The following is a 52,498-nucleotide window of genomic DNA, read 5'->3' as shown; positions in this document are numbered from 1 at the left end:
GAGACAGACACAGGGGTTGTCACGGATATAGAAATAACAAAACCTCTAAAAATAGAAGGCATTTATTTGCAGGAAAAACGCCAAAGCACAACAGAAGAAAAAAGAAAACAAATAGAGAACTGTCTCATTCATTCAAATTTTTTAGAGCATGAAGAAAAACTTCTGTCAAATCATTTAAAAAATGAATGGAGAAAAAACGCCAGAAGGACTGAAATGATAAAGTGGTTAGATGGCTGTCACAGCAATCAGCTCATGTGGGCTTATGATTACATAAAAAAAAGATACGAAATAAGATACACTTGGACACCTTCAAGCAATGAAGACATGAAGTCAGTCATTGTTGCTGTCTATGACCTCATCCCTGAAAATAAAAAAAAGAAATTTTTCGAAAATTTCAGACATGCTTGGAATGTAAAGAAAAGTAAAGAAAGAAAGAAAAAAAACGTAGTCCTATTGGAAAACGCTGTGCTTCATAAAGTTGAAAAACTGGCAGAGCAAACTGAAAAAACTCCCGAAGACGTCATAAAAAAGCTCATTAACACTATGGATTGGGACGAGATTTTGGATATATTGGAGAGTGAGTAAATGATGGGGCGCTAGTTCAACGATGAGGAAGGTGTTCATAGTTCTGTGTCCCCCTCATAAGACTTCGTTGAGAAGCTACTTTGCGTTTTTTAGTTCGCCATTCCGCACCATCTCTATAGCTAGGTTATAAATAATATTACCTTTGGTTATAAAAGAGTTCTTGGTATTCCCTGAAGGAATAACGAGTCCTATACTATCGTCATAACATCGATGCGCGACTGTTTTTGAAGATTCTGGACGGAGCGTTTATAGGGTTTTCGCTGAAGGTAGCGTATAAGCATTGAACATTATTTATGGCTATCACTAGTCGTTAATAAAATGTAGATCTGCTATCTGCTTACCTCCTGCACATCAACTTGACAAGAGACAGCCGTGTCTTTGAGTACACAAAGCTGGTATCACTACCTGGCACTATGTCTTACAAGCATTACCTTAAATGTTGTGAGTATATGACTCTTCCACTGTAAATTTATCATTAAATTCAATGTCTTATTTTTGAGCGCTTTTAGTCTAAGTCAATTTTGTACAATACATGCTCGAGGGGAACGTATAGGATTAGCTTATAATGCTCTACACATGGAGGCCTAGGCGGCGAAATGAAAAAGCTTGGTGCTTGTAAAGAATCAGCAAACTATCTTTACCATCAGGAACTTGGCGGTATAGGTATTCTTGACGCGAGTTACCATAGGCAATGTTTTTCTCGACACAGCCATGAGGGTTACACCTTTGGCGTTATCGAACGAGGTACCCAAAAGTTCCTTAGAAGCGGCAGTAATAATCTTGCACCTGCTGGGAGTATCATTTTAATCAACGCGGATGATATTCATAACGGCCAAGCCAACACCGACAATGGTTGGGCCTACAAGGCACTATATCCTTTACCAGAGCACTTTGAACGGTTAAGCCATGAGCTCGTCGGAACCGACACCTATACGCCCTACTTTCCTGATGCAGTAGTGCATGATGAAGCACTGGCTAAACAGTTCCGGTACGTCTTCTCCGTCTTAGAGAGATCGGAAAACAAGTTGTTAAGAGAGTCGCTCCTCTACGCGCTACTCACTCGCTTGATGAGAAGTCATGGTAAAAGGAGAGTCGAACTCCCTGTTGAGAAAAAGGCAACTAAGAAAGTAAGCATGGTAAAGCACTTTCTAGACGACTCTCCTAGTACCAACATCTCTCTGAGTGAGCTTGCCCAAATGGCTTCCCTTAATCCTTATTATCTAGTGCGTGCGTTCAATAAGGAATTTGGTCTTCCACCACATGCATATCAACTACAAGCACGTATCCGGTATGCCGAGAAGTTGATACGACAAGGATACCAACTGGCGGACGTCTCAAACCTCTGCGGGTTTCACGACCAAAGCCATTTTACTAAGCACTTTAAACGAGCCATTGGTGTAACCCCGAGTCAATACGCAAGGCACTTTCTCAGATAGTCAAAAACGTACTATCTCTTACCACCTGGCGCTTGTAGTTTTGATCATCATAGATACAACGTGAGGACCTCAAATGAAAACGATAGGATTGCTTGGCGGGATGAGCTGGGAGTCGACTGTAAGCTACTATACAGCGATAAATCATGGCATCAAAGAACGCTTGGGTGGCTTAAACTCGGCCAAGATTTGTATGTATAGCGTTAATTTCGCTGAAATAGAGGAGCTCCAACACAAGGGGCTGTGGGATAAAACCGCTCAGATACTATCAGATGCGGCAGTATCGATTGAAGCCGGCGGTGCTGACTTTCTCCTGATATGCACCAACACCATGCATAAAGTGGCACCTCAGATTGAGTCGCACATCAGTATTCCCATTCTGCACATTGCTGATGCAACAGCTGAAACGCTCATCCTGCATGGCATCAGAAAAGTTGGTCTCCTCGGGACACGATTCACGATGGACCAAGATTTTTATAAAAAACGAATTACAGATAAGTATGGGATAAGCGTTGTCGTTCCAAGTAGCAAAGATAAAAACACGATCCACAACATTATCTACGAAGAACTGTGTCAGGGTATCATTACTGAGCAATCTCGTGATGCTTACCTGAAGGTAATTGATAAGCTGAAGCATGAAGGGGCGGAGGCTGTGATCCTAGGTTGCACGGAAATTGCTCTACTTGTTCAGCAAAAGCATACTAATGTGCCACTGTTTGATACCACAGCGATCCATGCGAACGCTGCAATACTAAGATCCCTTGGAGAGGGTTAACGACAAGAAGTTGTACCCACTAAACAGCGCAGACAAGTAGAGGTCACTCCTCGACAGTAACCTGTTATCAGACTAGACATAGTGTCTCATTGTGGACTCTTGATACAATCAGTACTTTAGATACACCCAATGGTACACCGCACCAAAGTCAAACCAGAAAAACCTAATAAATACATGATGTTATTGACCTAATTCAAGTTACGCCAGCCCACCAAATCAAAGAAAAAGACGTCTCACGACGTCTTTTTTGTTTCTGAAATATCAAAATCAACAATTTACCTGTCTCCTAACGTCTCTTGATGTCATCGACAGCTCCAATTTTTAGTAGTACGCTTAGTAGTACCGACAAAGAGTGAGCAGATTGGTACTACTATGGCAAGGACGACTAAACCACTGACCAACACTGAAATCAAATAGGCCAAGCCTAGGGAAAAAGTTTATAACCTTTCCGATGGACAAGGACTTGCATTGCGAATTAAGCCTAACGGCTCCAAGCTATGGCTATTTGATTACTACCGTCCTCACACCAAAAAACGTACCAGCCTGAGTTTCGGCGTCTACCCTACCGTATCTCTCGCAGAAGCGAGAACACAACGAGATGAAGCCCGTAAGCTACTCGCACAGAACATCGATCCAAAAGAAAACAGAGCAGAACAAGCCTCCGCTCAAGCAGCAAAGCATAGAACAACGCTTTGTCCATGTCACGAGCGGATAGTTTGGCTCAGGTGGGTCAATTTTAAATCGACGTTAGTGGGTCAGTTTTACATCGGCGCTGACATCAGTAACATTACTGCAAAAACCTCTCGCTCATAGCTACCTAATTTGCAAGATAAGAAGTCTTTTGTCGCATTCGGATTACAATATTGTTCACCTCTGAGGCCGCGTGCTGCAAGGATTTCTGCGGCCGCGTCGAGCACCCTGTCAGCTGTCACGGGACCATCAAAAAAGTAGTTGTTTTCGTGCATAGTGAACTCCTGAAAATGGATTGATGTTGGTATGCATTAAGGTGATATATATCTGAAATTGTTTTGGAATTCAGGCTAGCTACACGCAAATAAAAAAACTCTCCACTTACCAAGGTGCGTGACTTATGAGCCCTTGTTAATTTGTCTGTGTTCAAACAAATAAGGAGAAATGAACATGTCAAAAGCAAAATCAACCCCAATGACACCGACAGCAGCAGCTCGTATTCAATCAGGTCAGGCAAAAGTGAATGGCGGGAAAGTTGCTAAGGGCAGCTTTGCTGCAAGAGCGCAGGCTACTGCGGCGAGAAATGGCAAGTAAAAAGGGGAAGGGGGAGACATTTCTCTCCCCAATAAACTATGCCAAGATACAGCAATAACAAGGATATACAGAAGTTGGTGTGTCAATTGATAAAAAATAATTGGCAGTTCCAACATCGTAAAAAACACGGCTCTATTTGTTCACCAACGGGTAAGCGATTCACAGTGCCTAGTACACCAAGTGACAAAAGAGCATTCCAAAACTTTAGTAAAGATATTCAACGTTAAGTATGACTAGTAAAACGATAAATACACCTTATTACTCCGTGCAGTATCTGCTCAGAGAGTTTGCAAAAGGCTTAGGCACCAAAGCCTTAGCTGGCAAGAAAATTGATGATGCATGCAAGAGTGCAGAAATAAACCCATACCACTTGGAGTCATTGAAAAGAGAGCTCATCCATGAGCCGATCACTAAGTATGTAAACATTTACTTTGCTGATCATGTCTTAGAGCAATTTGAGCGTGTGACGGAAACCTATCTGAGTCTGATAAAAACTGTGCCTTTAGATGGTGTGAATGCTGAATTAGCTCGGCAATTTATCGACCGATTCTTTATGACGTTTGCTGTTGCTGAAATTTGCTCAGATTCTTTAGATGGTATGCGGCTAACGCCTAGAGATGTTGCTTGGAGTGATAACACCTTGATGTCCCTTGTGTTAGAGAAACTTGAGTGTTCAACGGAGTGGCAACAATTTCTTATCAACAGCTCTGAGCTTCAAAAAGAACGTTTACGAATCTGGTCTTTAGGACCTGGTTCTGAATTGCCTGAACTGACAAGCATTGCATCATTAGGAGAACAATGGCAACGAGGCAACAGCTGGGGGACATTTAAAGCACGCCTAGTTGTAGCGCGTTTATGGGACTATTTCTTTTATCGTAGCGGTTATACCGATTTAGCAATCCTTAAACATAATTCGCTTGAACAGTGCCTCGAAGCATTAGCGAAGCAACTAGTCGAACTGCTCCAAAAAGGGACATTAAAATATCAATCCACTTCTTCATTTGCGTTAGGGCTGCTGAAAATACTTCGCCTGAGAGGACCAAAAACAATGGGCAGTCAGAAGCATTGTTTAGAGTTACTGAATCAACTCAATCAGCAACAACAAAAGCTTGATACCAATAACGAGACGACTTACTACTATCACTGGATGAAAGCTCGTTACCACCTGCATTCAGGAGAATTAGCAGAGGCTATTGAAGAGTACAAGCTTGCGTTTGAATATGTCATTTACAGGCAAGGAGAAAACGCAGAGAAAATTATTGTTGAGGCTATTATAGCGGCGTGTCGTGCCCCTAAACCGGCTAAAAGCTTTATTAATCGACTCCGACGAATGGCTGTGGTGATGAAAATCGATTTCATGCCGCCAAATGTCAATAATGATGCATTTAAAGCCAAACCCCAGGATATCGACAATTGGGAGATCTCTGCTTTTAGCCAGTACTTTGACGCATTTTTTACCAAGGAATCATTCTTTCCTGGAGCTAGTTATCCAGAGGACACACACGACAAAAGTGGTGTTTGGATGGTAGATGAAACGAGTCATGAGTTAGACATTAAAAAGCCGAATAAGGCGCTATCAGTCGGGATGGCTGGTGGACTTATCAAGAAAATACCTCAACTCGTCTACTTTGCCATGCAGGATGATATGGAAGCGATTTCTGCGCTGGTTGATGCAGGAGCAGATGTCAACAAGCTTTCTTCAAGTAATGAGTCTGCGATCTTGATGGCTATCCAAGCAATGCAGGTCAACCTTACTCCATTAAATTCGATGAGTGATGAGGCGTTCAACCTATTGAGCCAAAAACCTCATCGGAAAAGTGTTCTAGATACACTAACGGACAAAAGAAAGCTCTCTCCGCTTGGATGTGCCGTACAGACAGGACGGCTCGATATTGTAAAGAGAGTACTTGAGATGGGTGCTACGGTAGATAGAAGGCACGACATTATTGGTGAGACACCGCTTTATACCGTAATAGGGCTTATTGCACACCATACGAGACCTCAAACTAATGCTGTTCACTGGGATTCGATGAAATACTCGGAAATGAATCTGAAATCTGTCCGAGCTCATTCTGCTGGGTTGTTTCCGCACGATCTTCAACACTTAAAACGGGTAATGTCTGAGCAGGATCGTGATCCCTTGTTCCGTCATGTGCATGAGGCAATGAAAGAACATGAAAGGAGAAACATTGCAAAGTACTCAACGGCTGAAGGTTTTAGGGATATTGCGAAGCTTTTAATTGAACATGGTGCCGATCCTAATGCGAAACACGACACAGCTATGCTTGGCTACACACCTTTAATGCTGGCGATCGAATTAGATGAAGCTGAGCTCGTGGAGGTGATGTTGGATTCAAAGTATCACCAAGTTAATTGGGGTGATACATGTGTTGATTCTCGTACACGCCAGCGGATTGACCTTGAGCGGCTGATAATAAATTGGCGTTCAAAGAGGCGTTGTTGATCAAATCATTCACCTAACGTACTGATCCCTATGGGATTACTCCCATCAGTCAACTCGGTAACTAACAGGCATACCAAGTCTTATGACTTTGTTTATCGCTTTCACGTTGGCCAATGCTTCGCCAACTTGTGCATCGTAGTTACGTAGAGTCAGCTCAGGGCTGATTAACGTTTTGTATCGAGACATGCCTGTTTCTGACAGAGAGCGTTGGTGATAACCTTCTTCTCGTTTCCAGTTTGCCAAGTTACCCGATTTCAAGGCGCTGACGGCTGCATTGCGAGGATGATCATTCTCCCAATAACCCGCATTGCTGCGCGGTGGAATGGTCGGTTTGATGCCTTTTCTCCTGAGCACTTGATGACACGCCTTAGTATCATAAGCGCCGTCAGCACTGACTTGGGCGATTTTTCGGCGTAACGGGTTGAGCAGCGTCGGCAAGGCTTCATTGTCACCAACAGACGCTAAGCTAACGACGGCAGAAATCACTTCATGTGTACTGTCGTCAATCGCGAGATGCAGCTTGCGCCAAACACGGCGTTTTTCCTTGCCATGCTTGCGCATTTTCCACTCTCCCTCGCCGAACACTTTTAAACCGGTGGCATCAATGACGACGTGAGCAACGGGTCCACGACTGGGTAATCGGTAATTAACTTCAACCGTCCTCGCCCGTTTACTGATACAACTGTATGACGGCGATTTTAGCGGTACGTCCATCAAACCAAATATCGAGTCGAGAAAGCCTTGCAGGGCGCGAACAGGGAGCTTGAAAATGCCTTTAACCATCAGTGCTGTTTCAATGGCACCATCGGTAAACGTAAAGCCTCTGCCTCGTTTGCCATGATGCTCTTTGCAGTGCCAAGTCTGGATAGCGGCGTCATCAACCCAAAAGGTAATCGAACCACGGTTAATCAATGCTTGATTGTATTGCTTCCAATTGCTGATTTTGTACTTGGCTTTGCTCATCATCTGTGACCTGTTTGAGGCGTTGATGATCTGATCGCGGCTCGGATGATAAGTTCAATGATTTAGGAAACAACGCCTAGCTGTGATACAAACTGGGAACGGGCACGTCGTTACTCTCCAGCAGATATATCATGATTTAAACGCATAGAGTTAATGCTAAAGTTTCATTTAGTTCATAGGTGAGTCAGCGCTAGACTGAGAGCAATTCCTTATTAGTATCGTCTAGGAGACTGATATGTTTAATGCGCTCGTTCTCAAGCAAGAAAACAAGCAAACCGTGCCATCTATCGAGCAAATTGATGAGTCGCAGCTACCTGATGGCGATGTGCTCGTTGCCGTCGATTACTCATCACTGAACTATAAAGATGGCTTGGCTATCACAGGCCAAGGGAAAATTATTCGCGAGTTTCCCATGGTGCCAGGTATTGATCTTGTCGGTCAGGTGCTCCGTTCTGACGACAGCCGCTACCAAGAAGGCGACCATGTTGTTCTGACAGGATGGGGGGTCGGTGAGACCCACTGGGGCGGAATGGCTCAAAAAGCGCGTTTAAAAGCCGATTGGCTTGTCCCCCTGCCCAATGCACTGACACCTAAGCAAGCCATGATGGTAGGTACCGCAGGCTTAACCGCCATGCTCTGTGTTCGAGCCTTACTGGATGCCAATATAAAACCAGAAGATGGACCGATATTGGTTACAGGAGCCAGCGGTGGTGTGGGATCGATCGCTATCACATTACTAGCTCAACTTGGCTACCAAGTCGGAGCAGTAACAGGCCGAGCTAACGAGAACCAAGCGTTTCTTAAAGCATTAGGCGCCTCTGAGATTATTGAACGCAGCGCGATGGAAACACCGGCAAAACCATTAGAAAAACAAGGCTGGGCAGGCGCTATTGATACCGTAGGTAGCAAAGTGTTGGCTAAAACACTCAGCCAAGTGCAATATGGCGGCACCGTGGCTGCCTGTGGCTTAGCCGGTGGGTTTGACCTTCCTACTAGTGTTATGCCATTTATTCTTCGTAATGTGCGCCTACAAGGCATTGACTCCGTCAGCTGCCCTCGAGAAAAACGCATCGCCGCATGGGAGGCATTGGCAAATCACTTGCCTGAGAGTTACTTTGAGCAAGCGTGCCATGAAATTAGCTTAAGTGAAACGCCTGAATTTGCGCAAAAAATTATCAAAGGGCAAATCTCTGGCCGTACGGTGATAAAGCTTTAGTTGATTGCGTACTCGCAAGTAGGGCCCGTTAGGGCCTTATTTGGTCTAACTGTATGTCTTCGACTCGCTTTGCTATTAACTTACCACATTCCTCTTCCACCACACGTCGCAGCCACTCATGTTCAGGTGAATATTCACAGCGTGGATGCCAAATCATCGAGTAGTCAAAGGGGGTAAAATGAAAAGGGAGCGACTTTACCACCAGTTGATGACGCTCCGCGACGAGATAAGCCAGATCAGCTGGCACGGTAATAATTAACGGCATCGTGTCGATAATCGCGAGTGCTGCTTCTAAATGGTATGCTCGGAGCACCATTCTTCGTTTCGGTTTATCAGCTAGCGCGCTTTCAATCAGTGCTTTCACCCCATCACTGATGGCAATCATCGCATGGGGGAATCGCAAGTAGTCATCCAGCGTCATGGACGTTCCTGCCAGTGGATGCTGGTGTGAGACCAAGCATTGCACCCCAACCCGCCCAAGTGTCTGATGATGTAAGGTATCAATCGGATTGCTCGGCCGACAAATGGCTAAATCCGCGCGACCATATGTCAGTTGCTCTTTAAGCTGTTCATTTTGTAACGGTTGGAAATCAAATGCCACTTGAGGCGCTTCCTGATAGATACGCGGCAGTGCAAATGGCAAGATTGTTTGCATCGCATAGTCAGTTGTCGCGATGGTAAAGGTATGATCACACGTGCCGGGGTTAAAATCACTCGGTGCTAACATTTGCTGTAACGATGCGAGCGGTTCATCCAGAGCACGATTGACTGACAACGCTTTTTCTGTCGGGATAAGCGACTGCCCCTGACGACTAAACAATGGGTCAGCTAACAAATCACGCAACCGTCCTAACACGCGACTCATTGCCGATTGGCTTAGGTTCAGGCGCATCGCTGCCCGACTGACGCTGCGCTCCTCGACTAAAATGCGCAGTGCAACCAGCAGGTTTAAGTCTCGCCGATAGATCTCTTCTACTTCCATAGCCACACTTAGATGACAATCCAATATGAATAGTCTCTCCAATACACCACAAAACACGCCCTCTTGGTATGCGTTGGGTTAACAAACGCTCGGAGAGTAGACAAAATTACCATTGGTGCTCTGCAGCCTGTTTCCACTATGGTCTGATTAAGCCTTGGATAATTATGCTTTCCATTTTTATATAACCGCTGACCATAAAGAATAAAACCTACCCTCCTTACCGCTATAAATGAATATAAATTCACAAACAATGCTTATCACTGCTAAAAAGACCAGTTATCGAGTAATCGATTACTAAAATTTTATTCAAGTAGGGGTTAGTACTTTTTTTCACTCATTTAATGGTCATTTATTCGAGCTGAACAGAAACTGAATGGTGATTAGTGCGATTTACAACAGAAAAAATAGAGCAAAAGTACTAACTGATAATTAACTCATCCTTAACACCATTGTCATGTTACTGACGCATTGCTAGCATGAGTCCACGTTCACTCGACACAAGTGAATGAATCTACATCGCTAATACATAAGCGAACGTCAAGGAATAGACTGTCGCTAAGTGTTTTTTATCGGATAAAAAGCCGATACGTGTATCGTTGCGTTCAATGACGTAATACATACACGAGGAATAATTAAAACGCGACAGTACTCAGATGTTTTATTAAAGAAGGGATACTTTAAAGTGAGTAATACTATCCAAAAAACAGCGATTGCCGCTGCAATCACGCTTGCCAGCACCACCAGTTTTGCCGGAGAGCTTGGTTCACTGACCAGTGAAGTCAAAATCAATGATTATGAAAATGGCCTCACTAAAACCGAAGCCACCATCGGTAAAGGATCTTATAAACTCAGCGACGATTACAGCTTTCTTTTTGATGTGGACAAAGACTTCATTAAAAATGAGGGTGAAGCAAGAAAAGAAGGTTGGGATACCCAGTTTGGCTTAGCACAAGGTGCAGGTAGCATCGGGGATTTTGATGCAACCATGTATTATTTATTCCGCTATGATGCCTCGTGGAAAGCCAGTGATGAGTCCGACTCTTCAGATACTAAACAATATATTATTGCGCCTTATTTCAGTAAAGATGTTACCCTAGGTGGAAACGATTTTTCATTCGGCATCGAATTGTGGGCACAGCTCGGCAATGATAATGATGAGAGTTTGAAGAATAAAAGTGGCGTCGAAACCAACTTTTACCTATCCGGCGATCTGTCTGAACACTGGAACCTTTCCCTTGCATGGTATAACTTCGATTACTACGACACAGACGAGGAAGAATACGATTATCAAATTGGTACTGAAAACTACCTAACTTACTCGCTACCACTGCCTGCTGGCTTCATGTTTAATATCGAGAACTATGTTGAAGCCCGCCATACACCAGATTCAGATACGACATTGGCTTGGGCACATATTCAACCTGAATTAGAATTTAAAAAAGAAGTTAATGAACACTTCTCTTGGCATGCAGGTGTTTCCTATGAAGCATTTAACTGGGAATTCAAAGATGCCAAAGGAAATAAAAATGATAAAGATATCTTCGATAATAACGAGTTCCAAGCTTATTTAGGCTTCACCATCAAGTAAACGCTATACACTGCAGGCAAATTCACTGCCTTTTGCCTGCAGTGCTTATTCCCTTCAATAGCACCGCATTTGATAAGTCAATCAAACTATCGTTTTTCTCCCCTACCGAGTGTGACTTTTCTTCTAGACTCAGCTTTTCTCTCGCGCCTAAAAACAAAATAGTTAATTCATTATAAGCACGTCCTATAACTCGGGTGCTCAGAATGAAAAAGACGCTCTATGCATTAATCTATGTCGCTGCCGTCTTGCTATGCCAAGCGGCGGATTGACAGTCAGTGAAATCCGCCGCACTCTATCTTAAAAAGTGGACAAGCTGGGTGTCATGATGACTGTGAACTTTGAGCAAAAAATCCGTCCAGATCGGCCTTTTAGAACGCAAACGAACGGCGATTTGATGAAGCAGTTTGAAAGCGATCGTGGACGGATCATTAACTCTGCCGCCGTGCGCCGTTTGCAACAAAAAACCCAAGTTTTTCCACTTGAACGCAATGCCGCGGTGCGCAGCCGTCTCACCCACTCTTTAGAGGTCCAGCAAGTCGGGCGCTATATCAGTCAACTGATTGCCGACAAACTGTCTGCCTCGCAACTCGCTCCCCCGCTCGACCGCTGCTTGGAAACCTTGGTTGAGATGGCTTGCCTCATGCACGACATTGGTAATCCACCGTTCGGACACTTTGGCGAGCAAGCGCTCAGTGATTGGCTCAGTGAGCATGTCCCATATATCTACCGCCAACATTTTAATGAAGAACTGCCTGAGGCGGTACAGCGCGATCTCTGTCATTTTGAAGGCAACGCACAAGGCATACGGCTGATCCATTCCTTACAACAGCTGAACCTCACCTATTCGCAAGTCTCCGGCATTCTTAAATACACTCGGTGTGGTAGCGAGCCGAAACCTGCAGATGACGACGCCCGCGCTTACCTAAAAAAGAAAGTCGGCTATTTTCTCAGTGAACACGCGTACATTGGCGATTTACAAGAAACGCTCGCCATCTCGCCCGGCTGTCGTGCCCCAGTCAGTTACATCATGGAAGCGGCCGATGATATTTCTTATGGCATTGCCGATTTAGAAGACGCCGTTGAAAAAGGCGTACTGACTCTCGCGGATCTGAAAGCGGCCCTAAAGGCAACCTTTGTACAGCTTACCCAGGCCAGTGAAGGGCATGACGCCAACACCATGGCGACTATGTTAGAGAATGCGGAAAAGCGCAGCCACGGCAGTGATAGTCAGTTTTTTGTCTTCTTGCGTGTGGAGGTCAATAAACGCTTGCCTCGCCATGCCGCCCAACGCTTTGTCGACCATTTACCCGCCGTCATTGATGGCACCTTTAATCACGCATTAATTGAAGATAACAGCGTCAATCATTTAATTGTACACACCTTTAAAAACGTCGCCAAAGCGCATGCCTTTTGTCACCCTGAAGTGGAACGCCGCGAGCTACAAGGCTATCGCGTCATCCATGGTTTGATGAGCATCTATCGTCCACTCCTCACCTTGCCCAGTGAGGTGTTTACAGCCTTAGTCAATGGCGAGCCGGTCAAGCCACAAGCGTCGATATACACCCAGCGGCTATTTAAAAAACTGCCTGAAAAACATAAAAAAGCCTATCGTGACGCGGTGCAAAGACAGGCACTGGCGGAGCAGATCCCTTCTGCCACTGCGCGTGAATTCTATTTTCGTACTCGCCTGCTGATTGACTATATCAGCGGTATGACCGACCAATACGCATTCGACGAATACCGCGCCTTTCATGTGATTGAAGAGGGATAAAAAAACCGCTCCGTGGTTGGGAGCGGTTTTTTGCGATGAGGCCATTAGTCAAAGCGTTTTTGCCACTTATCTATTACCGTGGCACCAATCAAATCGCCTTGCACATTGACTGCGGTACGGAAGGTGTCGAGTGGGCGCTCAATGATCAGCAAAATGGCAATGGCTTCCAGTGGAATACCCGCTGCCAGCAACACCAACTGCATACCCGACATCGAGCCCGACGGCATGCCCGGGGCGCCCACCGACGAGACCATCGCCATAATGAAGATCATCACAATGCCGGTCGTCGACAGATCAATCCCGAACAATTGTGCGAGGAACACCGCGGCAATACCTTCAAATAACGCGGTGCCATCCATGTTCATCACCGCGCCCAACGGCAAGACCATGCTCGCGGTCGACGGAGTGACCTTAAGCTCTTCTTTGGCTGCCTGCATCGAAACGGGCAGTGTCGCGGCACTGGATGAGGTGGCAAAAGCCATCGCCAGTGGCGCGGAAATCGAACGAAATAGGCTCACAAAGCCAACACCACCGGCAACGCGCGCAATGAGAGGTAACACAATCAGTGCATGAACCATCGTCAGTCCAAACACTAAGGCTGCAAAACTGAATAACTGGCCAAATAGATCGTTATCCCCTTGATGGGAGAACTGGAAAACAATCGCAAACACCGCAAACGGCGCCAGCTTGATAATCCCTGCCACCATGGTGTTAATGCCTTTATTCAACCCGCGAATGGTTTCGAATAGTGGATGTGACTCTGGCAGTGCGACAATCAGCGAAATACCAAACAAAATGGTGAACACCACGATCGCCAGCAAGTTCCCCTGAGTGATCGCTGCGAACGGATTCACCAACGCCATAGTAATAAGTTTGGTCGCAATCGCTCCGGCTCCCGCAGCCTCTTGATTGATAAAGTTAATGCTCTCATCCACGGGCGGTGCATTGGTGAGTGGTTGCCATTCGGGCATCATCAGCGCTGCGCCAAGACCAAGGGTGATCGCAATGGTGGTAGTAAAACCGTAAAACAAAAGTGTTGCACCACCTAGGCGCTTGAGGCGAACCACATTACCAATGTTGCTGATCCCTTCCAGTAGCGAGAGCAACACCATCACGCCGACCACGGCTTTTAGTAAACCGATATAACTGACCTTGGCGAGCATAAGCAATGGATACCAAGTCGTCTGCTCTGCGTTCTCAATTGGGCCGAACGCTGTGCCCAGAAGCCAAGCCAGTGCAGCCGCTACCGCAATTTGCAATGGCAAAGAGTGTCTAAGGGTTTTCCACATTATCTATTCCCTACTCGCAGCGTTATTACTGCATAATGATGATTTGTCTATTTTTTTGGCGCCAAGAAGCGATAAAGCATACCAAGCTGTTAGACGGGACTCATGTAAAAGTTATGAACAATCTGGAATAACTAGTAACAAAATAGTTGGTGGGTAAATTGTGCCGCACTTTTCTCTATAAAAATGAGGAAAGGCAATGTTAAAAAAGCCCACCTAAACAGGCGGGCTCTTGTTAATCAGCGCTCATTTTTGCTTATTGTGGACGCTGATTTTGTAGATTTAGCTCAAGATTGACAGGCGTATCCAACTCTTGATTTAACGCCTTTTCTAGCTCCGCTACATTGGTACCGGGCGTCGCTTCCAGCAACGCCACGCCATCGAGATAGCTGACTAGGTCAAGGCCATATTTCTGTGCTAGCTGGTTGGCGTTCGCCTCACTGGCTTTGACCAAAATCGAGCCTGTGACCGTTAATGGCTCGCTTTGTGCCGAGACGGCGACTTTATCGCCGACCATCACGCCCATTTTTTCGCCACTTATCGCTCGCGCATTGCTGTCGGTTTCGACGACCACATAGTCTTTACCGTTTAGCTGTACCGTGCCTGCGCTTGCACCAAGGCTGATACCCATGACTGCCAGGGCTATCATTAATTTTTTCATACTTCGTCTCCTATTAACCGCGGTGACCAATGACACGCAGTGACCATTGCGTCAATTTACCATCAACGCTGTTATTCGCCATCGATTTCAACTCACCCCCGAGGCTGTATTGACGCGTCTTGCCGTCTGTATCTGTGACGTAGAGTGTCCATTGACCTTGCGATGCTTCACCATTGAACTTATGGCTGAGCATCAAGTGGTCAGTAAAGCCTTCTGGGTAGGTGCTATCTAGGGTATTCGATAACATGCTATTGCGCGGCGACATTAGCACGCTGCGGGTACCAGAAGGGGACTCGAGTTCAATCAGCAAATCCGACATACGGCTATGCTCAATTGAGGTACGAACTTGTACAGCCTCAATAGTCAGATCATCCACGACTTGCACACTATCAGCCGTTGATACGGCTCCCGCATCCGCAATCGTTAACCCAGTCTCACCCTCTTGGTTGTGATAAGACCACGTCCAATCCGTGAATACTTGTGCAGGCAATGGCTGATATGTCTTCGCCGCGTCGAGTGCCGCATTAACATCAATCAAACCAAAGCCGTAGGTTGGGCTATACCAGCGCCCTGCTGCATTTTGCTTCCAGCCTTCTAGGCCGGTCACCGTGCGCTCACCACCCAGTGCCGTTTGATAGGTTAAAAGCACATCTGCATCGTCTGCATCCACGCGTGTCGCGGTCGTCGCTAATAGGTGACGAATATCGCGCTGTGACAGATTTGGATAGGCTGACATCATCAACGCAAATGCCCCTGAGGTGTTTGGCGCGGCCGAAGACGTACCATTCATGACACTGTTAAAGTCACAGGTGTTGTCTATCTCTGTTCCACCATGTAAGTCATGTGAATCATAAGGAATACGATCGTCGCGATTGTAGCCCATGGTACAGCCAGTCAAATCCGTGGTGATATGCGCCGGTTTATTGGTGCCATACTCGCCACCTGGCGCGGTTAAGAAGACGCTGCTACCTACGGAGGAGTAGGATGAACGCTCACCATCCGCATTCAACGCACTCACCGTCACGTTCCAGTAATTCGCATTACTCGACGATTGGTTGCTATTTTGCCACGGTAAACCATGGTTATCGTCCGCTGGACGGAAACGCTCACGATTAAACGAGGTACGCTTATAGCCATTACCCGCTGATTTGATGAAAACTGCGCCAAGTCCGCCAAAGGCTTCCGTGCTCATTTTTTTGTACTGGGCGTTTTGACGACCATCATAGCTCATCGGATCATCACTGTAAGGATAACTACGGATACCAGAGCCGCCATAGCTTTGGTTAAACACGCGTACATCATCCGAGTAGCCTTCGCGGCCATGGCTGATTTCCCACGCATTCTGGCTTTGATATTCGAGATAGTTATAGCCTTGCAGGTTGGCAAGCGGTGCTACCCCCATCCCACCAATACCATTATTACGAACCGCCGCGATAATCCCCGCGACCGACGTACCATGAGCAGTATTGCGACTGCTCCACCCCTCTGGTGTAGGATCATCATCACGCTCTACAAAGTCATAAGATTTTCCAGCACGGACGTTAGCGGCCAGATCGGGATGGGCAATTTCTAACCCATCATCGACGACGGCGACGTTAACGTTTTGTCCAAGCACATCTTGGCGATGGGCTAACCATACGTTGAGGTCATTGCCCGGTTTGCCTCCTTCACGAGCAAAGGCATTTTGACCACGGTTAAGCAAATGCCACTGTTCGGCCGTAAAGGGATCGTCACCGGGCAAGCAACGCTCTTCACTGGTGCGGCTGCCATCGATATTATTATTGCCAACCAGTGAGACACACGCTTGTGGGTCTGGATCGGTGGGAGGATCGACAGGATCTGGCACTTGGGCCATCGCCCATACCCCGGAGGTATGGAATAGTGCGCCGATGATCAGCGCAAGAGAGCTGTGTTTGTGCATTTATCATTCCTTTTTACACTAACTAGACGTGTCTCGATTCTGAGAGACCCATCATTAGTAAAAAGAAACAACCTCAATAGAAACAGGCTATTACAAGAAACGTGATCTTATGCCTAATTATTAGAGCATAAGATCTAATTAATTGAACAAAACCGGCAAATTTTAACTTTTGCGTTACATATCCATGCAATAACTGTGACGTTAAAAACACTTATAATGTAATAAGTTATGCTTTTTGGTTTTATAGTCATGCCCCAGCATCGCCCGAGCCGTGAGTATGGTGCAATGCACTGACCACGTAGTTTGCTATGGCAGTGTCTTGCACGCCTGTTCCTGTTAAGTCACATACGGTGATCGCCGCATCACTTCGCGCGATGGGACGCCCCGACGCTACTGTTTTGCCCAACTCTTCCACACATCGTGACAATGCCAGCCCTTTGAGTTCCCCCAACACCTCAGACTGAGCACGTTTATCCACCAGCACCCAGTCGGCATTGTGCAAAATATGAGGATCAAGCTCGCGCTTCTCTGCACTGTCAGAGCCCATCGCCGTGATATGAGCCCCCTTGGGAATGTCTTGCCAATGCAAAATCGGCTGCTTGGCCGGTGTCGTGGTGACAATGATATCGGCCTGTTGACAAGCCTGCGCCACATCTTGGTAAGGGATCACCCGTATTCCCAACTCGGCCTCAACCTCTGCTTTATACCGCCTTGCTTGTGCACTGTCTCGCGCCCAAACATGAACCGTGTCTATCTCTCTAACCAGTTTGAGCGCAGCCACCTGCAACCTTGCTTGTGTGCCCGCGCCCAATACCGTGACTGTTTTGGCATCCTCGCGCGCGCAATACTTGGCACTTAGTGCTCCCGCTAGTGCCGTGCGCACATCCGTGAGGTACCCTTCATCGAACAGTACGGCTTCCACCACACCGGTTGATGCTGAAAAAACCACCATCAAACCATTAAGACTCGGCAGACCGATCGACGGATTGTCAAAAAAGCCGGGACTGACTTTAATCGCAAACCGCTCAGCGCCTTGGATGTGAGCGGTTTTTACATCGACTTCGCCGTTGTGCTCATGAATGACCATGCTTAACACTGGTGGCATGGTTACCTCGCCACGTCCCAAGGCACTGAAGGCACGCTCAATCACACTGAGGCTGTGCCGATTAAACGTCGCGACAGATTCAATTTGCTGACGGTGATATAGCTGCATACGGGCTCCTTTGGCACTCACCAAAATTCAACCACAAACTAAGGACGAATCTGTTCACTTAATGCTGTAACCGCTGTCAGGGTGTCAGTTGACACATTGTTTCCACTGACCACGATCACCACTTTCTTGTCCTGCCAATCTAACTGGTGTTGACGTGCCGCGGCTAACCCCACTACGGCGGCACCTTCTACCCACCTATTTTCGCACTGCCACATATCGATCATCGCACGGGCGATAAACGCTTCATCCACTTGATAATGCTGCGTCATTACATGGGGCACTAGGGCAAAGGTGTATTGGTTATTAAGGCCAATACCTCCTCCAAGGCTATCAGCCAACGATTCAGACTCCGGCACCGCGACTGGCTGACCCGCCATTATGCTTTCATGCATAGCAGCCCCATCACGAATGGAAACGCCAATCAGGTCGATATGTGGGGCGATGGTGCGTACCGCTACGCCAATCCCTCCCACTAAGCCGCCCCCCGACAAACCGGCGACAATCACGTCAACATCTGGCGCATCTTCGAGGATCTCGAGCCCAATGGTCCCTTGCCCGGCAATAATATCGGGATGATCAAAGGGAGGGACATAGCATAAGCCATCACGCGAAACGGCCTCGAGCGCGGCTTGCTCGGCCTCATCTTGCGAGCGTCCCACTACCCACACTCGCGCCCCCATGGCTTTAACAGCGTCCACTTTATTGTCGGGCACCAATGAAGAGAGACACACGGTCGCCGGGATCCCAAGCTGCTTCGCGGCGTAGGCAAGCGCACGTCCATGGTTGCCTGTCGAGCACGTGATCACCCCTCGTTCACGCAGCCCCTTAGGCAACCGACTCAATGCATAGGTGGCGCCGCGTAATTTAAACGCGCCCGTCGGCTGGCTCGTTTCGAGCTTCAGCCAAATTTGTGCTTGGTAACGCTCAGAAAGCGCCGGTGAATAAACAAGCGGTGTGCGTGTTGCCACTGTCTTTATCGCTTGGCGAGCAAGGTATACATCATGCAAGCTTGGTGTCACGATCCCTCCTTGTTGCCTGTTCGCGTGTCGCCGCACGGACACATGCATGGCCTGATAATGAATAGCCTAGTTGCCTGACACTCAGGATCCAACCTTCTATTTTCACCGCTGGCACTAAACGTTGGCAGGGCTTATCGCGTAAACTAGCTATAAATAGGGAGTGGTTATGAATTGGATTGAAGCGCACGAAGCCGTGTTTAGGCTCAGCCTGTTTGCCTTGATACTATTAGTGATGCTGTTTGCCGAATGGCGCTGGCCTAAGCGCAAGCTCACTCGCACGAGGCGAGAGCGTTGGTCAGGGAATATCTTACTGACTGTATTTAATACCCTCACGCTGCGTGTGCTCGCACCGGTTTCTGCGGTGGGCGCGGCCAGCTTTGCCGCCGCTTCTGGTTTTGGCGTTTTTAATCAGTTTTCGCTCCCTGAATGGGCCGCGGTTATCGTCACATTAGTCGTGATGGATATGGCGATTTGGTACCAACACAAACTCTTCCACCAGGTACCATGGCTATGGCGGCTACACCTGGTGCATCATGCCGACATGGACATTGATGTCACTACAGGCGCGCGTTTTCACACAGTGGAAATTTGGCTGTCGATGGCCATTAAAGGCGTGTTAGTCGCGCTACTTGGCGCACCTGTTGTCGCCGTGATCGTGTTTGAAACGCTACTCAGTGGGATGGCAATGTTTAATCATAGCAATGTTGGTCTCCCCAAGCGCGTAGACGCTTGGCTACGCCGCTTTATCGTCACACCAGACATGCACCGAGTACATCACTCTACCCGCTCTCATGAATGCAATGCCAATTACGGATTCAACCTTTCATGCTGGGATCGCTGGTTTAATACCTATGTGCCACAGCCACGTAAAGGGCACCATAATATGCGAATTGGCTTAAACGAAATTAGCCAACCTGCTGATGCTAGTAATATTTTTGGAATGCTGCGTTTGCCCCTCCGTTGGCGTATACTGCAACGCGCCTATCAACACAAAAAGGAGAGCTGGGCGCATGAAACAGGTGATCGTCACGTCCAAAAACCCCGCTAAAATCGCTGCGGTTGAGACCGCGTTTTGTGACGCTTTTCCCGATACCCTTTTCACTTTTACCGGCGTCTCAGTGGCGAGCGATGTCCCCGCACAACCAATGACAGAGCAAGAGACCTATGCCGGCGCGTGCAACCGTGTTCATCACGCCAAAGCGGAGTACGATGGGGATTTTTATGTCGGGATAGAAGCCGGCTTAGACGGCCAACACACCTTTGCGTGGATGGTGATAGATGATGGGACAACGCGAGGCGAAGCACGCTCTGCCTCACTACCACTCCCTCAAGAGGCGTTAGAAGCCCTGCATCAAGGGGAAGAACTTGGCGATGTGATGGACAGGATGTTTGCCACTGAAAATGTAAAACAAAAAGGGGGCGCCATTGGCATGCTCACCGGGCATCGATTAACGCGCTCGAGTGTTTACCATCAAGCACTAATCATGGCGCTGATTCCGTTTATGCACCCGCACTTATATCGTTAACACCAATAAAAACGGAGCCTTATGGCTCCACTTCTTAAGCGTCAACAGTTGAAGACCTAGGTCGATGAGGTAGGCTCTTCAGCTTCACGTTTCAGTAAATCAGCTAGCCAGTTTTTGGTTTCGTCATCCATCCGCTTTAACTCATTCGAGCCGCGTGTGACGGTCGCGATCCCCACGCCCAATAATTGGCTAAGCTGGCGCTGACTCATTCTTCCTTCTAACAACTCATGCAAGATATTAATCCGAGCCACCAAGGTATCTCGCTCATCGGGGGTCAGTAACGCCGTCAACAAGGCATCATCATTATCATCTTTTCCAGCACGGCGCACTAGCGCGATAACATCTTGCCAACCAGAAAATGCAGGCGATTGCGACATGGGTTCCTCTCGCTCTTTACGTGATGGTCGCGATTGTAACATTAATAACGCTGAGCCAACTCGTGCGCTCTTAAAAATTGCACGGGCTCCCCCAAAAGCTGACGATAATAAATATCGAACATCAACACGTTCTGCACATAATGGCGCGTTTCATAAAACGGGATCGACTCGATGAAAGCTATCGCATCCATGTGCCCTTTCGTGCGTTCGAGCCAACGACTCACTCGGTGTGGCCCGGCATTGTAGGCGGCAAATGCAAGAATACGGTTACTGTCAAAACGATCGAGCATCATTTTCAAATAACCACTGCCCAAGCGGATATTCACGCCAGGATCGCTAAGACTGGCCGGCCCTTGATAATCAAACCCTAATCGGCGCGAAGTTTCACGGGCTGTACGTGGCATCAATTGCATTAATCCTCTTGCGCCCACGTGAGAGACCGCACGAGTGAAAAAAGCACTTTCTTGGCGTGATAGCGCCATCAATGTGGTTTTATCTACCCCGCGCTCGCGACTGAAAAACTCAAACCACCACTGGTGAGCAAGTGGGAAACGCAACGACAAGTGATCCCACATTTTACCGGCAATGGTGGCTTGCACCGCAAGATGATACCAGTGCTGTTTATTGGCGTAGGCGGCTAGGAGCGCAATCTGCTCACCGCTCGCACGTTGAAGTACGTAATACCACTCGCGCTTAGCCGCATAGACTTTATCAAGTGCAATCAGCTCATCCACACGCGCCAGCACGTCATTGACGGGCATCAGCCCTGCCTCTTTCAACACCGCGGTACGCGAAGGGATATAGATCGGTTTTTCCAGGTGCTGAGCGGCAGCCACACTGTAAAAATTACGCTCACCCAACAGGGTTTCAAACGCCTGGTTCGCCGCGTGACTGTTTCCAAGCTCTAACTGAATCCGCGCCTGCCAGTATCGCCATTTTAATGATTGTTTAGCCTCATCACTGAGCAAAGACAGCCATTGGTTCAGGGCATGCCAATCCCCGTCTAGCAAAGCAAGGCGAAACCGTCTCTCGAGCAGGCCATCATCGTCACTTTGTCTCAGCATACGATCACGCCATCCAGCTAACGCTGGCTCATCGTCATTCATCAGCTGACCAATAAGATAATCCGCGATGGCTTGTCGTTCACCCTTATCATAATGCTGCCCTTCTACGGTGCGACGAAAATGACGGATGGCTTGTGCTTCGTCTTTACGCGCCAGTCGCTCAAACGCAAGACGAGTTAGTTTTTTATTGAAGGGAGTTACTTTACTGCGCTTGGAAAAGTCAGCAACTTGATCAGGGTTGTCATAAAGATCAATAACTTGCTTTCCCATCGCTTGGTCGGTGTCGGGGAGCTGACGTTGCAGGTAACGCATCAAACTGCGATTGCGCCCTTCAAAGGTCAGCAACATCCGCTGCAAGATTAAGTCACCAGTGAGTTGCTTTTGCTCGGAGAGGTAATCAAACAAGGGGTCACAGGCACTGTCGACCGATTGACCGGATAAATACAGCGACTTGGCACCGCTGCGCGCCAAGGCCGCATTGCCTGCTTGGCTGTGGGCATAATAATACTGACACTGATAGCGCTCACCTCGAGGCACATCGGGTTGGAAAGCGACCAAGGTTGCCCAATCTTGACGGTCGGCTAATAGTGTCAGGTAGTCGGCACGCAGACTATTAGCAAACGGCATGGTGGTGTAACGCTGAACAAAGTTGGTCACCGAGGCATGCGACTTTTCTGCAAGGTTGCGAGTAAAATCACGATAATCTAAATATGGGTACAACGGGTAGTCGCGCAGCTTGGCTTTGAGGCGCTGAAATTGGCGTATATTGCCACTTTCTATTGCATCGATGGCAGCTTCATACTGACGCTGTTCTGGGGTCATTTGTCCACTGTCTGGACTGGCGGACGCCAGCGCGAGAGAAGGAGAAAAAGCGGCCCCTAAAATAATTCCTGGTAGCAGTGAACGGGTGAAGGCACGGACACCACGACGCGCCGCGACAGAGGCATTGCGCAAAGGCCCGGACAAAGCGATGAATCGTTCCATGTTAAAGGTCGCTCCTAATCAATTAACACCGTGACGAATGTGTCACATTCGGAATGTGTGACAACGAATAGACAACAATCTCATCAGCAAATTCCCTCGCGCACGAGCAGATGGTTTGTCGCCTCGTTGGCTATATTACCCCTCGAATATGACAATCACTGTTAAACTTGGCAAAGTTAACGTTAGAATAGCGTCTTTTACACCACAACGATTAGCGTGAGCAGAAATGGCTGAGTACGTATATACCATGTCGCGGGTGAGCAAGATCGTGCCACCTAAGCGCCAAATTCTTAAAGATATTTCTTTGTGTTTTTTCCCCGGTGCCAAAATTGGGGTGTTGGGCCTCAACGGGGCCGGTAAATCGAGTCTATTGCGCATCATGGCCGGTATCGATACCGAAATTGAGGGTGAAGCCCGTGTGCAACCAGGCATTAAAATTGGCTACTTGCCCCAGGAGCCAGCTCTTGACGAAGACAAAACCGTGCGTGAAACCGTTGAAGAAGCGGTCTCGGATGTCAAAGATGCATTAACCCGCCTCGACGCCGTTTATGCCGCTTATGCCGATCCTGACGCCGACTTCGATGCCTTGGCGCAAGAGCAAGGTGAGCTGGAAGCCCTGATCCAAGCCAAAGATGGCCATAATCTTGATAACGCGCTAGAACGTGCCGCCGACGCGCTGCGTTTGCCGGAGTGGGATGCGCAAATCAAAAACCTTTCTGGGGGTGAGCGCCGTCGTGTGGCGATTTGTCGCTTGCTGCTCGAAAAGCCAGATATGTTGCTACTTGATGAGCCAACTAACCACTTGGACGCCGAATCAGTCGCTTGGCTGGAACGCTTCTTGGTCGATTACACGGGGACCGTGGTAGCCATCACGCACGATCGCTACTTCCTCGATAACGCTGCCGGTTGGATCCTCGAGCTAGACCGTGGTGAAGGCATCCCTTGGGAAGGCAACTACTCGTCGTGGCTTGAGCAAAAAGACGTCCGCTTGAAGCAAGAAGCTTCACAAGAAAAAGCACGCCAGAAAACCATTGAGAAAGAGCTTGAGTGGGTACGTCAAAACCCGAAAGGCCGTCAAGCCAAATCAAAAGCACGTATGGCACGCTTTGAAGAGCTTAACACCTCCGATTACCAACGTCGTAACGAGACTAATGAGCTGTTTATTCCACCTGGCCCACGCCTTGGTGATAAAGTCATTGAAGTTAACAACCTCACTAAGTCGTTTGGTGATCGCGTATTGATTGACGATCTGTCTTTTAGCGTCCCGAAAGGCGCTATCGTCGGTATCGTCGGTCCCAATGGTGCGGGTAAATCCACACTGTTCAAAATGCTCAGTGGTACCGAAACACCGGATGCGGGCACCGTAGAAGTAGGTGACACCGTGCAATTAGCCTCGGTGGATCAGTTCCGCGATAGCATGGACGATAATAAAACCGTTTACGATGAGATCTCGGAAGGTGCCGATATTATTCGCATCAATAACTTTGAGTTACCTGCACGTGCTTATGTCTCTCGCTTTAACTTCAAAGGAAGCGATCAACAAAAACGTATCGGCGATTTGTCCGGCGGTGAACGCAACCGCGTCCACCTGGCTAAGCTATTGAAAGCGGGCGGTAACGTACTGCTGCTCGATGAGCCAACCAATGATCTGGACGTTGAAACCCTACGCGCCTTGGAAGAAGCCCTGCTCGAATTCCCAGGCTGCGCGATGGTGATTTCGCACGACCGCTGGTTCCTCGACCGTATCGCCACTCACATCCTTGACTATCGTGATGAAGGTCAAGTGAATTTCTTCGAAGGTAACTTTGCCGAATACACTGATTGGTTGAAGAAAACACTGGGCGCACAAGCAGCTGAGCCACACCGCATCAAATATAAGCGCGTTGCCAAGTAACGCCACACGACTGGGGGCAGCCAAGGCTGCCCTTTTTTATTGCCCTCTGAGCAGGTAAAGCAACCCGCGACAAACCGCACTCCATTCGTTTTCTCACCCAAGAACATCAAAAAATGTTTCAGAATCGATACGCCCACACAGATTATTAGGTCGCCCGCCATGCATCGCCTACACTTTAAGCAAAGGAATGAGGAGATGCGATCATGCCAGAGCGTAGAAAATTTTCCCGCGTGATGTATCGTGCCCCCGCGATACTCAAGCAAAATGAACAGTCGTGGCACGCACATGTACTCGACCTTTCTTTGAAAGGGGTGCTTTTGTCTCGCCCAGATAATTGGCAAGCAGACCCGCAACACACAGCATTCTCGTTGGTGTTTTACCTGCATGACTCTGACGTAGAATTAGACATGGACTGCATTCTTGTTAATAACTGCGAGAATTACCTCCATCTTTATATTGATCACATTGACATTGATAGTGCTAGTCATTTAAAAAGGCTCGTTGAACTTAACGTTGGCAACGATGAACTCCTTCATCGCGAGCTAGCGCAGTTGACCGACCCTATGAAGGAGCCCGAGTCTTAGCTCCGTGTCGTCATGGGCGGTACCGAACGCAGGCCAGCAGTAACCAGTCATGACAGATCACATCCATATCGCCATCTCACACCCAAACGGTGTGAAGCATTATACGCTTTGCCCTACCCGCAAAAAGGTAGTGCAAACATTGGCGTTGGTATTGCTGGCCGTTCTCACCGTGACCTTCGCCAGCCTTTATTTGCTCTCCGAGCGTTCCACTGAAGCCGAAGCTGCCGTTAACCGTTTACGTGAAGAGCGTGCCGTATTGAATAACGAAGTGGCCATGCTGCAACAAAAGCGCGATGAGCTGTCACAAACCATCGAGAACAAAGATGTTGAGCTGACTGCACTGACTCAGCGCGTGGTGACAGTAGAAGATATGTTAGGGCTGCAATCGGTGGCGAAAGACGCCTCACTGACTCATAGGCTTGATGTGGCGGCCATTAACTCAGCGGTACGCTACACCATGCTACAGCTCATCCCCAATGGTAAACCAATCCAGAGTTATCGGCGCTCCTCCGGTTATGGCTCACGCACACACCCGGTGACGGGCAAAGAAAAATTCCATATGGGGTTAGACTTAACCGCTGACATCGGCACCCCGGTGTATGCCCCGGCCGATGGCGTGGTGGAGTATGTCCGGCCAAGTCGCCGCAAAGGCTATGGTAATTTTGTAAAAATTGATCATGCTTTTGGCTTTATGACCCTCTACGCCCACCTTGATAAGTTCAACGTACGCAGTGGACAATTCGTGAAAAAAGGGGACTTGATTGCTTGGTCAGGTAACACAGGTTTATCCACCGGCCCTCATTTGCACTACGAGGTGCGTTTTTTAGGGCGGGCGCTTAATCCGCGCCGCTTTATTAAGTGGAGTGCAGAGCAGTTTGATACCTTGCTCGAAAACGAGAAGCGCGTGAGTTGGGGGCACTTAGTCGCAGTAGTGGAAAACTTGGTCGAAACTCAGGTACAAGTCGCCAATATGCCCGACGCTGAGCCGCCGCTGAATACCGCGCAGCAGCGCGAAGCGGATGTAAAGGCAGCGCCGACGAAGGCGTCAATGTAAATAAGCTCGGGGTAAATCCGGTAGCATGACTTACCTTTTCCTGTATAAGCCATGTTTGCCCGTCCACCTCTCAATATCGATAAAGCTGGGGCTCATGTGCTTCGCCCCAACACTATCGGCTATAAATCTTCTAAAACATCCAGGGCGTCAGACAGCTTACTGACTCCGTAGACCGTCATCCCCTCAATACGCTGTTTAGGCAAGTTTGCTTTAGGTACCACGGCTTTTTTAAAGCCATGTTTTGCCGCTTCCATCAAGCGCTCTTGCCCACTTGGAACTGGGCGAATTTCCCCCGCCAAACCGACTTCGCCAAAGACCACCAGCTCTCTCGGCAGCGGGCGATCCCTAAAGCTCGATATCAGCGCTAACAGCAAGGCAAGATCGGCACTGGTTTCGGTGACTTTCACCCCGCCAACCACATTGACAAACACATCTTGGTCGGACATTTGCAGCCCTCCGTGTTTGTGTAAGACCGCCAGTAGTAAGGCAAGACGGTTTTGCTCTAACCCTACCGCCACCCGGCGTGGATTGGCCAATTGTGAATAGTCGACCAAGGCTTGTAACTCCACCAGCAACGGCCGTGTGCCTTCCCACACCACCATTACCGAGCTACCGGACGTTTGCTCCTCACCGCGTGAAAGGAAAATGGCGGACGGGTTACTGACCTCTTTTAACCCCTGCCCAGTCATCGCAAACACGCCAAGTTCGTTGACCGCACCAAAGCGGTTTTTATGGCTGCGTAATGTGCGAAAACGGCTATCACTGGAGCCATCGAGCAAAATAGAACAATCTATACAGTGCTCCAGGACTTTCGGACCGGCCAGCGTGCCATCTTTGGTCACATGCCCCACCATAAAAATCGCGACATTGTGTTGTTTGGCATAGCGCGTCAGTGCCGCGGCAGACTCTCGCACCTGCGACACGCTGCCGGGCGCGGATTGCACATCCGCCACATGCATCACTTGAATGGAGTCGATGACCATGATTTTCGGCTGCTCTTTTTTAGCCACCTGACAAATGGTTTCCACGCCCGTTTCTGACAACAGTTTCAACCTGTCTTTGGCAAGCCCGAGTCTATCGGCGCGCATCGCCACTTGTTGCAGTGACTCTTCCCCTGTGATGTACAAGGTCGGCAAATGGTGTGCGAGCCCCACCATGGTTTGCAAGAGCAAGGTACTTTTCCCCGCGCCTGGGTTACCACCAATCAAGATGGCAGCCCCCGGGACAATGCCCCCGCCAAGCACACGGTCTAGCTCTTTAAAACCACTGCTCAAGCGTGGCACTTCTTGTAGGTCGATATCCTGCAGGGTTTGTACTTGCCCCTCGGCACTGCCTGCGTACCCGGCATATTTTTCATTGCGTGCGACCTGGGGCGATGCTGCCAGTCTCACTTCTGTAATGGTGTTCCACGCGCCACAGGCTGAGCACTGTCCTTGCCAACGGGGAAAATCCGCGCCACAGTCGTTACATACGTAGGCTCGTTTTGTTTTTGCCATTCGCTCTCCAAGACGTATGATGTCAGCTAATTCACAAAATGATTGCTATCTTATTAATTATTCCGACCCTTTTTCGAATCGGTGCCGTTATTATATAAGGACAATACTTTACCAGACTTTGCCATGAAGCAGGATGATTACCAGGGACTGATTGAGCAGCTGCTTCCGATGTCCCAAACCCCCAAATTTGAGGTGCTGCTCGATAAGCTCACCGCTAACGAGCCAAGCTCGGCCAAACTTCTGATCAAAATGGAGATCAGACGTTTGATGACGCCATGCAACCGTACTATCGATCTCCGTGGCAAAGTCGATGGTGAATGTCATCAATACGAGCTAAACGGCAAAAAACATTGGCTGGATGATGTGGCGATTAACCACTATTACGAGCGCTTGCCTTTATACAATGGGCAAATGACGCAAGGATTGTGGGAAGATTTGCACAATACCCCTAATAACTTTCGCGTCAAACACGAACAAGAAAAACAGATGCAGCAACAAGGAAAAGGCCCAGTCAGTGATAGCGCCCAGGCGGCATTATTACCCGAGAAACTCACCTTTGGCCGTTATTTAGCACGTAGTGAAAGCCGCATCCATTTTGCTACCCAAGTATTAATAACACTGAATACCGGCTATGAGGTACATGGGGTCACCAGCGACTTGTCTAACTCAGGCTGTCGAGTGCGTGTCCCCGCGGCATTCGATTATCCGCCTAGCTCTGAAGTTATCGTTCGGTTCACCGCACTGGCGCAAAAATACCAAGACCCCGATCTTGAGCAAGGGCTGAGTTATCGTATTGTTGGGGTCGATCAAAACAAAGAATCCACCAGCAGCGCCTGGTTACGCTTGCGGCTTGACACCAGCAGTGATGCGATTAAGCAGGCGCTCGACGCTGAAATGGCCTCACCTGACTTTCGTGGCAAACAAGATGGTGAAGACAAGCTACTCACTCTCAAGCTGCAAAGCTATGAACAGTCTTTCTTGCATCACACCAGCGTGCTACCGCTTTACTTTGCGCAAGATAAGTTAGAGTACGTATTACAAACGCGGCAAAACCGAGAGCTATGGGATTACTGGCACGACAGCCGCAATCAACCTGTCATTAACCATATTTTTGATGCGCAGCGCTTGGCGTTACTGCAAGTGGAAGGAGCGTCAACCAGCCAGCTCTTGCTTTACTGCTTTTATGTGGAAAAGGACAAACAACGCTTTTTCTATTCCGCCTCGCCCAACGAAATGAGCGAAGAAGAGCGCCACCTGTTCTGGCAACTGGGTGCCAAGCGCCATTCATGGCGGGTGTTTAAAGTGACCATGTCAGCCATTAATGCGGGTGACATTGAACGGCTACAAGATGTGTCTCCAGACTGGCTCAATACATTAAAAACCCTCACACACGTCGCGTTGGTGCAAGATGTGACCCATACCGAAAGCAAGGAGAGTTATTTAACCCACCCCAAACCGTCGTTATCCAGCCAAGCCTTGCGACGCTTTTTACACCAACGTAATCCGGTTTGTGGGGCACAGTTAATCTCATCCGACAGGCAACCCCAACGCCGTGAACCGCGTTATGCCTATCGCTCTGAGGTATCACTGGTGCATCCAGAGCAAGGAGCCCTGAAGGGAAAACTGGTTGATTTTTCCTCGGGGGGATTGAACCTAAAACTGGCGCAGCCTTTTCAAGGAGCGAAAGATGACTTGGTGTCTGTATCACTCGATGCGTTTGTCCATATCGACCCGCGTGCGCCGCTCGTCGATATGCCGTATCAGGTGATTCGAGTGAGCCCCAAACGAGACAATATTCAGCTCAAGCTCACCACCGAGGCACCGAATACCCGCCGCCGGCAATATTTGCGTCGCTTAATTGAGCATAACCTCGACAAACTGACCGAGCTTGATGAGCGCTTGCCCGACCCACCACTGGTTTGGGCCATGCACCAGTTGCTGCTCACGCGCTTAACCGTGCAGCCTTATTTTGTTCGACGTGACAACGGTGTACTCTCAGTGCCTACAGTGGGTATCAACCTTCCCCCCAGTCGTTTACACCGCTTTCTCGAGCGCGCAGGCGGCGGTCGCCAACTGTCTTTTTATCCGGTATTTGGGGACAAGATCTTCACCCGCACCCATGAAGTTACTCGCCCCTCTCAACCGCTTAAAGAGCTGGTGCGCGAGTATTTCGTCTGGATAGACATGCAAGAAGACAGGGTGCGTGCGGTGCACACTTTTGCCGATAGTGAGTTTGAATCTGACGATGCGCGGCGAAAATTCATTCAGCTGGCACAAAAAGGTGGGGCGTTTGCCGTGCTACGCAACCGGATGACGCCACTGGCCCATGCCGAGCAAGACATCGATGCCAGCCAGTTATCAACCCTACTCAAGCGCGACACCCACAAAGCTCGTCAATTAGAAGATGAGTTTGTCGCACTGTGTGCATATGGTGAGCTGGTTGATGTCACCGACGAAGTGCTGATGCGTTTAGGGCGCTAAGAGGGGCCACGCCATGGTAGCTGGGTCACATAGCACCTCAGCGTTGTAGGCAGCCGTCCTTTAGCGCGGCTGCCAGCTAATCCGGTCGCGAATACTGGCAGAGAGTACACACAGCACACCGCCCAACCATGCGTGTTTGACTGCCGCCTGCGCTTTCTCGTTCACCTTGGGTTTGGCATGATACGCAATGCCGAGACCCGCTGCCTCCATCATTAGCAAATCATTCGCACCATCCCCGACGGCTAAAGTATTTTCTGGCGCAATATCGTATTTTTGCGCCAGCATGGTTAGCACATCCGCTTTGCGTTGCGCGTCCACAACAGACCCTTCCACCTCGCCGGTGAGCTGGCCATTGTTGAGCCCAAGCTGGTTCGACTCCGCATAGTCCAAGTCTAATTGCTGTTGGAGATGATCAGAGAAATAGGTGAAACCGCCCGAAGCAATTGCTACATACCAGCCGTGGGCTTTTAAGCTGGCCACGAGGTGCGCCATTTCTGGCATCAACGGTAACTGGGCTTTCACCGCCTCAAGTATCGACCCATCCGCCCCTTTCAAGGCTGCCACGCGCTGGCGCAAACTCGCTTCAAAATCAAGCTCGCCCAACATGGCGCGCTCGGTGACCGCAGACACCGCGTCTCCAACCCCAGCGCGTGCCGCAATCTCATCAATACATTCTATCTCTATCGCAGTGGAGTCCATGTCAAACACCACCAAACCAGGCCTGCTTAAATCCGGCAGGGCCTGTAAGTCAGCGCAATCAAGCGCCAACGCCTCAATCACAGTGCGATGGTCAGCCGTCAGTTCACCGCGGATCAATAACACCTCATACGGCCCGACACGCCAGCCATCGACAACCTCAACGTCATCACCGGTAAAAAAACGGATATCATCGAGCTGACGCGGATCGATGACCTCACCAAACACAATCCACCCTCCTTGCCGGCGGCGAGAGAAAGCAGATGTCGTCATTGTTGGGAAGCGGCGATAAAGTTGCGGTGTGCGGTAAATTGCCAAGGGGTTGGCCTTATCCATGGTCACGGTTTTCCTTTCGGTTTCCAAGCAAGCTTGGTCGATGAATCAATCACAATGTGGCTGTGATACCATAAAAACCGTAGTAAGCTCCAGTGCTAATTGCTCCTGTTTATCTGGCTTTGAGGAAGGTATGTTTTCAATTTCGCGCAAAACGCTACGGCGAGTGACCTGGTGGGGGATGTTGCTCACCACTATCAGTGCTATTGCCGCCTTAATGCTTTACAGCACCACACTCAGCCAGCGCCAATACCAAGCGCTGTATCAGCAGACCGATCAATTAGCCCAGCTGATGACCCGCCAGGTTGGTGTGCAAGCCTATGACGCCTTAGTTGATAAGAATTATCAGCCTTTGCAAACCATGGCCAATGAACTGGCAACCGAGCCTCTGATCCGTGATGCCAGTTTCTATCAGCTCAACGGTAGTCCTGTGGTGCGTTCGACGAATGCTTTGCCACTGGAAACCGCCGTTGGTTTAACCACCCCACTGGGGTTAGAAAGCCAAGGACGACAGCAGCTGATGACGCCGATTAGCCGTGATGGCGATATTGTCGGGTTTCTCCGCCTTACCGTAGAACACCACTCTGTTATCAATGAAGCCAAGCAGCAGCTACAGTCGAATATGACCGAATTCCGGCTCCTCGTTGGCCTTGCACTACTGTTGGGGGCGCTATTGACGGTCATGCTCACGCGTCGTTCTGCGCGTGTATCTTGGTAAAACGACAACAATACGGCGACCAGTACGAGAAACCGAGATAAAAAAAAGAGATGGCTGTTCGCCATCTCTTTTTATCTAGGGGAGATCAACGCATTACAGGAAAGATTTCCCGTAATCCATTGGCGACACATCAAAGTATTCCGCCAATGACTGGCCAATATCCGCGAACGTGTCGCGACGACCGAGTGAGCCTGCTGGCACTTTTTTGCCATAGACCAGTGCAGGGATATGCTCACGGGTGTGATCGGTGCCAGGCCAGGTTGGATCGCAACCATGGTCAGCCGTTAGCAACAACACATCGTCTTCTTCAAGCATTTCCATGATTTCGGGTAAGCGACGGTCAAAATATTCCAACGCCGCGGCATAACCAGCTACATTACGGCGGTGGCCGTACGCCGAGTCAAAGTCAACAAAGTTGGTGAACACCAAGCTATTGTTCCCTGCTTCTTTAATCGCGTCTTTGGTTGCATCAAACAAGGCTTCTAGGCCTGTCGCCTTGATTTTCTTGGTGATACCACAGTGCGCGTAAATGTCTGCAATCTTACCAATCGAGATCACATCACCGCCTTTTTCTTCCACCAGCTTTTGTAGCACGGTAGGAGAAGGTGGCTCGACAGACAAGTCACGGCGGTTGCCGGTACGCTCAAACTGGCCTTTTGCTGGTCCAATGAAAGGACGGGCGATCACGCGACCAATGTTATAGTCTTCCAGCTCTTCGCGCACGATCTGACACAGCTCATACAGGTTATCTAGCCCGTAGGTTTCCTCATGGCACGCGATTTGGAACACCGAGTCCGCTGAGGTGTAAAAAATCGGCTTCCCGGTTTTCATATGCTCTTCGCCCAAGTCATCCAGCACTTGGGTGCCCGACGCATGGCAGTTACCGAGATAACCAGGTACACCCGCTCGCTCAACAATGCGATCTAGCAGAGCTTGCGGGAAGCTGTTGGTTAAGTCTGAGAAGTAGCCCCACTCAAACAAGACAGGCACACCGGCAATTTCCCAGTGACCAGACGGCGTGTCTTTACCAGAAGATAGCTCTTTAGCGTGTGCATAAGCACCGATAATTTCTGCGTGTGAGTCTAAGCCTTCTGGGAAGTAACCTGACGACTCTTCACACGCTTTACCCAAGCCCAATTTGGTCATGTTCGGCAAAGATAATGGGCCTTGACGATCTGCATTATCCGCTTCGCCTTTCGCACACGCTTGTGCAATGTGGCCCAAGGTGTTTGCACCTTGGTCACCGAATTTGACGGCGTCTTCAGTGGCGCCAATACCAAATGAGTCTAAAACTAATACAATTGCGCGTTTCATGATCGCCTCCATTAGACGTCTTGTAAGCTGATGCGACGATATACGTCTGGCGTTGCACTCGGCGCCTCATCAGCGACTTTCACTGCGGCTCGCACCGCATTCGCCGCTTGTTGCCATTGCTCTTCAGTCTGAGCATGGAGCATGGCGAGCGGGGTGTGCTCATCCACTTGTTGCCCCAGACGAATCATTTCGTTCAACCCAACGGCATAATCAATTTTATCGCTGGCAACCCGACGGCCACCACCTATTTCTATAATAGCCATGCCCAATGCCCGTGTATCCATGGCATTGGCAATACCTGATTGCTCGGCATAGACAGGCTTAATCACTGACGCAGTGGCCAGGTATTGATCTGGCGACTCAACAAAGTCTGCCGGCCCGCCAAGCCCTGCAATCATTTTGGCAAAACACTCAGCAGCACGACCGCTGTCCAGTGCTTGATCCAATTTTTGTTTTGCTTGATTCACATCGGCCGCCAGTCCACTGACCACCAACATGTCGGCGCATAGCGCCATGGTCACATTGTACAATCGTGGATTACGGTAACGACCGGTCAAAAAGTCGACGGCTTCTTTGACTTCTAAGGCATTGCCAGCAGACGATGCTAACACTTGGTTCATGTCCGTCAGCAACGCACTGGTTTTGGTTCCAGCGCCATTGGCCACGCCCACGATCGATTTGGCCAACGCCTCTGAGTCTTCATACGTCGGCATAAACGCACCCGATCCCACTTTGACGTCCATGACCAAGGCATCCAGACCTGCGGCCAGTTTTTTCGACAGAATTGATGCGGTGATCAGAGATATATTATCCACCGTGGCAGTCACATCACGGGTGGCATACACACGTTTATCCGCAGGCGCTAACGAGCCGGTTTGCCCAATGATTGCCACACCGGCATCACGGGTCACATCACCAAACACTTGGTTGCTTGGCATGATGTTATAACCTGGGATTGACTCCAGTTTGTCCAGCGTGCCCCCAGTGTGTCCCAACCCGCGACCGGAGATCATCGGCACATAGCCACCACAGGCTGCAACCATGGGGCCCAGCATCAGTGAGGTGACATCGCCGACCCCACCGGTTGAATGCTTATCAACCACAGGGCCATCAAATTGCATATGAGACCAATCTAAGGTCATGCCAGAATCGCGCATCGCACACGTCAATGCCACACGCTCATCCATGGTCATGTCATTAAAGTAAATCGCCATAGCAAACGCAGCAATTTGTCCTTCTGAGACCGACTCATCGGCGACACCGTGAATAAACGCGTAAATTTCTTCTTTGCTCAACGCGAGGTTGTCGCGTTTCTTACGAATAATCTCTTGAGGTAAGATCATGCATCCTCCTTACCGACCAGTGGGCAAGGCTCGCCTTGCCCGTGGTGCCGAGTGACAATCAACGGTTAGTAACCGCCTTCTGCTGCTTTTTCACCTTCACCTAAGGTGTGCAACAGATTTGCCAACAGGCTCGATGCACCAAAGCGGTAGTGACGGCTGTCAGCCCATTGCTCGCCGAGAATGCGATCGGCCATTGCGAGATACTGTTGCGCGTCCTCTGCGGTACGTACACCGCCCGCAGGTTTAAAGCCAACCGTGTCAGCCACGCCTTTATCGTTAATCACGTTGAGCATGATCTCCGCCGCTTCAGGGGTGGCATTCACCGCCACTTTCCCCGTAGAGGTTTTAATAAAGTCAGCACCTGCATCAATAGCAATCTCAGACGCGCGCTTGATCAGTGCCTCGCTTTTCAGCTCACCGGTTTCAATGATCACTTTAAGTAATACGTCGCTGCCACACGCGGCTTTACACTGTTTGACCAGCTCAGCACCCACTTGTTCGTCACCGGCAATCAGCGCGCGATACGGGAACACCACATCGACCTCATCGGCGCCGTAAGCGACGGCTGCCTTCGTTTCTGCCACCGCAATATCAATGTCATCATTGCCGTGTGGGAAGTTGGTCACGGTGGCGATACGCACGCCTGGCGTGCCTTGTTCGCGCAGTGTTTTCTTCGCAATAGGGATAAAGCGCGGATAGATGCAAATGGCTGCAGTGTTGCCAACGGCGGTTTTCGCGTTATGACACAGGCTTATCACCTTTTCATCGGTGTCATCATCATTCAGCGTGGTCAAATCCATCAGTTTCAGTGCGCGCAGAGCAGCGGTTTGTAATTCGTTCATTGGATATCTCCAGTCCTCATTCTTTTGCCAAACAGGTATAGGGTTGGCCACTGTGTGAATAACCGGATGTCGTTTCCGGTCATTGCTCAGCGGACTTGGCTCCATGAAGTTTGAGGCTGGACATCGCGCCGCCTTCAACCAACCATCCTTGTTGCCGCGTGCAAATACCTGGGTATTTGCGGTTTCGCCGTTGGACGTTTCAGATTGGGCTAGCCACACCTTGCCGCTAACCATGAGAGGAAAATAAGGATTGTGGCGCCAGCAAACTTTGACGGCGTTCACTTATTTTACCAACGCCGTTTCAGCAAAACTAGATTTTACCGTTTATGTTGAAAAATACACTGTTGCGCGGTGGAACCAATCTTCCTAACTGAAAAAACGCGTCACAATCCATTGATAGCCAACACCACCTAAATACACCCCGACAATACCCATCACCCCTGATAAAACAGGTGGTGCGGGAATGGGGAGTTTTATCGCACTAAACAATACGCCCACTAAAAAGCCGGCCACGAGGGCGAGAAGCACTTCCTGCATGGTTTTACCTTATGTAGTCACAAGCCTCTATTGATGAGTATACACCCCTCAGCAAGGACAGGGGAAAGCATACACACTCCGTTAGCCCAATAAAAAAACGCCACACAGGTAGCCTGTGTGGCGTTTTGCTTAACACTGTGTGCTATCGCGATAAGACGATTAGCCCGCCAGGGTTAAGGTGACAAATAGACCTGCAATGGTCGCCGCCATCAAGTTAGACAAGGTACCGGCGATCACCGCTTTCACACCGAAGCGCGCAATTTCTGGGCGACGGTTTGGCGCGAGGCCACCCAAGCCACCCAGCAAGATAGCCACAGATGACAAGTTAGCAAAACCACAAAGAGCAAACGAGATAATCGCTTTGGTTTTCTCTGTCATTTCCATGCCGGTTGCTGCAACAACTTGCGCACCGTCACCAAGGTATTGCGTGAAGTTCAGGTAAGCCACAAATTCGTTAACCACGATCTTCTGACCGATGAAAGAGCCTGCGACCACCGCTTCTTCCCATGGTACACCGATAAGGAACGCAAACGGTGCAAACAGGTAACCCAAGATCAGCTCCAGAGTAATGTCTGGGTAACCGAACCAGCCACCGATACCGCCTAGCATGCCGTTAATCAGGGCAATCAAACCAATGAACGCAAGTAGCATCGCACCAACGTTAAGCGCCAGTTGCATACCTGAAGAGGCACCACCTGCAGCTGCATCAATCACGTTCGCTGGCTTCTCTGCGCCTTCAGCGGTCGCGTCAGCCATCTGCTCAACCGGCTCGTCGGTTTCAGGTTTGATGATTTTCGCAAACAGTAGACCACCTGGTGCAGCCATGAATGATGCCGCAATCAAGTACTCTAGCGGTACACCCATAGAGGCATAACCGGCCAGTACGCCACCGGCAACAGAGGCCAGACCACCACACATGACCGCGAACAGCTCTGACTGTGTCATGCGAGGTACGAATGGACGGATCACCAAGGGGGCTTCGGTTTGTCCTACGAAGATGTTAGCGGTTGCTGACATAGACTCGGCACGTGAGGTACCCAGTGCTTTTTGCAGACCACCACCGAGCACGTTAATCACAACCTGCATAATACCCAGGTAGTAAAGCACGCTGATCAGTGATGAGAAGAAGACAATAACAGGGAGAACTTTCAGGGCGAAGACGAAACCGCCACCGCCGAACAGTTCAAACATTTTGTCAGAAACCAGCCCACCAAAGATGAAGCTGATCCCTTCGTCACCGTATGCGATGACGTTAGCAACGTATTGTGATGCGCCGTAAAGAATGTCGCGTCCGACATCGACATACAGTACGAAAGCACCGAAAAAGAGTTGGATAGCAAATGCGCCACCCACGGTACGGAGGTTAATGGCTTTGCGGTTATCGGAAAGAAGAACAGCTATCCCTAGCAGTACAACCATCCCGATCACGCTCATCAGCAGGCTCATAGTATTGGCATCCTCAAAGTAAAAAGTTGGCGTCTCGACAAAGTGGAATTTGGTTTCCGAGAGAGATTATACGCATCGCAGTCACATTAAAGTAATATTCCAATCACAGTTCGCTGTAAAACTATTTTGTAATGCATCAATAAGTATGACTTTGATCTAGTTTTGTGAGCTTATGCAACCGCAAACGTTTGTCTTTTGCCCGTTCCCGCTCAATCAAAGCCAAACAATCTTTCAGCATTGTCTGATGTTTCAGCCACCAGATGATCTCTGTCACAGCTTTTTAACGCTGCCACCACATCAGCAACCCTTGATACCTGCGACGGAGTGTTCGGTTTTCCTTGAAATCCAGCCAAAGGCATGTCGGGGGCATCGGTTTCAAGGACGAGGTGCTCCAAAGGTAGCTGTGCAATGGCGCGGCGAGTCTTTTGCGCGCGAGAATAGGTGACGGTACCGCCAACCCCAAGCATCAGTCCCGCATCAATAAACTGTTTACCCTGCTGCTCACTGCCACTGAACGCATGTAACACCCCGCGTATCCCTGGGTAGGCTTTAACCGCGCGCAATAATTGATTATGCGTTTTACGGCTATGCAGAATAATGGGGAGATCATAGTGGCGAGCGAGCCAAAGCTGGCCCTCTAATAGCGCGTACTGGCGCTGCTGAGTGGTATCTTGGTTCGCGACAAAAAAGTCGAGCCCGGCTTCCCCGACGGCAATACAGCGCGCAGGGCGCAAGGCCAATGCCCGCTCAAGTTTATCCAGGCTGTCGTCAGTATGAGCATCGAGAAAACACGGGTGTAACCCCACTCCGGCATACACATCGTGTAGGCGTTCAGTCAACGACAGCACCGCCGACCAGTTATCCTCACTAACACTGGGGATCACCATCCGAGTCACACCGCTTTCGCGTGCCGCCTGCCAGTATGACTCTGGCGCCTCACGAAACGGAGAAAAATCAAAATGGCAATGGGTATCAATCATGCTGAGACGTTGGTGTAGATGGTGTTTTTTCTGAACGCTTGATAGGCACACAGCTACGACGGTTATCCTCGCCAAGTCCCATTTGCTGACACCAAGCATCGTACCGTGCCACCCAACGTTTAATACGCGCGATCATCATTATTGGCATCCTTGTTTTGTAAATCTTGTGCCATTAAAAAAGCCGTCTGGTTACAGACGGCAGTATAGCATGGCGCGAACGAGGAGAGTGTCACCTCTATCCGGTACGAGTTTTTAATCACACTAGGCGATCCGGCCCTCAACCCTGCCGCTTAGTGTTCGCGGGTCGCTCTGAGCTCAATATCCGGGAAGCGCTCTTGCGTGAGGTTCAGATTAACCATGGTCGGCGCAATGTACGTCAAGTTATCACCACCATCCAAGGCTAAGTTCGCCTGGTTTTTACGCTGAAACTCGTCCAGCTTCTTCTCATCCTTACACTCCACCCAACGCGCAGTGGCCACATTAATCGGCTCATACAACGCATCCACGTTGTATTCGGCTTTCAAGCGTGCCACCACCATATCGAACTGGAGCACACCGACCGCACCGACAATTAAGTCGTTCGATTGTAGCGGACGGAACACCTGTACCGCACCTTCTTCAGACAGCTGAATCAAACCTTTAAGCAGCTGCTTTTGACGTAGTGGATCTTTGAGACGGATCCGGCGGAACAGCTCTGGGGCAAAGTTGGGGATCCCTGCGAATTTCAGATCTTCCCCTTGAGTAAAGGTATCGCCAATTTGAATGGTGCCATGGTTGTGCAAGCCAATAATGTCGCCCGCAAACGCATCCTGAGCACGAGAGCGGTCGCCGGCCATAAAGGTCACCGCATCAGAAATATTGATTTGTTTACCTAGCCGCACATGGCGCAGTTTCATGCCTTGCTGGTATTTACCCGAGACAATACGCATAAAGGCGATCCGGTCACGGTGGCGCGGATCCATATTGGCTTGGATTTTAAACACAAACCCCGAGAATTTCTCTTCGCCAGCGCTTACTTCACGGTCATGGGTTGGGCGTGCCATGGGTTTCGGTGCCCACTCGGTCAGACCATCCAACATATGATCCACACCAAAGTTACCCAATGCCGTCCCGAAGAAAACAGGCGTGAGTTCACCGCTTAAAAACAGCTCATGGTCAAACTCATGTGACGCCCCCATTACCAGCTCCAACTCATCGCGCAAATCTTGCGCAATGTCGGCACCAATCGCCTCATCGAGCTCAGGGTTGTCCAAGCCTTTGATGATACGCGCATCTTGGATGGTATGGCCTTGCCCAGATTGATAGAGGATGCTTTCGTCACGATGAATGTGATACACACCTTGGAAACCTTTCCCGCAACCAATCGGCCACGATACTGGTGCACAGGCGATGTTGAGTTCACTTTCTACTTCATCAAGCAGCTCCATTGGATCGCGGATATCACGGTCAAGTTTGTTCATAAAGGTGATGATCGGGGTATCGCGTAAACGGGTGACTTCCATCAGCTTGCGGGTACGATCTTCGACACCTTTCGCCGCATCAATCACCATTAAGCACGAGTCCACGGCGGTCAATGTCCGATAGGTGTCTTCCGAGAAGTCTTCGTGCCCTGGCGTATCAAGCAGGTTTACCAAGCAGTCGTTGTAAGGAAACTGCATCACCGAGGTGGTCACCGAGATGCCACGCTCTTTTTCCATATCCATCCAATCAGACTTAGCATGTTGGTTAGAGCCGCGCCCTTTCACGGTACCCGCTGTTTGGATGGCTCGTCCGAATAACAGCACCTTCTCGGTGATGGTGGTTTTACCCGCATCCGGGTGCGAGATAATCGCAAAGGTGCGGCGTTTATCAACTTCCTGTTGCAGCAGTGTATTTGACATAGAGGTAATCTTCTTGTTGGCTTCAGGCGGCAATCAGGCGCCAGCTGAGAGGGTCATTCACAAAGGTGGCGTATTTTCGCTGATCTTGTAGTCAGCTTCAATTCACAAATCCGACTTGGCACTGTTATCTGTATCCATTAGGGTCAATATTGCTTGCCAAACACATCACAAATGTAGCCATTTGACCGCCTCGTGGTGTCGTTATCGGCCAAGCACGTGTATAATTAGCGCCACTTTCAGCTGTAACACAGTCAACAACGTCGACCATAAGGTCGCGACTATTGACAGCATACTGCCCAAGAAGGCCAAACATCCGCGCAGCGTGCTGTCATTAGTCGCGATGGTGAGCAGCTGAAAGCCGACACTTAGTGAGATAAACCAACGGGTTTATCCCTTAGCAACAAGGAAATAATCTGTGAATCCAATCGTAAAAACATTCCAATACGGCAATCATACAGTGACATTGGAAACGGGCGTGATGGCACGTCAAGCCAATGGTGCTGTCATGGTCAGCATGGACGATACCTCGGTATTCGTTTCTGTAGTCGGAAAAAAAGAAGCCGCTGAAGGCCAAAGCTTCTTCCCATTAACAGTTAACTACCAAGAGCGTACCTACGCCGCAGGTAAAATCCCAGGTGGTTTCTTCAAGCGCGAAGGCCGCCCTTCTGAGTCAGAAACACTGACCGCACGTCTGATTGACCGCCCTATCCGTCCGCTATTCCCGGACTCGTTCAAAAACGAAGTACAGGTCATCGCAACCGTCGTATCTGTTAACCCAGCGGTTAGCCCTGATATCGTTGCCATGCTGGGTACCTCGGCAGCGCTGGCCATTTCAGGCATCCCATTTAACGGCCCAATCGGTTCGGCACGCGTCGGCTACATCAATGATGAACTCGTGCTTAACCCAAGCCCTGCTGAGCTAGACGACAGCAAGCTTGACCTCGTCGTCGCGGGTACTGAAGGTGCGGTGCTGATGGTAGAGTCCGAAGCTGACCGCCTAAGCGAAGAGCAAATGCTGCAAGCGGTGATGTTTGGTCATGAGCAACAGCAAACCGCGATCAACGCAATCAAAGAATTTGCCGCCGAAGTGGGAACGCCTACTTGGGATTGGCAAGCGCCGGAAATTAACGCTGCGCTACAAACCCGTGTGGCTGAAATGGCACAAGGCCCACTGGCTCAGGCATACCAAATCACTGAAAAAATGGCCCGTTACGAGCAAATTGGTCAGGTGAAGCAGGAAGTGGTTGCTGCACTACTCGGTGAAGACGAAACCTTGGATGAGCGTGAAATCCTAGGCATGCTTGGCGACCTGGAAAAGAAAGTCGTGCGTAGCCGCATCATTGCGGGTGAACCACGTATTGATGGTCGTGAAAAAGACATGGTTCGTGCCCTCGACGTGCGTACTGGCGTATTACCACGTACTCACGGCAGCGCCTTGTTTACCCGTGGTGAAACACAGGCTTTGGTCACCGCCACACTCGGTACTCAGCGTGACGCGCAAACCATTGACTCAATCATGGGTGAGCGCCAAGAAGGCTTCATGCTGCACTACAACTTCCCTCCTTATTGTGTCGGTGAAACCGGTTTTGTTGGCTCACCAAAGCGCCGCGAAATCGGCCATGGTCGCCTAGCGAAGCGCGGTATTGCAGCGGTTCTACCAAGCCAAGACGAATTCCCATACACACTGCGTGTGGTCTCTGAGATCACTGAGTCAAACGGCTCATCTTCAATGGCGTCGGTATGTGGTACCTCTCTAGCACTGATGGACGCTGGTGTACCGGTGAAAAAATCCGTGGCCGGTATCGCGATGGGTCTGGTGAAAGAAGACAACGACTTCGTTGTGCTTTCCGACATCTTGGGTGATGAAGATCACTTAGGTGATATGGACTTTAAAGTGGCCGGTACTGATGACGGTGTCACTGCTTTGCAGATGGACATCAAAATCGAAGGGATCACTAAAGAGATCATGCAAATCGCATTGAACCAAGCCAAAGGCGCACGTTTACACATCCTGGATGTGATGGACCAAGCAATCGGCTCGGCACGCGACGACATCTCTGAGTTCGCGCCTCGTATCCATACCATGAGCATCAACCCAGATAAGATCCGCGATGTCATTGGTAAAGGTGGCGCCGTGATCCGTCAGCTGACCGAAGAAACTGGCACCACCATTGAAATCGACGACAACGGTACCGTGAAAATTGCGGCCACCGACGGTGAAGCTGCCAAAGATGCCATTTCACGCATCGAAGCACTCACTGCAGAAGTCGAAGTGGGCCGTATCTATACCGGTAAGGTTCAGCGTATCGTTGACTTCGGTGCCTTCGTCTCAGTGATTGGCGGCAAAGATGGTCTGGTTCACATTTCTCAAATCGCTGATCAACGCGTTGAGAAGGTGTCTGATTATCTCGAAATAGGCCAAGAAGTAGACGTGAAAGTGCTGGAAGTTGACCGTCAAGGTCGTATCCGCTTGAGCATGAAAGAAGCGTCGGCAGAAAAAGCCCCTGCTGCTGATGCTGCGCCAGCAGAAGAAGCACCAAGCACTGACGCTTAGAGTCATATCGTCATTCATGGTATAAAGGGGGCTGAGGCCCCCTTTTTTTACACGGAGATGCGCCTTCATGACCTTTTTTATTCAGCCACGGGCGGTATTTTTCAAGCCTTTGGCGATCCTGGCGCTGTTATTTTTAACCGGCTGTACCAGCCAGTGGACCTTTCCTCCTATGGCCGTCCCTTTACAGCCCACCCTGCAGCAGGAAGTGCACCTAGCACGGATTGATCAACTGCTTGCGCGCAATGATTTGAGTGACGATGCACGCGCTCAATTGCATTATGAGCGTGGACTGATGCACGACAGCTTGGGGATGCGCGATTTGGCACGATTGGACTTTAACCAGTCTCTCTCGCTAAAGCCGGATCAACCTGATGTGTTCAATATTCTTGGAGTCTATTTTACTCAAAACGGCCACTATGATGCTGCCTATGAGGCCTTTGACTCGACGTTAGAGCTGGATAATAGCCACAGCTATGCCGCGCGTAATCGTGGGATCGCCTTATATTACGGCGGCCGCTATCGCCTGGCCCATCAAGACTTACTCCATCACTACCAAGAAGATCGCGACGATCCTTATCGCCTGATTTGGCTTTATTTGGTGGAGCGCGATTGGAAGGGGGAAACCAAGGCGCAACAAGCGCTGGCAAAGCGAAAAGCGAATGCGCAGGCCTCGGGTTGGGGCTGGCAGCTTGTCGATATGTACCTTGGTAAGCTCAGTGAACGTGAGATGCTGGAGCAACTTGCCTCGCAAGGTGAAGACAATGAACTGCTAGCAGAACGCTTATGTGAAGCTTACTTTTACCTTGCTAAACGCTATCAATTCCAAGGCGACAAGGATCGCGCCGTGGCATTGTATAAGCTTGCCATGTCGGGCAACGTGTATGAGTTTGTCGAACACCGCTATGCGTTACTTGAGCTAAACCGACTCGCTTACCGTCGACCATAGCGCCTCACTCGATAGCCTTTCAACTACAAAAATAGAGCAGGCTCACTGCTCTATTTTTGATCCTGAGTAATACCAACAGGTATCCGGTTAGCTTGTCTGCGCACTGGGTGCCAGTGCCTGTGGTGGTTGCTTGTTGGGCTTACTTTTCAGCAATAGCTTTTCAAACGCGTACTTGGGCATGGGCGAGTGAAAATAATAACCTTGAATGGTGTCACAGTGCAGGTTAGTAAGCACGGACGCCTGCTGACGGGTTTCGACTCCCTCTGCCACTACCGTCATTTCCATGGCTCGGCCGATATGAATAATGCTTTCCACCAGCGTCACCTGTTTACTCAAAGCATCCATATCGTGAATAAACGCGCGATCAATTTTAAGCTCATCAAGGGGAAAACGGGCAAGGTAAGACAAGGATGAGTAGCCCGTGCCAAAGTCATCAATCGAGAGGGCAAAGCCCAGTGATTTTATCGCATTAAGCATATTCAGCGCATGCTCATCGTTTTTCATCACCGCGCTTTCCGTTAACTCAAACGTAATATCTTCTGGTTTCGCTCCCGTGGCTTTAATCAGCTTTTCCATGTGCTCGGTCAGCTTGGGACTGCTAAATTGCTCTGGCGATAAGTTAATCGCCACTCGCCCCGGCAGTATGCCTTGTTGACTCCAGCGACGCACGTTTTGAAAGACCTCGCGCATCACATGTCGTCCAAGCGCTTCAATCAGTCCGCAGCGCTCGGCAACCGGAATAAAACGCCCAGGACTGATATAACCCTCAACCGGGTGTTTCCAACGCACCAAGGCTTCAGCACCGTTGATGCGATAATCACTGGCACTGACCTTAGGTTGATACCACACTTCCAGCCCATTATTTTGTAAGGCCTTTTGTAGCTCGATTTCCAACCAAAGTCGCATCCGTGCCTCTTTACTCATGCTGTCATGATAGGCGACCACACGGTTTCGGCCTTGCTCTTTGGCCTCATACATTGCGGTATCCGCATTTTGCAGCAGCTGGCGGGCGTCTTTACCATCGTCGGGATAACGCACCATCCCCACTGAACACGCCAAGTACTTACTAAAATAATGCAATTCAAAAGGCTGACTAATGGCCCCGACCACTTTGTCAGCCAACTGATCAGGCGCGTCTGCCGTTGCAGGCTTAGGAAGCAACACCGCAAATTCATCACCGCCTAAGTGGCCAATAATGGTATCCGCGGAGAGCAAGGCGCGTAAGCGCTGAGCGATATCCTGAAGCACACGATCGCCGACATGGTGTCCGAGAGAATCATTGATATTTTTAAAATTATCGACATCAAGGTACAACATGGCCAATGGCGTTTGCGTTTTGATCAGCCTATCCAGCTCTCGACTGAACCCGTAACGGTTATACAGACCGGTTAAGGCATCCGTATAAGCGGATTGTTGCTCACCGACTTTGCTGACATCCTCTTTTTCGGCGGGTTTTAGGCGCTTAACCGACGAGTCAATGATTGTCGGCTGCAAGCGCAGCATATGCGCTTTTTTGCCCAAAAGATGGATCGGCGATTGGTTCACCGTCAGCGGCGCGCTGTTTTTTGCGCTCACCACCGACACACCTTGCCCATGCGGCGCACGCAATAGGCTATCAATGGTGGAGGTCGATGCCTCTGCCGCCACGAGATACTCTGATAAAGGTTCACCGATCAACGCATCGAGACTCCCGACGCCCAGTAGTCCAGCCGCCGCAGGGTTTGCTGATAATATACAGCCATCTTCAACCACGCAGCAGCCGTCATCGATAAGTTGACTGAGATGGTGGTATTTTTCCTCCGCCTCTTCGAGCGCACTGGCTAATACTTGGCGTTCGGATGTATCTGCGGCATGAAAAATCACGCAGGGCTTGCCACTTTCATCAGCGATATTCGGCAATGGTGCAACACTGAAGTGAAAGCTAGTGCTGTGGTAGTTATCAGCAAGAAGCACCTCTCCCTCGGCACATTCACCCCGTCTGGCTTTGTCATAATGCGGTTTGACCGACTGATAAAACGCCTCGCCTAAGGTATCGATATCGGATAACCCTTTTAACGACGGCGAAGCCAAGCCAGACAGCTCGCTGTAGCGTTGGTTAGCGTAAAGATAGCAATCATTGCTGTCGAGAATGGCAAAAAGAAACGGACTATTATCGGTTAAGCAGTAGAACCAATCATTTAACGACGATATTGGCATGAAAAGCTCACATCTGGGAATCACTCTCGACCATCTCACTGTCGAGACAAGCGTCTCATATATTAGACACTTTTAACTTTGTTGTCAGTAGCACTTTATGAGGCACGCGTCATGGGTTCAAGCTTTTCTCACTATATACCGCATATTTTACTGTAAAAATAGATAAAGGACTCAAAATCAGTAAACAGGAGAGACTGTGTCGCCATATTACACAATTTGCTGACTATTTATGCATTTAGCTGCGTAAGCATCAAACACACACGACAGTCACCTCTTGCACGGGATCGGGAATCCGTTATTCTGGCTACACCATTTAATAACCACGACCTCTGTGATGATGATTCGTACAGAAGCGCCCGCCGACCTAGTTCGACTAGACGGTTGGTGGCGTGAGACACTCATGTGCCCTGTGCAAGCCGATCAGCTCCAACAGCTGCGCGAAACGGGGCAGATTTCGCTTTCTCTCCTGGCGACCGATGATATGGGAGAGATATTAGGGCACATTGCCGTCACCGATGCTCAAACCGCCAATAACACCCAAGAAATTACGTTATGGCACAGCCCAGATGCAGACTTGGTGATGCCGCTGTTAGACGAGGCTGAGTCTACCTTGTTTGAGCTGGGCTACAGCCTGTTAAAAGTTGCGCCCAGTGACGCCGCCGAACAGGCGGAGTTTGCCCCCTTAGATCCGGACGATACTTGGTGGTATAAACAACTCGCTGCCGCAACTTCAACGTGAGAGTCAGCCAACTATGTTAACAGATATCCAGCGTTTACAAGCCATGGATCTCGAGGTGTGGCAGTTGCGACATCCACAAATATACGGCCGTGAGCAAGAGGTGATCCAATTGCCTAACCACTGCCAACTCTTGCTGGTCTGTGATCACGCACTCAGTGATCAAGATGCTTGGCTATTTGGCAACATCCTAAAAAGCATGAAATTGGGTGCTGAACAGGCTCGCCAACTTCCCCACGCTGCGTTGCCAGCTCTTGGCGAACATCACCTTAGCTGGTGTTGGTATATTGAGTCGCCCGAGATCATTGTCGATGGCGTGAAAAGCTTGTACTCACAGCCCTTAGCGCAGATGCACGATAATCCTGCGGCTAAGCGCGATCTTTGGCGTCAGATTTGTCAGTATGAGTGATTACACACTTCAACCTATCGGCGATAGGCACCTGACGGATATCGAGCGCATTGAACAAACCGTGCATATCGCGCCTTGGTCAAAAACACAGCTTGCGCCGGCTCAGGGATGCTTCGATCACCACTATGCGTTAATCAGCCAAGATGATCAGATCATCGGTTATTTTTACGCGCGTTGCATTGCGGGCGAAGCAGAGCTGTTAAACCTTGCCGTTGACCGCCCTTTTCAAGGCAAAGGCGTCGCTCACCAGCTTCTCACCTTGCTTAAAAAGACACTCGTTGCTGCAGGCGCGAAAACCTTGTGGCTGGAAGTGCGACAAAGTAACTATGGCGCACGGGCGCTATATCAAAAACAGGGATTTGAGCTTATAAGCCATCGAGCAGGCTATTACTCCTGCCCGGATGGCACCACAGAAGACGCACTGGTTATGCGTTACCAAATATCATCGTCTCACGTGCTTTGACGATAAAATCATCAATATAATCATCCCGTTTTTCTTCTCGCACCCCAAGGTGAATTGCCTTATCAATACCTTGTTCACCCATACGAAGAATATGTAAATTTAGTTGCTGTTGGTATTCTTTAGCCAGCCACTTGGGCAGAGCTGCGATGCCTCGGCCTGCAGCAACCATATGTAGCATAATGTCTGTTGTTTCAATCGTTTTATGTTTGCGTGGTGCACAGTGTGCAGGCGCCATAAACTGAGTAAACACATCGAGGCGAGCCTGATCGACAGGGTAAGTGATAAGTGTTTCTGATGTGATCTGATGAGGTTCAACGTATGTCTGCTCGGCTAGCGGGCTTTGCGGACTGGTGACAAGCACAAGCTCGTAGTCAAATACGGAAACATACTCGATGCCAGGTTTAAACAAAGGATCAGGGGTGACAAGCACATCAATATCATGGCCAAAGAGCGCGCCTAGCCCGCCAAACTGAAACTTTTGTTTAACGTCAACATCCACATCTGGCCATTGGTGCAAAAACGGCTCGACCACTTTCAACAGCCATTGATAGCAAGGGTGGCACTCCATACCAATACGCAGTGTGCCGCGTTGACCTTGAGCAAACTGTTTAAGCTGCTGCTCGGCGTGTTCAAACTGGGGGAGCATGCGCTCAGAAAGGGTCAGCAAGTACTCACCAGCCTGAGTGAAATGCAACTGCCTGCCTGACTTTTTCCATAAACTCACCCCTAACTGACTTTCCAGTTTTTTCATCGCATGGCTAATGGCAGATTGGGTGAGATAAAGGGTGTCTGCCGCTGCGGTGAGCGACCCTTGCTCTTTAATTGCACGCAGAATATGCAAATGGTGACGTTCTAACATACCCACTCCATGACAAAATTTCATCGATTAATGAAATAATGCCACTTTAGTTCATAACGGGAAAGCCCTATGCTGAACTCAACTTAAAGGAGGACGTATAGATGGCTAAAACTCATAATCTCGGCTTTCCACGTATCGGCGCACAGCGTGAACTCAAATTTGCACTCGAGCGTTATTGGCGTGGCGATTCATCACAGCAAGATTTAACTAATACTGCGGCGGCTCTACGCCGTACCCATTGGCAACAACAAGGTAAGCTCGATGCCGTTCCAGCGGGTGACTTTTCTTTTTATGACCATGTACTCGACACCAGCTTTTTAGTTGGCAATGTCCCTGATCGTGTGGCTGATCATCAAGATAATATCCTCGATAACTATTTCCGCGTCGCCCGTGGTCGCTCGGCAAACGATACTGGCTGCCAGTGTGTCCACGCTGGTGAAATGACCAAATGGTTTGACACCAACTATCACTACATCGTGCCAGAATTCACAGCACAAACCACCTTTAGCTTGCATGCTGAAAGCCTATTGGCACAGTTGGAAGAAGCCAAACAAGCTGGTATTCAGGCCAAACCGGTTTTGCTTGGCCCCGTCACCTATCTTTGGCTGGGTAAAGAAAAAGATGCCTCTAACAAGCTGGATCTGCTTGATAGGCTCTTACCTGTGTATCAAACGCTGCTAAGCGAGCTGGCAAAAAAAGGGGTTGAATGGGTACAAATTGATGAGCCTGTTTTGGTGACTGAGCTTACCCCTGAGTGGCAAACGGCATTACAAACTGCATATAAGGCGCTAAGCCAAGCCCAGGTGAAGTTATTGCTGGCAAGCTACTTTGGCGAGCAAGCTGAAAATCGACCATTGGCGCAATCCTTGCCCGTTGACGGTTGGCACCTGGATGCTATTCGTGGCCGAGGGGATGTGACGTCCTACCTTGAAACGCTCGGCGATCAGCACGTTCTTTCTCTCGGTGTGATAAATGGTCGCAACGTTTGGAAAACTAACCTTGATGCCACGTTAGAATGGCTCGAACCGATTCATCAATCTCTAGGGGATCGCCTCTGGCTCGCACCCTCTTGCTCTTTGCTGCACGTGCCGGTCGATTTGGCGAGCGAACAAAAGCTCGATCCTGAGGTAAAAAACTGGCTTGCCTTTGCCCATCAAAAACTCGAGGAGCTGGATGTACTCGCTTGCGCGCTTAATCACGGCCGTCAAACCGTTCAGTCAGCACTGGACAATAATCGTGAGGCAATCGAAAGCCGCCAGCAATCACCACGCGTACACAACCCTAAGGTGCAAGCCGCATTGGCAGCAATTACACCGCACTTAGGGACACGGCAGCGTCCTTTTGCCGAGCGTATTCGCGTACAACACGAGCAGCTCAACCTACCACGCTTCCCGACCACTACCATTGGCTCATTCCCGCAGACGAGCACTATTCGCCAAACGCGCTTGCAATACAAAAAAGGCGAGATTGATGCGGTGACCTATCAGGACATTATGCGCAAAGAGATCGCCCATGCGGTGGAAAAACAAGAAGCTCTCGGGCTCGATGTCTTGGTTCACGGTGAAGCTGAGCGTAACGATATGGTGGAGTACTTTGGCGAACAGCTGGATGGGTATGTGTTTAGCCAGTTCGGTTGGGTGCAATCGTATGGCTCTCGCTGTGTCAAGCCGCCGATTTTATTTGGTGATATCGAACGCCCGAAAGCAATGACCGTAGAATGGACGCAGTACGCGCAATCTCTCACCGATAAGCCGCTAAAAGGCATGCTTACCGGGCCGGTGACGATTCTTAATTGGTCATTTGTCCGCGATGATCAGCCACGATCGCAGACCTGTAACCAGCTGGCGCTAGCGATCCGTCAAGAGGTGCAAGATCTCGAGAAAGCTGGCACTAAAATCATTCAAATAGATGAAGCGGCACTGCGTGAAGGTTTACCTTTGCGTCGCAGTGAGTGGCAACACTACCTGGATTGGGCGATTAACGCGTTTAAAATTGCCGCCAATGGTGTTAATGACGAGACGCAAATCCACACCCATATGTGTTATTCCGAGTTTAACGATATTATTGCGTCCATTGCTGACATGGATGCTGATGTGATCACCATAGAAACATCGCGCTCGGATATGGAACTACTGGACGCGTTTGATCACTTTGACTATCCCAATGATATTGGCCCAGGCGTTTACGATATTCATTCGCCCAATACGCCTAATCAAGCACAAATTATTGGCTTGATGAACAAAGCCGCCGCCCGTATTCCTGAAGAGAGATTGTGGGTGAACCCAGATTGCGGTCTAAAAACCCGCCAATGGGACGAAGTGATCCCAGCATTAGAAAACATGGTCGCTGCGGCGAAAGCGCTTCGCGAAGAGTAGTCAGATAATATCTAATAAAAGAGATGAGCCTTAAGTGCTATATAATGGCTATTGATAGGGGCTCACTCTTTTAGGATCTTTTACAAATAAGCCAACAACATACCAGATGAGTAACGTCAATATGAAGCTCACGATACCATCTACTGCGTAGTGCCAAGCTAGCAAAAAAGAGCCAATATAAATAATGAAAGCATAGAACCAAAAGATAATACCAATCCATTTTTGGATATGTGTTAACCCTAAAGCCATTAATACCGCCATTGAAACATGCATGCTTGGCATGGCTGAAATGCCAGCTCCCGCCTTAACACCTTGCTCTACGTGAAGGTTATATAGCCAATCTTGCGTAGACAACGCCCACAGCGGAAAGGGGAAATCCGAAGCGATAAGGTAAGCGTCGATACTTCGTAATATCTCCATCAAATCCTGATAAGGTTCAACTGATAGATCCGGGTGAACGCGCGAGAAAAAAGCAGGTCCCGCAGAGGAGAAAAGGGTTGCACACACAACACCTAAAACCACCCAACATGCAAGCCAAGAATATAAATACGTATTTCTCACTCGACTCGGTAATTGAAAGCAAAAAAACGCAAAAACGCCGAGGACAGCAAACAGCCATACATTATAAAAGAGGTTGAGTAGCATTATAAATACTGGATACTGGTACAGCCAATCAAAAAAATGCCAAGCATCTTTGCCGAAAAAAAGAAGTCTATCCATTTCAGAAAATGCACTATCCCATGCAAACTCTCCAACTGTATATACTGCTCCCTTTGCTGTTGAAAAAGCACTCAAAAAGAAACCTGTTGCATAGAACAAGAACAAACTTGATAAAATTTCATAACGCTTACAAAAAACAGGTTTAACTAGATAGCTAAACCGCTTTATCGGCTGCCTTTCTCTAATAAGAATTAGATATATAAAATAACTCACTAAGAACAGTGATACCAGTATCTCAAAGAGTATTTTTAGATACGGGAAATAAGAGCCATCTGCAAAGGAAAAACTGCCATCAACAAAAATATTATATAGCGCTAAGGACAGTGTAAGTACCAGGGCGAGCGCATGAGTGTTCATTTTTCAACCATCGCCGGTATGCCTGCGGCTAAAACCTTCTCTAAGAAGCTGGGATTCATGAGACAGCGCTTCTGTTTGGCCACCAAGCTGATCTTGGTCGGCTCAGCCCGCACCATGTTTGAGGCCATGTGTCGCAGACAGGCAAAGTTCGCGGCCCCATTGTCTTTATAAAT

The 52,498-nt window shown here is 49.3% G+C and carries 45 protein-coding genes and 1 pseudogene; 22 read left to right on the top strand and 24 right to left on the bottom strand.

From position 1 onward, the window contains the following. From BZG74_RS15630 to BZG74_RS15975, 4 genes are all read left to right on the top strand, one after another. A partial coding sequence (locus tag BZG74_RS15630; protein ID WP_158020660.1) for a hypothetical protein occupies positions 1 to 585 on the top strand: 585 nt, incomplete at its 5' end. 596 nt (positions 586 to 1,181) lie between these two features. Further along, positions 1,182 to 2,021, top strand: a complete 840-nt coding sequence (locus tag BZG74_RS13285; protein ID WP_077773039.1) for an AraC family transcriptional regulator — start codon at positions 1,182 to 1,184, stop codon at positions 2,019 to 2,021. A 73-nt stretch (positions 2,022 to 2,094) separates the two neighbouring features. Beyond that, positions 2,095 to 2,793: an aspartate/glutamate racemase family protein gene (locus tag BZG74_RS13280; protein ID WP_077773038.1), complete on the top strand. Its 699-nt coding sequence runs from the start codon at positions 2,095 to 2,097 to the stop codon at positions 2,791 to 2,793. A 468-nt stretch (positions 2,794 to 3,261) separates the two neighbouring features. Then, complete coding sequence (locus BZG74_RS15975; RefSeq protein ID WP_392397596.1) at positions 3,262 to 3,606, top strand: integrase arm-type DNA-binding domain-containing protein; 345 nt, start codon at positions 3,262 to 3,264, stop codon at positions 3,604 to 3,606. Here the strand turns inward: BZG74_RS15975 and BZG74_RS13270 are convergent. Next, positions 3,555 to 3,758, bottom strand: a complete 204-nt coding sequence (locus tag BZG74_RS13270) for a hypothetical protein (RefSeq protein WP_449329008.1) — start codon at positions 3,756 to 3,758, stop codon at positions 3,555 to 3,557. The two genes, BZG74_RS15975 and BZG74_RS13270, sit on opposite strands and share 52 nt — an antisense overlap. A gap of 175 nt (positions 3,759 to 3,933) precedes the next feature. Between BZG74_RS13270 and BZG74_RS15560 the strand changes: the two genes are divergently transcribed. Together BZG74_RS15560 and BZG74_RS13260 are read left to right on the top strand one after the other, a co-directional pair. After that, positions 3,934 to 4,077, top strand: a complete 144-nt coding sequence (locus BZG74_RS15560; RefSeq protein WP_108744076.1) for a hypothetical protein — start codon at positions 3,934 to 3,936, stop codon at positions 4,075 to 4,077. 229 nt (positions 4,078 to 4,306) lie between these two features. Beyond that, positions 4,307 to 6,541 (top strand): ankyrin repeat domain-containing protein, encoded by a 2,235-nt coding sequence (locus tag BZG74_RS13260; protein WP_077773036.1) that lies wholly within the window; start codon positions 4,307 to 4,309, stop codon positions 6,539 to 6,541. Between the two features lie 45 nt (positions 6,542 to 6,586). Here the strand turns inward: BZG74_RS13260 and BZG74_RS13255 are convergent, their stop codons facing one another. Then, on the bottom strand, positions 6,587 to 7,504 hold the full coding sequence (locus BZG74_RS13255) for an IS5 family transposase (protein WP_077773035.1): 918 nt from the start codon (positions 7,502 to 7,504) through the stop codon (positions 6,587 to 6,589). 235 nt (positions 7,505 to 7,739) lie between these two features. On the opposite strand from BZG74_RS13255, the gene acuI reads away from it, so the two are divergent. Continuing rightward, on the top strand, positions 7,740 to 8,720 hold the full coding sequence (gene acuI / locus BZG74_RS13250; RefSeq protein WP_077773034.1) for an acrylyl-CoA reductase (NADPH): 981 nt from the start codon (positions 7,740 to 7,742) through the stop codon (positions 8,718 to 8,720). A gap of 28 nt (positions 8,721 to 8,748) precedes the next feature. On the opposite strand, the gene BZG74_RS13245 is transcribed toward acuI, so the two are convergent. Next, a complete protein-coding gene (locus tag BZG74_RS13245; protein WP_077773033.1) occupies positions 8,749 to 9,702 on the bottom strand; it encodes a LysR family transcriptional regulator in 954 nt (317 codons plus the stop codon). Between the two features lie 682 nt (positions 9,703 to 10,384). Here BZG74_RS13245 and BZG74_RS13240 point away from each other — a divergent pair. Together BZG74_RS13240 and dgt are read left to right on the top strand one after the other, a co-directional pair. Next, a complete protein-coding gene (locus BZG74_RS13240) occupies positions 10,385 to 11,290 on the top strand; it encodes a hypothetical protein (RefSeq protein WP_077773032.1) in 906 nt (301 codons plus the stop codon). A gap of 322 nt (positions 11,291 to 11,612) precedes the next feature. Beyond that, positions 11,613 to 13,061 carry a dGTPase gene (dgt, locus tag BZG74_RS13235; protein WP_201247388.1) on the top strand — a complete coding sequence of 483 codons (1,449 nt, stop codon included), beginning with the start codon at positions 11,613 to 11,615 and terminating at the stop codon, positions 13,059 to 13,061. Between the two features lie 44 nt (positions 13,062 to 13,105). Here the strand turns inward: dgt and BZG74_RS13230 are convergent, their stop codons facing one another. From BZG74_RS13230 to eutB, 5 genes are all read right to left on the bottom strand, one after another. Next, complete coding sequence (locus BZG74_RS13230; protein WP_077773030.1) at positions 13,106 to 14,350, bottom strand: dicarboxylate/amino acid:cation symporter; 1,245 nt, start codon at positions 14,348 to 14,350, stop codon at positions 13,106 to 13,108. A gap of 253 nt (positions 14,351 to 14,603) precedes the next feature. After that, a complete protein-coding gene (locus BZG74_RS13225) occupies positions 14,604 to 15,008 on the bottom strand; it encodes a hypothetical protein (RefSeq protein ID WP_077773029.1) in 405 nt (134 codons plus the stop codon). A 13-nt stretch (positions 15,009 to 15,021) separates the two neighbouring features. Beyond that, positions 15,022 to 16,929, bottom strand: a complete 1,908-nt coding sequence (locus tag BZG74_RS13220; RefSeq protein WP_201247387.1) for a S8 family serine peptidase — start codon at positions 16,927 to 16,929, stop codon at positions 15,022 to 15,024. 247 nt (positions 16,930 to 17,176) lie between these two features. After that, positions 17,177 to 18,142: a cyclodeaminase gene (locus BZG74_RS13215; protein WP_077773028.1), complete on the bottom strand. Its 966-nt coding sequence runs from the start codon at positions 18,140 to 18,142 to the stop codon at positions 17,177 to 17,179. A 38-nt stretch (positions 18,143 to 18,180) separates the two neighbouring features. Further along, entirely contained in the window at positions 18,181 to 19,161 is a 981-nt protein-coding gene (eutB, locus tag BZG74_RS13210; protein ID WP_235605763.1) for a hydroxyectoine utilization dehydratase EutB, read from the bottom strand. Positions 19,162 to 19,327: 166 nt separating this feature from the next. Between eutB and BZG74_RS13205 the strand changes: the two genes are divergently transcribed. Together BZG74_RS13205 and yjjX are read left to right on the top strand one after the other, a co-directional pair. Beyond that, positions 19,328 to 20,209, top strand: coding sequence for a sterol desaturase family protein (locus BZG74_RS13205; protein WP_077773026.1), 882 nt, complete (start codon positions 19,328 to 19,330; stop codon positions 20,207 to 20,209). Beyond that, positions 20,172 to 20,687 (top strand): inosine/xanthosine triphosphatase, encoded by a 516-nt coding sequence (yjjX, locus tag BZG74_RS13200; protein WP_077773025.1) that lies wholly within the window; start codon positions 20,172 to 20,174, stop codon positions 20,685 to 20,687. Before BZG74_RS13205 ends, yjjX begins: the two co-directional genes overlap by 38 nt. Before the next feature lie 56 nt (positions 20,688 to 20,743). On the opposite strand, the gene trpR is transcribed toward yjjX, so the two are convergent. Both trpR and sltY read right to left on the bottom strand, forming a co-directional pair. Continuing rightward, a complete protein-coding gene (gene trpR, locus BZG74_RS13195) occupies positions 20,744 to 21,064 on the bottom strand; it encodes a trp operon repressor (protein WP_077773040.1) in 321 nt (106 codons plus the stop codon). 41 nt (positions 21,065 to 21,105) lie between these two features. After that, the gene (gene sltY / locus BZG74_RS13190; RefSeq protein WP_077773024.1) at positions 21,106 to 23,112 is read right to left on the bottom strand and encodes a murein transglycosylase; all 2,007 of its coding nucleotides are present in this window, start codon (positions 23,110 to 23,112) and stop codon (positions 21,106 to 21,108) included. Positions 23,113 to 23,338: 226 nt separating this feature from the next. On the opposite strand from sltY, the gene ettA reads away from it, so the two are divergent. The 3 genes from ettA (at position 23,339) to BZG74_RS13175 (ending at position 26,644) form a co-directional block, all read left to right on the top strand. Next, positions 23,339 to 25,006, top strand: coding sequence for an energy-dependent translational throttle protein EttA (gene ettA / locus BZG74_RS13185; RefSeq protein WP_077458796.1), 1,668 nt, complete (start codon positions 23,339 to 23,341; stop codon positions 25,004 to 25,006). 203 nt (positions 25,007 to 25,209) lie between these two features. Further along, complete coding sequence (locus BZG74_RS13180) at positions 25,210 to 25,590, top strand: PilZ domain-containing protein (RefSeq protein WP_077773023.1); 381 nt, start codon at positions 25,210 to 25,212, stop codon at positions 25,588 to 25,590. A gap of 49 nt (positions 25,591 to 25,639) precedes the next feature. Continuing rightward, positions 25,640 to 26,644: a M23 family metallopeptidase gene (locus BZG74_RS13175; RefSeq protein ID WP_077773022.1), complete on the top strand. Its 1,005-nt coding sequence runs from the start codon at positions 25,640 to 25,642 to the stop codon at positions 26,642 to 26,644. Between the two features lie 119 nt (positions 26,645 to 26,763). Here BZG74_RS13175 and radA read toward each other — a convergent pair whose 3' ends face one another. After that, positions 26,764 to 28,140 carry a DNA repair protein RadA gene (gene radA, locus BZG74_RS13170; RefSeq protein ID WP_046075145.1) on the bottom strand — a complete coding sequence of 459 codons (1,377 nt, stop codon included), beginning with the start codon at positions 28,138 to 28,140 and terminating at the stop codon, positions 26,764 to 26,766. Positions 28,141 to 28,263: 123 nt separating this feature from the next. Between radA and BZG74_RS13165 the strand changes: the two genes are divergently transcribed. Beyond that, on the top strand, positions 28,264 to 30,621 hold the full coding sequence (locus tag BZG74_RS13165; RefSeq protein ID WP_077773021.1) for a PilZ domain-containing protein: 2,358 nt from the start codon (positions 28,264 to 28,266) through the stop codon (positions 30,619 to 30,621). Between the two features lie 60 nt (positions 30,622 to 30,681). Here the strand turns inward: BZG74_RS13165 and serB are convergent, their stop codons facing one another. Beyond that, the gene (gene serB / locus BZG74_RS13160) at positions 30,682 to 31,653 is read right to left on the bottom strand and encodes a phosphoserine phosphatase (RefSeq protein ID WP_077773020.1); all 972 of its coding nucleotides are present in this window, start codon (positions 31,651 to 31,653) and stop codon (positions 30,682 to 30,684) included. 130 nt (positions 31,654 to 31,783) lie between these two features. Here serB and BZG74_RS13155 point away from each other — a divergent pair, with 130 nt between their 5' ends. Continuing rightward, the gene (locus BZG74_RS13155; protein WP_158020659.1) at positions 31,784 to 32,368 is read left to right on the top strand and encodes an AhpA/YtjB family protein; all 585 of its coding nucleotides are present in this window, start codon (positions 31,784 to 31,786) and stop codon (positions 32,366 to 32,368) included. A 93-nt stretch (positions 32,369 to 32,461) separates the two neighbouring features. Here the strand turns inward: BZG74_RS13155 and BZG74_RS13150 are convergent, their stop codons facing one another. The 8 genes from BZG74_RS13150 to prfC all read right to left on the bottom strand — a co-directional run bounded on the left by BZG74_RS13150 (position 32,462) and on the right by prfC (position 40,710). Next, complete coding sequence (locus BZG74_RS13150; RefSeq protein ID WP_077773018.1) at positions 32,462 to 33,682, bottom strand: phosphopentomutase; 1,221 nt, start codon at positions 33,680 to 33,682, stop codon at positions 32,462 to 32,464. Positions 33,683 to 33,693: 11 nt separating this feature from the next. Next, positions 33,694 to 35,025 (bottom strand): thymidine phosphorylase, encoded by a 1,332-nt coding sequence (gene deoA / locus BZG74_RS13145; RefSeq protein WP_077773017.1) that lies wholly within the window; start codon positions 35,023 to 35,025, stop codon positions 33,694 to 33,696. Between the two features lie 65 nt (positions 35,026 to 35,090). Then, positions 35,091 to 35,867 carry a deoxyribose-phosphate aldolase gene (deoC, locus tag BZG74_RS13140; RefSeq protein WP_077773016.1) on the bottom strand — a complete coding sequence of 259 codons (777 nt, stop codon included), beginning with the start codon at positions 35,865 to 35,867 and terminating at the stop codon, positions 35,091 to 35,093. 366 nt (positions 35,868 to 36,233) lie between these two features. Further along, on the bottom strand, positions 36,234 to 36,404 hold the full coding sequence (locus tag BZG74_RS13135) for a XapX domain-containing protein (protein WP_077773015.1): 171 nt from the start codon (positions 36,402 to 36,404) through the stop codon (positions 36,234 to 36,236). 159 nt (positions 36,405 to 36,563) lie between these two features. After that, the gene (locus tag BZG74_RS13130; protein ID WP_069362769.1) at positions 36,564 to 37,850 is read right to left on the bottom strand and encodes a NupC/NupG family nucleoside CNT transporter; all 1,287 of its coding nucleotides are present in this window, start codon (positions 37,848 to 37,850) and stop codon (positions 36,564 to 36,566) included. Positions 37,851 to 38,059: 209 nt separating this feature from the next. Further along, positions 38,060 to 38,830 carry a TatD family hydrolase gene (locus tag BZG74_RS13125; protein ID WP_077773014.1) on the bottom strand — a complete coding sequence of 257 codons (771 nt, stop codon included), beginning with the start codon at positions 38,828 to 38,830 and terminating at the stop codon, positions 38,060 to 38,062. Next, positions 38,823 to 38,969 carry a hypothetical protein gene (locus BZG74_RS15625; protein ID WP_158020658.1) on the bottom strand — a complete coding sequence of 49 codons (147 nt, stop codon included), beginning with the start codon at positions 38,967 to 38,969 and terminating at the stop codon, positions 38,823 to 38,825. The genes BZG74_RS13125 and BZG74_RS15625 overlap by 8 nt, the downstream gene beginning before the upstream one ends. Positions 38,970 to 39,120: 151 nt before the next feature. Further along, complete coding sequence (gene prfC, locus BZG74_RS13120) at positions 39,121 to 40,710, bottom strand: peptide chain release factor 3 (protein ID WP_077773013.1); 1,590 nt, start codon at positions 40,708 to 40,710, stop codon at positions 39,121 to 39,123. 415 nt (positions 40,711 to 41,125) lie between these two features. Between prfC and pnp the strand changes: the two genes are divergently transcribed. Both pnp and nlpI read left to right on the top strand, forming a co-directional pair. Beyond that, on the top strand, positions 41,126 to 43,264 hold the full coding sequence (gene pnp, locus BZG74_RS13115) for a polyribonucleotide nucleotidyltransferase (RefSeq protein ID WP_077773012.1): 2,139 nt from the start codon (positions 41,126 to 41,128) through the stop codon (positions 43,262 to 43,264). 67 nt (positions 43,265 to 43,331) lie between these two features. Then, entirely contained in the window at positions 43,332 to 44,210 is an 879-nt protein-coding gene (gene nlpI, locus BZG74_RS13110) for a lipoprotein NlpI (protein ID WP_077773011.1), read from the top strand. 87 nt (positions 44,211 to 44,297) lie between these two features. Here nlpI and BZG74_RS13105 read toward each other — a convergent pair whose 3' ends face one another. Next, on the bottom strand, positions 44,298 to 46,406 hold the full coding sequence (locus tag BZG74_RS13105) for a sensor domain-containing protein (RefSeq protein WP_077773010.1): 2,109 nt from the start codon (positions 46,404 to 46,406) through the stop codon (positions 44,298 to 44,300). Between the two features lie 334 nt (positions 46,407 to 46,740). Here BZG74_RS13105 and BZG74_RS13100 point away from each other — a divergent pair, with 334 nt between their 5' ends. From BZG74_RS13100 to rimI, 3 genes are read left to right on the top strand one after another with little or no spacing between them, the layout of a single operon-like run. After that, entirely contained in the window at positions 46,741 to 47,145 is a 405-nt protein-coding gene (locus BZG74_RS13100; RefSeq protein WP_077773009.1) for a GNAT family N-acetyltransferase, read from the top strand. A gap of 13 nt (positions 47,146 to 47,158) precedes the next feature. Then, positions 47,159 to 47,551 (top strand): DNA polymerase III subunit psi, encoded by a 393-nt coding sequence (locus tag BZG74_RS13095; RefSeq protein ID WP_077773008.1) that lies wholly within the window; start codon positions 47,159 to 47,161, stop codon positions 47,549 to 47,551. After that, positions 47,544 to 48,014: a ribosomal protein S18-alanine N-acetyltransferase gene (gene rimI / locus BZG74_RS13090; protein ID WP_077773007.1), complete on the top strand. Its 471-nt coding sequence runs from the start codon at positions 47,544 to 47,546 to the stop codon at positions 48,012 to 48,014. The genes BZG74_RS13095 and rimI overlap by 8 nt, the downstream gene beginning before the upstream one ends. On the opposite strand, the gene BZG74_RS13085 is transcribed toward rimI, so the two are convergent. Then, entirely contained in the window at positions 47,977 to 48,873 is an 897-nt protein-coding gene (locus tag BZG74_RS13085) for a LysR family transcriptional regulator (RefSeq protein ID WP_077773006.1), read from the bottom strand. The two genes, rimI and BZG74_RS13085, sit on opposite strands and share 38 nt — an antisense overlap. A 101-nt stretch (positions 48,874 to 48,974) precedes the next feature. Between BZG74_RS13085 and metE the strand changes: the two genes are divergently transcribed. After that, positions 48,975 to 51,248, top strand: a complete 2,274-nt coding sequence (metE, locus tag BZG74_RS13080) for a 5-methyltetrahydropteroyltriglutamate--homocysteine S-methyltransferase (protein ID WP_077773005.1) — start codon at positions 48,975 to 48,977, stop codon at positions 51,246 to 51,248. Positions 51,249 to 51,296: 48 nt separating this feature from the next. On the opposite strand, the gene BZG74_RS13075 is transcribed toward metE, so the two are convergent. Both BZG74_RS13075 and BZG74_RS15530 read right to left on the bottom strand, forming a co-directional pair. Further along, positions 51,297 to 52,325 (bottom strand): phosphatase PAP2 family protein, encoded by a 1,029-nt coding sequence (locus BZG74_RS13075; RefSeq protein ID WP_077773004.1) that lies wholly within the window; start codon positions 52,323 to 52,325, stop codon positions 51,297 to 51,299. Further along, positions 52,322 to 52,498 (bottom strand): annotated as a pseudogene (locus BZG74_RS15530) (ISAs1 family transposase); the annotation flags it as partial. The pseudogene BZG74_RS15530 and the gene BZG74_RS13075, both read right to left, overlap by 4 nt.

The sequence above is a fragment of the Salinivibrio sharmensis genome (assembly GCF_001995985.1).
GTDB lineage: Bacteria > Pseudomonadota > Gammaproteobacteria > Enterobacterales > Vibrionaceae > Salinivibrio > Salinivibrio sharmensis.
Note: the sequence above shows the minus strand (reverse complement) of the source record. Positions and strands in the feature narration are given on the sequence as shown.

Bases quoted from the DNA above. Each gene is read 5' to 3' on its own strand.
- BZG74_RS15625 (WP_158020658.1), bottom strand. From the start codon at position 38,969: ATGATGATCGCGCGTATTAAACGTTGGGTGGCACGGTACGATGCTTGG.
- acuI (WP_077773034.1), top strand. From the start codon at position 7,740: ATGTTTAATGCGCTCGTTCTCAAGCAAGAAAACAAGCAAACCGTGCCA.
- BZG74_RS13105 (WP_077773010.1), bottom strand. From the start codon at position 46,406: ATGCCAATATCGTCGTTAAATGATTGGTTCTACTGCTTAACCGATAAT.
- BZG74_RS13075 (WP_077773004.1), bottom strand. From the start codon at position 52,325: ATGAACACTCATGCGCTCGCCCTGGTACTTACACTGTCCTTAGCGCTA.
- BZG74_RS13085 (WP_077773006.1), bottom strand. From the start codon at position 48,873: ATGTTAGAACGTCACCATTTGCATATTCTGCGTGCAATTAAAGAGCAA.
- metE (WP_077773005.1), top strand. From the start codon at position 48,975: ATGGCTAAAACTCATAATCTCGGCTTTCCACGTATCGGCGCACAGCGT.
- deoA (WP_077773017.1), bottom strand. From the start codon at position 35,025: ATGATCTTACCTCAAGAGATTATTCGTAAGAAACGCGACAACCTCGCG.
- BZG74_RS13285 (WP_077773039.1), top strand. From the start codon at position 1,182: ATGAAAAAGCTTGGTGCTTGTAAAGAATCAGCAAACTATCTTTACCAT.
- yjjX (WP_077773025.1), top strand. From the start codon at position 20,172: ATGAAACAGGTGATCGTCACGTCCAAAAACCCCGCTAAAATCGCTGCG.
- ettA (WP_077458796.1), top strand. From the start codon at position 23,339: ATGGCTGAGTACGTATATACCATGTCGCGGGTGAGCAAGATCGTGCCA.
- BZG74_RS13135 (WP_077773015.1), bottom strand. From the start codon at position 36,404: ATGCAGGAAGTGCTTCTCGCCCTCGTGGCCGGCTTTTTAGTGGGCGTA.
- BZG74_RS13165 (WP_077773021.1), top strand. From the start codon at position 28,264: ATGAAGCAGGATGATTACCAGGGACTGATTGAGCAGCTGCTTCCGATG.
- BZG74_RS13270 (WP_449329008.1), bottom strand. From the start codon at position 3,758: ATGCACGAAAACAACTACTTTTTTGATGGTCCCGTGACAGCTGACAGG.
- BZG74_RS13245 (WP_077773033.1), bottom strand. From the start codon at position 9,702: ATGGAAGTAGAAGAGATCTATCGGCGAGACTTAAACCTGCTGGTTGCA.
- BZG74_RS13205 (WP_077773026.1), top strand. From the start codon at position 19,328: ATGAATTGGATTGAAGCGCACGAAGCCGTGTTTAGGCTCAGCCTGTTT.
- deoC (WP_077773016.1), bottom strand. From the start codon at position 35,867: ATGAACGAATTACAAACCGCTGCTCTGCGCGCACTGAAACTGATGGAT.
- BZG74_RS13125 (WP_077773014.1), bottom strand. From the start codon at position 38,830: ATGATTGATACCCATTGCCATTTTGATTTTTCTCCGTTTCGTGAGGCG.
- BZG74_RS13130 (WP_069362769.1), bottom strand. From the start codon at position 37,850: ATGAGCCTGCTGATGAGCGTGATCGGGATGGTTGTACTGCTAGGGATA.
- BZG74_RS15560 (WP_108744076.1), top strand. From the start codon at position 3,934: ATGTCAAAAGCAAAATCAACCCCAATGACACCGACAGCAGCAGCTCGT.
- BZG74_RS13155 (WP_158020659.1), top strand. From the start codon at position 31,784: ATGTTTTCAATTTCGCGCAAAACGCTACGGCGAGTGACCTGGTGGGGG.
- BZG74_RS13225 (WP_077773029.1), bottom strand. From the start codon at position 15,008: ATGAAAAAATTAATGATAGCCCTGGCAGTCATGGGTATCAGCCTTGGT.
- BZG74_RS13095 (WP_077773008.1), top strand. From the start codon at position 47,159: ATGTTAACAGATATCCAGCGTTTACAAGCCATGGATCTCGAGGTGTGG.
- BZG74_RS13220 (WP_201247387.1), bottom strand. From the start codon at position 16,929: ATGCACAAACACAGCTCTCTTGCGCTGATCATCGGCGCACTATTCCAT.
- BZG74_RS13100 (WP_077773009.1), top strand. From the start codon at position 46,741: ATGATGATTCGTACAGAAGCGCCCGCCGACCTAGTTCGACTAGACGGT.
- prfC (WP_077773013.1), bottom strand. From the start codon at position 40,710: ATGTCAAATACACTGCTGCAACAGGAAGTTGATAAACGCCGCACCTTT.
- BZG74_RS13150 (WP_077773018.1), bottom strand. From the start codon at position 33,682: ATGAAACGCGCAATTGTATTAGTTTTAGACTCATTTGGTATTGGCGCC.
- BZG74_RS13175 (WP_077773022.1), top strand. From the start codon at position 25,640: ATGACAGATCACATCCATATCGCCATCTCACACCCAAACGGTGTGAAG.
- BZG74_RS13230 (WP_077773030.1), bottom strand. From the start codon at position 14,350: ATGTGGAAAACCCTTAGACACTCTTTGCCATTGCAAATTGCGGTAGCG.
- dgt (WP_201247388.1), top strand. From the start codon at position 11,613: ATGATGACTGTGAACTTTGAGCAAAAAATCCGTCCAGATCGGCCTTTT.
- BZG74_RS13280 (WP_077773038.1), top strand. From the start codon at position 2,095: ATGAAAACGATAGGATTGCTTGGCGGGATGAGCTGGGAGTCGACTGTA.
- serB (WP_077773020.1), bottom strand. From the start codon at position 31,653: ATGGATAAGGCCAACCCCTTGGCAATTTACCGCACACCGCAACTTTAT.
- BZG74_RS13215 (WP_077773028.1), bottom strand. From the start codon at position 18,142: ATGCAGCTATATCACCGTCAGCAAATTGAATCTGTCGCGACGTTTAAT.
- radA (WP_046075145.1), bottom strand. From the start codon at position 28,140: ATGGCAAAAACAAAACGAGCCTACGTATGTAACGACTGTGGCGCGGAT.
- BZG74_RS13255 (WP_077773035.1), bottom strand. From the start codon at position 7,504: ATGAGCAAAGCCAAGTACAAAATCAGCAATTGGAAGCAATACAATCAA.
- BZG74_RS13260 (WP_077773036.1), top strand. From the start codon at position 4,307: ATGACTAGTAAAACGATAAATACACCTTATTACTCCGTGCAGTATCTG.
- nlpI (WP_077773011.1), top strand. From the start codon at position 43,332: ATGACCTTTTTTATTCAGCCACGGGCGGTATTTTTCAAGCCTTTGGCG.
- rimI (WP_077773007.1), top strand. From the start codon at position 47,544: ATGAGTGATTACACACTTCAACCTATCGGCGATAGGCACCTGACGGAT.
- sltY (WP_077773024.1), bottom strand. From the start codon at position 23,112: ATGGAACGATTCATCGCTTTGTCCGGGCCTTTGCGCAATGCCTCTGTC.
- BZG74_RS13180 (WP_077773023.1), top strand. From the start codon at position 25,210: ATGCCAGAGCGTAGAAAATTTTCCCGCGTGATGTATCGTGCCCCCGCG.
- trpR (WP_077773040.1), bottom strand. From the start codon at position 21,064: ATGTCGCAATCGCCTGCATTTTCTGGTTGGCAAGATGTTATCGCGCTA.